We start from the raw sequence: 55,497 nt of genomic DNA, 5'->3' as shown, positions 1-55,497 counted from the left end.
CCACTGCAATGGGGCCTTTCCTTTTTCCTAGAGCCTGATGGTGAAGCTGAACGCGAGTTCAAGCCCCTTCCATGCAAGCCTCAGGAAGGCGCTCGCTGTACGCATGGCGACCTCCTTCTTCTTCTTGGTTTAGCACGGAGGTGCTTGCCCTTGCGAGCGTTGGCAGTGTGAGCCCAGCGGGACGAGGGCGGCAATGAATTCCGGTCGACCGGCGCGCTTTGAGCCTTGTCCCCCCTCACTGCGGGGCATCTCGTATAATGGCTGACAAAGGACAATAACCTATTAGTTCTTCAGAAAACCGCACCCTTCACCGCGCGGTGCCTTGGAGTTCTTTTGGATTCTGGCGCCCCCGCTCAGAATCAAGATGCAGGTAGCTGCGCATCTATCAACTTTTGAAAGAGTGGATCATGAGTGAAAACGTAAAAACCAAACCGGCCTACGAGGCTTTCGTCGTAGATGAATCCGGCAATAACGCGCACTGGACAAAGGTGGGCGCTGCCTGGACGCACGAAGATGGAAAAGGCCTGAACGTATCAATTGCTGGAGGACTATCGGTCAGCGGCAAGATTGTGCTTCGCGCTCCTGGGGTGGAGCAACCGCAGAGGGCGTCGTCCAAGAAGTGAGCCCAGAAATGTTGCCGTCTTTGCCGCAGCCCTTAGGAGCTGCGGCAAATGCTGCCGAATTGTTACCTAGTCGCCGGTAAGGATCAACACCCAGACTATAAGGAGCAATGCGAAATTTGCTCCGTACAGAGCGGGAGCCAGCCATCTTGGCTCCGGGCTTGGAATGTACTTCCGGTAAAGGCGGAAGAGCGTCTTCTCTGATGGGAACATCAGCCTGGCAATCGTCTTGATGCCGTTCATGCCGTCGCCTTGGTCATTTGCAAGCGTCACCGCGCGGGAGATGCCGCGAACACCATGGCCCCGCTTCGCCTGTGGGCCATCCTCGGCTGTTCTGAAGCTTGAGGCAAGCATCAAACGTGCAAGCGGCAGCTTTGGGAGGGATCTTCTGTTTCTTCTCCTGTGCTGTTGCCGGGTTCAGTAAGGCAACGAGAAATGCGGACGCAAGTACGAGTGAGCGCATGTGCGTATCCTGGTGATCGGGGTAATTGATAGACGAAGCGGATGCCGAGCCGTGGGTGGCTTAGTGTACGCGTGGGCCTTAGCGCTTCTGTTTCAAGCCGTCGCGGCAGGCACGGTAAGGGTTCGCCTTCTCGGCCGGAACGGCGTAGGCGCGCCACTCAGCATAGGTGAAGCCATACTTCTTCATGCAGGCCAAAGCATGCGGGGTGTTGTTTGCGGGCTCCGCACCGGCAAAGTTGGTCATCATCAGCATGGCGCTCACCACGGCAAAAGTACAAGTCTTCATAAGCGTGCTCCTTCCAGGTTCAGACTACCGGCACGTTCCGCTGCCAGTTTCTCCAAAAGTACAAGTCGCTCCATTGCCAAGCTTCACCTGATTGCGAGCAATCAGACGGCCGGACATGAAGTCGGCGGGGCACTTCCCTCCCGCCGCTATGTCATGACCTTGAGCGCGCCATTGGCGGCCATTCGGCATGATGAATACCTTGCAGCCAGACAGGCCTGCCGCCGTACCAATCTTCAAGATAGAGCCAGCCGCGTGCGCGTCTGCTGCCGCCAGCAAGAAGGCGATCGCCAAAAGCCACTTCATGCATCGTCCTTTCAATCGAAAAGCACCGCCAGTATCGCCATGAACACAAAAGCCACCGCCATGATGCCGAAGCCGACAACGGCGCCAAACCCTACCGCCATGATCATTGAGGTCTCCTGTGAACGACCATCTCCCAATGGAGAAGGCTGTCTTTGAAGACAATTGATGCGCAAAAATTCTGATTTACGGTTTCTCACTCTGAAGCGTAGAATGAGGCGGTCATTGAAATGGAAGTTTTCTTATTGGTCTGGCTAACACCAAGCAAAGACTCAGGAATCCGCGAGGAAACAAAAACAAGGCCTTATAGCCTCTTTGAGCTTGCAAAAGTCAGGACATCTGCGGGGAGCTCACCCTTCTACGGAGGCCCCCTGTAATGGCGATGCTTGGATATGCAAGGGTAAGCACGAACGGCCAAGTGCTGGACATTCAAGAACTTCAATTGCGAGCAGAGGGATGCGCGAAGATTTATGCGGAGAAGCAAAGTGGCGTGAGCGACAAGCGGCCCGTACTCAAGAAATTGCTGAGGGACGTCAAAGCCGGTGATGTTGTCATCTTTGCCGCGCTCGATCGACTAACACGCGAAGGCCCCTATAAGACTCTGAAGATTCTGGAATGGATTACTTCCAGAGGGGCGACATACCGGTCGCTTGCCGAGCCCTGGGCAGACACCACGACCGAGCTGGGTGAAGTACTAGCGGCACTCGTCGGCTACATCGCTCGCAAGACTCGACAAGATATTATTCGTCGTACAACGGCGGGACGGCTCCGTGCCCGAGCTGCTGGCGTAAGATTCGGCCGCAGGCCCAAGCTTTCACCTGAGGATCAAGACCAGGCGCTCCGTCGTCGGCTTGCAGGGGAGCTTGCAACGTCGATAGCGGAATCTTTTCATGTGAGTGCATCAACGATCCGCCGCTTGAAACCAAAACCGTCTTAAGCGCGTCCAGTGCCTTATCGGTCGCGTGATCGATCGGATGCACGTTCTTTTTTCATGCGGTCCAGCGCGCGCTGGTCTCGTGCATTCAATTTGGGCTTGGACGCGGCCACAGGATTTCGTTGGCCACCTTTTGCGGCGGGTTCTCTAAAACGATCGAGGCCCAAGTCCTGGAAGCGAGGCTGCTTAGCGAGCTTGTCGGCTGGTTTGACCGTCAGATCCTGCGGGTTAGCCGCACGACCACCCTTCGGTCGGTCAACGAGAGTTTGCAGAGGAGGGCGGCTTGTAGTCGGCTGTCGCGGGGAGGTCAGGTCGGGACGATCAAGGCCCGGATTCTCCGAGCGTGGATTTTGGTTTGCGAACTTGTCTGTTGGTTTGGCTAACACACCCTGCGGGTTAGCCGCGCGAACACCATTCGGGCGGCCAACGTGATTTTGCCGAGGAGGACGGGATGCAGCTGGCTGCAGTTGGGATATCCCGTTGGAACGATCTAGGCCCAGGTTCTTGGAGCGTGGCTTTTGCTTTGCGAGCTTGTCCGCTGGCTTGGCTGATAAGTCCCGACGGCTCGCGGCGGGACCTCGCTTCGGTTGTCTGCCGAACTGGGGCTGATCAGGGCGGATCTCGGTTGGCTCTCTATGAGGATTGTGGATGGCAGCGAGATCCTGAAGCTCTCGCCCCTGGTTATCGCGGTCGATCGCTGCCCAGTAATCGCGTTCATTCTCCTGTGCTGCGTCACGCCGCTGTCGATTAAGCTCAGGACGGCTCTTGCCCTTATCGATGCGCCGGTAGTCCACACTGCGTTCAGGACGTTTCGCACCTGGCGCATTACGCACGCGCCTCTGACGAGACTTCGGCTTGGCGCCCCGTTTATCCATCGCTTGCGAGCGGGGGCCCTCATGAATGGTCGGCTCGCGCTCGACCCCTTGCTCGGCGAGCGTCCGCCGATCAATCCGCTCGGACCGTCCGGCGCGCTCCAGCGCCTGGTTAGCGAACTTCTCCCAGCTCTCCCGCAGCTGCTCAGTGCTGCCTTTCTCGCTGGTGCCAATGACCCGCTTGCCGGTCCTGGGGTCCCTGTCCCGAAGGACAAGGTGCGCATGGGGGTTTCGGGCGTCTTTTCCTTTATCGTGGAACGCCGCAAGCCAGGGGGCCCGGCCCTGGGTGACGTACTCGGCGAAGTCCCTGACCAGTTTTATTCGCTCGGTTTGGCTCAGCTCCTTTGGAAGGGCGAGCATCACCTTGTCGATGACGCGGGCGTTCTTGCGGTCCTGGTCCTCGCAGGCCCTGAGGTACTCGGCGACTTCGCGGGGGGTCTGGCCGGGCAGGCGCGCCTTCTGCATCAGGCTCATCGCTCGGCGACGGGTGATGTAGTTAATGTGTGCGGCAGCCGTATAGGGTTCGGCCTGGGTGGATTTCCCTACAGGGCTATGGTGCAGGCTGTAAATCGCCACTTGCGGCCCCTCGCGGTGCGCCGGGTTTGCCCTGCAAACCCATAAGTGCGCACTCCCGCCGAACCTCACGGTAGCCACCCTCCCGGACCCTCGCAAGAAGAACAATGCACCGGCCCATCCCCTTCCCCGCATGGCACCCGTGTTCAGGATACGAAAGGTCGTGTCTCGCGGATTTCTGGCCGTGGGCTTGCTCGGGTGTTCAATTTCGGGGCACAACCGATGGCAGCGCCGTCTATGGCACTCTCGTGGGGCAACATGGGTATGCACAAGTCGCCGGACCGCCCGGCTTCGTTCCTGCACCGGCTCGTCGGCATCACAGATGCCGAGCCGCCGATTACCGACCAGGAATATGACCTCTACCAGCGCTTCGTAGGCAGCGTCCGGTACGGGCCAGCCGGTATCGCCAATCGCAATTATCCAAAGGCGGTCAAACGAAAGACCCGTGCGGCTGTCCGCGCGCTGGTGTCCGATCCGGGTCTCCCTGCACTTGTCGAGATGCTGGAACGGGCCAAGTCCCAGGCCATAGCCGACGAGCAAAGGCGCGAGCAAGAGAAGCAAGCCGACGAGGCCAGGGCCGAGTTACGGCGCCAGCAAGAGAAGCTCGCCGCCACCGAGGCATTCCACAACAACCAGCTGAGCGAACTGGAGTTCAGGGTAGGCCAATTCCAGCACCTCATTGGACAGGCCTCCATTCAGGAGGCCACCCTTCGAATGGAGCAGGACAGCCAAAGCGACTGGACCAAGAACAAGCGTGCCTTAAACACCAAGCTTGCGACCCAGGGTGACGCTCGGGGTGCCATGGTGTTTGGCGCCTTGGCAAGCCTGGAAAACACCGCTCGCGATAAGAGTGGTGCTCGAAAGCTGGCCGCCGGCATGGAGAGGTTCGTAATCCGGCGGAGCCTCGTGTCCATGACCGAGGCCGAGCGCGCCACGCTCCGAATGGCGGACGTGCTTGTGGCGGTTGGCCATCTTCAACCAGATGACCACTATCGTATCGCAGTACCCATCGTATGGAACGGTGGTGAATGCGCGTACGACTTCGACCAGGGGACCGAGTTTCGCCAGCGCACAGCAATGCTTGAGGTCCTCAAGCAGCTTCTCGCCGCGTCCCTCGGGACGTCGGCTGGCGCCCGTGAGTATCTGAACCAGGCCGTTCGCGCCGCTCTGGATGAAACACGCGGCTTGCCGCAGAGCCAACGCGAAATCATCGAGCGCTACCTCTTCAGTGGAAATCGCTGGATGTCGGAAGCCGAAGGACAGCAAGCCCTGGCTCGCGGCGACTTGTCGGCTTCGGCGCTGCGCATCGGCGGTTTCCCGGGCGGTAGCGACTTGCTCTATGACCTGCGCGAAAGCCTAGTCACCATCGCGCCCTCCGGCACCGGCAAAAGCCAGGCGCATGTCCTGCGTAACCTGCTCTACATGAAAGCCCCCGCCGTGGTTCTCGATATTAAGGGCGAGATGTCCGCCGCGTCGCGCCAATGGCGCGAACGTGAGGTCGGCAAGACATATGTTTTCTCGCCGCGCGACCCGGAAGCGTCTTTCCACTATAACCCCCTCGACGATATCGGCACCGATCCGGAGCAAGCATGGGAGGATGCGCGTACCCTTGCGGATCTCATCTTTAAGCCGACCGCAAAATCCCGCGACGATGCCTATTTCGAAGGCCGCGCGCGCGACCTGCTAACCACCGCATTACTCGATGTTGCCCTGGCACAGAAGGGCACCAAGCGAACCATGGCCTCGGTGCTGGAGTTGCTCTACACCTCGGAGGATGAAGAGGTAATTGCATGGTGCAAACGCCTTGAGAGGCGCAAAAGCACGCAGCTCAGGCTTCAGGCATCCGCACTGAGAGGTATGCCACTCAAGCAGCGCGAAAGCCTGCTGGATACTGCCCGGCGACATGTCGAAGTCTGGCAGTCCCCCAGTGTCTTGAAAGTTACAGCTGACACAACGTTTAATCCGGCATCCATCCGTGAGGAGAACGCCACCGTTTACCTCAAGGTCACGCTCGAAGACGTCGAACGTTATGCGAGCGTGCTTCGGGTCCTTGTTGGTCAGCTGCTACTCAAGCTCTATCGGGTCCAGCCGGAGTCCGATGCTACGGTTGTGACCTTCTTCCTCGATGAGTTACCGCGCCTGGGGCGGCTCGACGTTATCGAGCAGTCGCTCGATATGGGGCGTGGCTACGGTGTCCGCCTCTGGTTGTTCTGCCAGAATCTGGGCCAGTTGCAGACCGCGTATCCCAACGCGCAAGGCATGATGAGCAATTGCGCCATCCGCTGCTTCATGAATCCGGATGAGGATGCAGCCCGTTGGCTTTCCGAGAACCTCGGCACAAGGCATGGACTGCTGGACGGGACCCGCAAGCCTCTCGTCGAGCCCCACCAGCTCACAGGGCCGGAGTTTGCAAACCAGGTTGTCGTGTTCTCGCGCGGCCAATTGCCAGCCCGGCTCGACAAGAAGCCTGCCTTCGCCGACCCGGTTGGTAAGAACCGGATTGATGGCGTGAACGGACCTGGGCAATCGGCAGCGGTGCCCGGCCCGGCCCAATCTCCCGCCGACGCGACTACCGCTCGCACCATCTCGCCAGCGGATGAACCGGTAAATTGGGACGAGGTGCGAGGCGCTACGCCCGCACTACTCACTACCACAGCGCATACTCCCTACCAGAGAGTGCTCAACTCCTGGCAAATAGTCGGTGTGGGCGTTGCTGCTATTCTCACCCTTGCCGGGCTCGTAGCCTGGCTTGGCGGACAGGGAAACGAACTCCGGGCAGTGCGCGCCGAGAAGGAGTCTCTTGCAGCGGCGCTGAAGTCAGCCGAGCAAGCAACGCAAAGCCTCACCCGCGAGAAGGCATCATGGATAGAGAGCCTCCGCGTCTCGGAGCAAGGGCACGAGAAATTCCGCGCCGAAGCGGAGAGCGCCCGGAAAATCCTGGACCTTGAACGCAAGGACCACACAGTCACACGTGAACGGTTGACGAGCGTGCAACGCGAGCTCGAAGCCGAGAGAGCCCGCGCAGCCACTCGCGTCGTTTCTCCGACGGCGCCAATCACCACCACCGAGCCACCGGCGGCCTCAGACCCTTCAAGCATCCCCGCTGTTCAGCCATTGGATGCGGAAGTGAGAACCCTTTCTACGCCGCACGACCCGCAGATTCCACCATGGCCGAGCCAGGCGCCACTGGACGCCCAAAGACTCTGGGCACGGGCCGGTATTCCGCCGATCCCACTGCCTCCGACGGATTGCGACATGCTGGCGGGCAATCCCAACGATCCACGCCGGGTCGGCGCAGGAGCGAAATTTCCAGACCTCAAGCGCAATACCGCCGCAGCGATTCAAGCCTGTGACATGGCGCTAGTCACCTCGCCCGGCGAGCTGAGGTTCTTGTACCAAAAGGCGCGGGCGCTCTACGCCGCCAATGACCTGCGTGCGCGCGCCATTTTTGATGCGTTGATGAATGCGGGCTATCCGTCCGCGTTCGATAACGCAGCGCAGTACTTGATGCGCGAGAACCGCATGCAGGAGGCTGAAGTGCTGTTGCGCCGTGGCGTTCAGCTTCAAGACCCTGACGCGATGGTATCTCTGGCCGACGCCATCAAGACAGGAGCAGTGTCCCCACGTACTGCCAACGAAGAGATCATGCTCTACCAAATGGCCGCCAAGCTCGGGCATCAAGGAGCAAGGAACTACATCGACTCTATGCAAGCTGGCAATCCGATCTGGCACTCTTCTACTCGATAGGGGCCGTGCCGAGCCCGCTCTGCGGCTTGGCGATGGTGAGCCCTGGGCGTCGCGCGGCGGGGCTGTCAAGGGCGGCTTGGCCGCTCGTATCACCCTTGACGGTCGCGCGGAGCGGCGACACCTCGCGGGTCGGACGTCCGACATAGTGCGTTTATGGTCATCTCCGCTCCAGATAGCGAAGCCAGAGGCCGATTGCAGCGACTTTCGCGCCTGACGATACTGGTCAAGTCTTGCGAGTTTCTGCCAACGTTGGCCATGGTGCTGTTTTGCTTGCGGGTGATCTGGCTTTTTCTCCTCCTGCTCGTGCGGACGGCTTTGCGCATTTGCAGGCTCATCTACGCTCTGCTTCGTTGGCAGGGCTGGAAATTAGGGGGTGCCCTCGGCACCGCGAGATTTGCTACCCGATGGGAGTTGCTCTGGTCGGGAGTGCGAAGAGGCAACGGACCAATCGTCGGCCGCAAGGGCCGTTCTTTTTTGCGCTTCAACAAGGACGGTATGATTACCGTGTTCGCGCCAATGGGGGCTGGCAAGGGCGTAGGCATCGTCATCCCGAACCTGCTTGAGTATCGGGGCTCGGTCGTATGCACCGACATCAAGGGCGAGAACAGCGCCATCACCCGGCGACGCCGCGAACAAATGGGCGTGGTGCGTCTCCTGAATTCTTCAAACCCGGAAACGTCGGACCACTTCAACCCTCTGGACCAAATTCGCGTCGGCACCTTTCATGAGCGAGACGACGCCGAGGCGCTCGCCCGACTCATGATTGTTCCCGATGACAAGTCGGGTCACTGGGACGCCAAGGCCGAAGGCTTGCTTGCCTGCCTTATTGTCCACGTTATGAGGCTGGAGCCGGAATGCCGGAATCTCGCACAGGTTCGTTCTCTCTCTACGCTACCGCCAGAGTCTTTGCAGGAACTGCTCAAGACCATCGCCACCTCAGGACCCCGCGCTGCGGCGGAAATTGCTGCGAGCTTCCTTTCGATGGATGGTAGCGAAGAGTTTCGCAGTGTCCTCTCCAATGCCGAGAAGGCAACCAGGGTCTGGACCGCAGGGGGCCCCGCAGGTGAGATCAGCAGATACTCAGATTTCGATCTGGCAAATCTCGTCCGGCAGGTCAAAACGATCTACCTCGTGGTGGACGAGGAGAAGCTCGACATTTATGCAGGCTTCCTGCGCGTGATGGTCGGTAGCGTAATCAATGCACTGACACGCGCGAAGAATCTGCCACGGCCAAAGGCAAAGGTCTTGCTGTTGCTCGACGAGGCCGCCGCGCTCGGCAACCTGGAGCCGCTGGAACGTGGGATTGGATACCTGCGTGCCTACTGCACGCCACTGCTTGTCTTCCAGGACATGAGCCAACTTCGTTCCATCTACCGGCGCGCTGGCTCCTTCCTTGCAAATGCGACCTGCAAGGTGTTCTTCAACGTGGCAGACCTTGATGCTGCCCGGTTTGTCTCGGAGATCATCGGGCATACCACTTCGGTTTCACGTAGCGAAGGCGTCTCGCACTCTAGTCATGACCTGTTGCGGCAGCATCACTCCCTCGGACAATCGGAGGCGGCCCGGTGGTTGCTCGATCCCTCGGAAATCATGAGACTACCAGGCACCCGAGTAATTGTCCTCTACCGGAGCGACATTCTTCGCTTTCCTGTACTGGCATCGAAGGTCAATTATCGATCCTGGTGCAACTTACGCTGGCTCGGCTGGTATGACACCTGGCCCAGTTAACCGGGCATCCAGGGCCGCCCGAGCGCGAGACCTCGCAGCCGCCGCGCGGTGAGTCTGTTGGACCAAACGGTACGCCGGACCAATTGGCTTTCGCGAATGCCGAGCAGAGAGAAGAAGAGAAGGTCAAGTTCGTTGATCCAATAGGCAATCTCCGCCAGCCGCTTGAGCGCATGTGCCCTGCGAGCCGCTTCGCCACCCGTGCGCTTCCGGGCATCACGAGGTGCCTTATGGTTAGCGGCCTTCACATAGTAAGCGCGACGCTGCCGCAAGCGCGTCATTTGACGCTCCGCCCTTGCTATGGCTCTTTCATACGAACGCGCGTTGCGACTGAGCCGCTGCATTGTCCAGCGTACACGGCTGCCACGGTCGAAGTCTGGATAGCGGACCGTGCGCCGCATCGGCACCGTCCTGCCCGCCTTCTTCGTCCTCCGCCTCGGCCCCACGTTGCGCACCTTGCTCGTTGGGGGGCGCGCCACCGCCGCCTTCTTCGCCTTGGGTCCCACGTGGACTTCCGGCTCGCGCAGGAGCACCGCGGCCTCTCTCCGCCGACCCAATCTCACCGCCTCGGCGCGTTGGGCTTCGAGGCTTCTGTGATCAACTCTCGCCGGGTGGGCGCCGCGCCCGAGCGCTTTATTCTGAACATCGGCCCAAGCCCTGCGCCAGCCGATCAGCATGGCGTCACTATTCCATTCGCGCGTCTTCACGCGCCGCAGGCCTCCACCGCCTGCCTGCCGGAGTGTCAGCAGCACATGGACATGATGGTTGCGAGGGTCGTCACGCTTTTCCGGCACTGGCGCATGGATAGCAAAGTCCGCCACCATCCCAAGAGAAACGAATTGCTCTCGGATGAAGGAACGCACGAGAGCCAGGCGCTCTGCGTCAGTCAGCTCATGCGGAAGAGCCATATTTATTTCACGGGCGAGCTGGGCGTCTTTGCGGATCTCCATTTTCTCCACGGCATTCCAGAGTGCTTCCCGATCGTGCAACCATGCTGGGACGCCGTCTGGTGCCATAATTTCAGCATGCACCACGCCCCGACGACGACGATAATCCAAATCAACACCACGGCGTTCGTCCTTCAACACCACGCCCGCCCTATAGGCGGCCATCGCCACCACTGAACGCCCCTCGGATCGTTTAACCGGCTGTGCTGACAGATGATACGATGCCATATCCCTCCAAAGACTTGTCGCGGGAGCGACATCCTCTTGGCCGTTGTGTCGGCCAAGCACCTATGTCGCGCAGCGATGTATAAGTGCGCCATTCAACTTCCTGCACACTCTTTCTCCTCCTGCGTTTTTGCAATCTTGCAACAGGTGCTTTGGAGAAAGGGGTGGCGGTGAGAGCCGGGTAAGTCTCCAGGAGAATGCGATTCAGCGGACGTGTATTGTCCGATCTTTGCGCCGGGGGCAAAGCCCCCGGACCCCCTTCTCTGTTAGGCGGGCAAATGCGAAAGACGCCCCGGTTCCAAACCGGAACGCCTTTCGCGGAGATCAAGCTGCTCGAAGTTCATTGCAGGCAATTCGCATGCGTGCGGTCCCGCAGTGCTGCGCATCCAGCTCGATTCCGGCGAATGCACGGCCCGACATCTGCGCGGCAACCAATGTCGAGCCAGACCCGCAGAACGGGTCGAGTACAAGCCCCTGCGCTGGACAGAACGCTTCGATAAGTGGCTGCAATACTTTGATTGGCTTCTGAGTAGGGTGGAGGCGATTACCGGAATAGTGCCATTCGCGGACATCCTCAATCGGCTTCATCGGACGCACAGGCTCGCCCTTGGCAAGCAGATAGGCCTGTTCATGCTTGCTCTGTACAAAGCGTGCCGAGGAAGCATAGCGCTTGGTGAAGACGATGTGTCCCACCATGCGGAATCCCGCAGCGCGCCAGGCGCCGATGAACTTGTCGGCGGCATTCCAGCCGTAGAAGCTCAGGCACAGAGAGCCGGGCTTCAGCAGGCGATGCATTTCAGCGAAGGCGGGCATGAGCCAGTCGTCGCGGTCATCGTTGGCGATGGTCTGACCATCGCGAGACTGGTAGCGGCAGAGGTAGGGCGGGTCGGTGAGGATGAAGTCCACCGAGGAGGCCTTCATCCGGCGCATCACGTTGATGCAGTCACCGTGAATTACGGAGTTTTGAAGAGAGAGGCTCATAGCTGCACCTTATCGTCCAGATACTGGGCGTGCCAGGGCTCCGCGCCGGTCTCGGAGACATAGAAGTCTGCCAGGCCATTGAGGTCATAGAGGGCCTTGCCCTTGACAATGGCTTCATGCTCGTTCCCGGCAAGGACGATGGTTTCATACATCGTCCAGCTCTCGAAGCCGACGACGTAGCGCCGCGTAGCGGCGGGGCTCATCGCCCCGCCTCCGCGTCGGCCTTCGGCTCGCGAATGACCAGACGGCCATTCAGGGGCAGGCAGCTCAGCTGGATGTTGAAGCCCTTGCCGTCCTGGTGCTCCCAGGCTGCGCCGATCTTGGTCCAGAAGGCGTTGTCACCTTCACCTTCGACCACATAGACCGCGTGCGGCGCCGGTTTCTTTTCGTTGCGTTTCATCTTTGGTACTCCCGTTTGGTTTAACCGGCTGCGCCATTCGCTGCCGGACGGGATTTCTGAAGACACGAAGGATGAGCGGCGGGGCAAGGAGGCTCCGACCGAGGGACCCTCCGGGATACGGTTGGATGCCTTGCGCTGACGCGCTTCGGGTCCAGATTCCCAGTCCTCTAGGCAGCGGAGTGGATGCAGCCCCACACGGGAGTAGCCATGAGACGCAATAGAACCGCGCCAGAATGAGTTGTTTGTCGAAGTTGAGGGAGAACCCACGTGGCAGTCTTAGCGCAGCCCTGGAGCTTGATTTGGCTGGCTGAAATCCAGCTGCGAACGGATCGTGACCGTTCGACCGTCAAACGCTTAACCCCCAAGGCCGAGCAGGGTGATCAAAGCCGACTCAAACCGCGAACGGGCGGTGACCGTTCCGCTTTGTTCGTTCTCGGAATGCGTGAGGCAGTGTTTTGAACCGCGATCGAGTGACTGCTGGTAAAATCGTGGAACAGCTGAAATATTGCCTAATGACGCAGCAGGCCGTTTGCCGTCAAGACTGGTACGGGGCATCCTCCGCCCGTGATGATTCTGGGCCGAGAGGGGCAATAATTTATGCCGGTTTTGCAATGGTTAGACCGGGACAAAGATGTCAGGGCGGCAGGGGCCGTCCCTTACCGTCTCTTGGAGGCTGACGATACCCACAGCTTCGGTGACGCTGAAACGCCCAACATGCTGATCCAAGGCGACAACCTGGAGGCCCTGAAAGCGCTGCTCCCGTATTATGCCGGACGAATCAAATGCATCTTCATCGACCCGCCCTACAACACCCGCAGTGCGTTTGAGCATTACGACGATAACCTAGAGCACAGCCAATGGCTGGCTATGATGTTTCCCCGTCTGCAGCTGCTGCGTGACCTTCTCGCCGAAGACGGCTCTATCTGGATGTCGATCGACGATAATGAGGGGCATTATCTCAAAGTCATTACAGACGAGATTTTTGGTCGTAGGAATTTCGTTGCGAACGTCCTCTGGCAGAAGATCTTCTCACCCAAGAATACGGCGAGGCATTTCTCGGAAGATCACGATCACATCCTTGTCTACGCCAAGAACGGAGAGAACTGGCGTCCTAACGAAATGCCCCGTTCGGAGAAGATGAACGCGAACTACCGGAACCCCGACAATGATCCGCGTGGGCCTTGGACTTCCGGCGACGTGTCGGCACGAAATTTCTATGGCGCCGGAACCTACCCGATAACCTGTCCTAGTGGACGGGTCGTCCCCGGACCGCCCAATGGCATGTACTGGCGAGTCTCAAAGGAGAAGTTCGCCGAAATGGATGCCGATAATCGGATTTGGTGGGGCACGGACGGCAATAACACGCCACGGATCAAACGCTTTCTTTCGGAGGTCAAGCAAGGTGTCGTCCCGCAGACAATGTGGATGAACTCCGAGGTCGGAAACACGCAAGAGGCAAAGAAGGAAGTCGTCGCGTTGTTCGGCGGAGAGAATTTCATGACGCCGAAGCCTGAGCGGCTCTTGAATAGGGTTATTCATATCGCGACGAAACCCGGCGATCTCGTCCTCGACTCTTTTCTCGGCTCTGGCACGACGGCCGCTGTCGCGCACAAAATGGGACGCCAGTATATTGGCATTGAGATGGGAGAACAGGCCGTCACGCACTGTGCTCCCCGACTGCGAAAGGTCATCGAAGGCGACCAGGGCGGAGTTTCTGAAACCGTGGGCTGGAAGGGCGGCGGAGGGTTTCGTTTCTGCAAGCTTGGCGCTCCCATTTTCGACACCGAGGGCCGGATTAATTCGGAGATCCGCTTTGCACACTTGGCCGCGCACGTGTGGTTCTCGGAAACGCACACGGCCTTGCATAAGAGGGCACGCACCCCCTTGTTGGGCCAGCACAACGGCACCGCCTACTACCTGCTGTACAACGGCATTCTTGGGGATAAGCGACCGGACGGCGGTAACGTTCTAACCGCCAAGGTTCTGCATCAGTTGCCCGCCTTTAACGGGCAGAAGGTCGTCTATGGCGAGGCTTGCCGGATCGGCGCCGCGCGCCTCAAGGACCTCGGCATCATCTTCAAGCAAACGCCCTACGACTTGAAAGCTCGATAGCCATGTTCGCACTCAAAAACTATCAAGTCGCCACCCTAGCGGTGCTGAAGAGCTATCTCGAAGCCGCGCGCACCATCGGCGCGAGGCGGGCGTTCGACGAAATCGAAAGAATTGGGGTCAAAGAGAGCCGCAAGTACCGCCCGCTTGAGGGATTGGAGCCGGTACCCTACGTTTGCCTGCGACTGCCGACGGGTGGTGGAAAAACGCTGCTTTCCGCGCACACCGCCAAGATCGCCGCAGACACGTATCTTGAACGGGAGTTTCCGATCGTTCTGTGGCTGGTGCCAACTAACACCATCCGCAGTCAAACACTCGAAACTCTCAAGAAGCCGGGAAACCCAAACTATGAAGCGCTGAACGCTGCCTTCGAAGGCAAGGTACGTGTGCTCGACATTGCCGACTTCGCTCAACTTACGCCTACCGATTTGCAAACGCATCTCTGCGTCATTGTAGGCACCATGCAGACGCTCCGCGTCAGCAACACGGAGGGCCGCAAAGTTTACGCCCATAACGAAAACCTGGAGCCGCACTTTTCTAGCATTCCTACAACAGCGCCAGGACTGGAGCGGATCGAGGAGGGAGACCACAAAGGACAAATCAAATTCTCATTCCGCAACCTGCTCGCATGGCACCGCCCTCTGGTGATCGTGGATGAAGCACACAACAACACGTCCTCCCTCAGCTATGAAGTATTGCAACGGGTGAACGCCGCTTGCGTTGTGGAATTCACGGCAACGCCTGCCAACGACAGCAACGTCTTGCACAACGTCTCCGCCACCGAGCTGAAGGCGGAAGAGATGATTAAACTCCCCATTCGCTTGGTCGAGCACAAGAGCTGGGAAGATGCCGTGCGAGACAGCATTTTGACTCGGCAGCGCTTGCACGATCTGGCAAGCAAGGACAGAGACTACATCCGGCCCATTATCCTGTTCCAGGCTGAGGAGAAGGGCAAAGAGGTCACCAAGGAAGTCTTGCTCAAGCATTTGCTTGAACAGGAGAAGATCCCGCGCGATAAAATCGCCGTGGTAACGGGAGATCAGAAGGAACTCGATGGCATCAATCTGTTCGCGCGCGATTGCCCCATCGACTTTGTCATAACCGTCGAAGCGCTCAAAGAGGGGTGGGACTGCTCCTTCGCGTATGTGTTTTGCTCAGCCGCCAGCGTTCAATCCAAGAAGGATGTGGAACAGATATTGGGCCGCGTGCTGCGAATGCCCTACGCCAAGCGCCGCAATGAGCCTGACCTCAATCGCGCCTACGCTCATGTGTCACGGGCGTCGTGGCCCAACGCGGTCAAGCAGCTCCATGACCGACTTGTCGATATGGGCTTTGAGGACGGCGAAGCCGACGGGTTCATTGAGAAGGTGCCGGACCTTGGCTTGACCGGCGGCGCCAACGGCCCGCTCTTTGCCCTAACCCCACCGCCGACCATCATCGACCTCAATGAGGACATCAGCGAGCTTACGCTATCACCCGACGAACGGGCGGGAATCACGATTGAAAGAACTGAGCAGGGTAGCCGAGTGACATTCACCGGCAGTATCGATGCTTCAGCGGTCTCCCGCTTAGTGTCTGGTGTTAAGTCCGCAGAAGTTCGTGGGACCCTTGAGCTCGAAGCCAAACGGCATATTGCGGTCTGGCAGGTACACTCGTCGCCAGCCCAACGCGGTGTTCCGTTCACTGTGCCGCAACTGTGCTTCGACTTCGATGGCGCGCTTGAACTTGCGGAGCAGGATGCCTTCCTTGAGGCCCGTGGGTGGAGCTTGCTGGACTATTCTGCCGAACTCTCTGTCGCAGATTTCGCTCTTACTGAGTCCGGCGTGCAGTGGGAAATCGATCTGAACGTCACAGGTAGGATCACCGAAAAAGCTATCGGCAAGGCCGATCAATATGACCTAGATCTGGTTGATATCGGTTGGACGCAAAACGAACTCGGCCGTTGGTTGGAGCGCAAGATCAGGCAGCCGGACATTACCCAGCCCGTGTTGCTTGAGTTCGTACGGCGCGCACTGACTTATCTGGTTGAAAATCGCGGATTGCCGCTGACGGCGCTCGCCCGCTGGAAATTCATCCTCGCGAAGGTGCTGGTACAGAAAATCTGTCAGCACCGCGAGAACGCCAGTAGCGACCGATATCAGCGAGTCCTATTCAGCGCCGAGGCGGCTGTGGAGACCAGTTTCGATTTTGAATTCGACTTCACGCCAGCAGGTTATGCACCACACTGGCTGTATGTGGGCCATCCATACCAATTTCAGAAGCACTACTATCCTTCTATTGGAGAGTTAGAGAATAAGGGTGAGGAATACGAATGCGCCAAAGCCCTCGACATGACCGGGAAGGTCAAGCATTGGGTGCGTAACCTTGAACGGCGTGGCTTTTGGCTACCTCTGGCGAAATCCAAATTCTATCCCGACTTCGTCGCCGAACTGACCGATGGTCGTCTTCTGGCTTTGGAGCACAAGGGCAAGGTCTATGCGACCAACGACGACAGCAAAGAGAAATGCAATATCGGCGAGCTCTGGGAAGAAAAGAGCAACGGCAAAGCCATCTATTTAATGACCGTCCTCGAAAAGGGGAAGCCGGGTTTATTCGAGCAAATTGCAGCTAAGATCGGCTAGGTGTCTTACCTAGGCCCCGAACCTCGCGGCCTCATGCGCCTTCATGAACCGTAGGATGTTTGTGATCGCGTCGAAGATGAACCTGGCCTCAGCGTGATCCACGATCTCGTTGTCGTGGGCAAACGAACCGTTGTTGCGAACTGCATTAAAGCTCTCAAAGATGCTGATCGATGTTTTGAGGATACGCAATGAGATTTCGCGGACCGATCCTTCATTTTCGAGTGCCTTGATGTACTTTCCGGCCCGCGTATGTAGCGGGTCTTCCTTGATGAAAATGATGCCGCGCCCGCTTAGGACATGTGCAAACTTTTTCATGCAGTAGGTATGCAACCGGTCCAAGGCTGCGGCGGGACGATTGGCAGCAACATCGCGCTCGATGCCGGAGATAAGCTCCTCCAGGGTCTCATTGACGGTGAATCTCTCTAAGGCATCCGTCTTCGGGAGAATGCTTGAGCTTTCCATCGCATGAACGATTTCAAAAAAGCGCCTCTTTAGATGCGGCTCCTTGGGGTCTGTGTCTCGCTCAGGCTTCCACATATTGTCGCGGTAAATCCATAAAGTGCGTAGCGCCCTGGCGGCCGCATGTGGAGGCTCAATTTCGAGATACGTGCGCAAGCGCTTAGCTTTCGATGAACCTCCGGAGCAGTATTGGTCCTGGTCGATATCGACTTGCAGCTCGCTGTCGAAGAACTGCGAGTAGGTGCGATCGCTGAAGTCGAGCACATATCCGCTGCCCATTCCGAGGGCCTCGTCGATGACCCGCATTTCGCCAGGCTTGATCTTCGGCATGGGCGAGTCGCTATTCCGCTGCCGTGGCCGTAAGCGCAGCGACTGCGGGAGCCGCTGTGGTCACAGCGGGAGCCGAGGTAGTCCAGGGATCAGGCATTTCAAGGTCCAGAGCGCCGATTTCGCCTGCGCGCTCCATCAGCGCATTGTACTTGTCTCCGCGAACTCCCGGGTGCTTCGCGAGCATCAAGCGACGGATAACTAGATATGGGTTGAGGATCAGTGCGTAGCTCATGGGACCGGACGGACCTTCCTTGATGTCAATGAAGCCCAGGTCATGGAGGATTCTCATCCGCTCTCGCCACGTTCTTTCGCCGCGCTGGCCTGTGAAGCCAGCGTGGAAAGCCATTTCGCGCGGCTTTGAGAGCGTGACAAAGCACTCATCAAAAGCCCGACACCACAGATCAATGTAGGTGGAAGCTACAGGCCTTCCATCAGATAGATCATCCATGATGGTCATGATCAGCGGCATCGTCCGCGGAATGGTGGCGAAGCCATTGTGGTGCTTGCGCTGCCAGATGTGCCCGTCGTGGTGAGTCGGCCAGAGCCGACTGCGCAGGTCCAACTGGCGCTGGGCGATTTTTTTGCGTGGCTTAGGGAGTGGTAAAACAGGCAAAACCGCCATTATGAGTATCCTTTTTTAATGAGTTGGCCGGGTTTGGACCCCGGCCGGTTTGTCAATGATGAGCAGCTGGTACTGCGGACGCTGGGTTTGGACGCCAGGTCGTGTTCAACTCGACAACATGAACAATAATTTGAAAACGTAGTAAAATCAAAAGCTTAGATTTTGCTACTCGACATCCCGGCCGCAAAAGTTCGTCTACTCAAGATATGAGATGGCGTTTTTGTTGTCCACTCAAAGTTGAGCGTGCGCACGGCCGAAATCTTTTGTGAGGCCTGACAATGGCTTAGGTCGGAATTGCTGTGCTCGCGCGTGATCGCGGTGCTCGGGCGTGCTCGCTGGTGATCGCCCGTGCTCGGCACTCCCGCTGCGCCCGGGAGGCCCTACGAGGCTAGAATTCCGCCATCTTGAAGAGACGGCCGTCTGCACCGTCATCGTGAAGGCGAAGTACGATTTCGTCAGGCGCAAACGTAGGGGGCGACTTCTCCTCAACACGCGGGAGATCTGAAGCAATCAACGTCATTATATATTGCGTTTTCTTCGCGCTCGTCTGTTCACGCACCACCTCTAACAACGCAAGCTTCTTCCGGTCATCCAATGCCTCGAATATCCCGTCATGGTAGACAAAATGGAAGAAGCCTACATCCTCGTATACCTTCAGCAGCGCCAAATCGAAAAGGGCGCAAACTAGCTTTTTGTAGCTTGTTCCTTCTCCTTGGCTGGAGGTCTTGCCAGTTTGGCCAGCGAGACCAAGCCCTATTGTGTAGTCGAAGTTGCCGTTTGTGTTGACGAAGAAATAGAAGATGCCTTCGTGACTGAGAACACGCTGGCAATAGCCATTAAATATGCGTCGGAAGTTCTCATAGATAGTCGTAGGCCTAGCAACCATGGCCTTGATTTCATCGACAACTCTACCTCGCTCGCGTTCGCTCTCGCGCACCTGTCGCGCGGTTGCCACTACAATTTCTAGCTTCTTCCGTTGCTCTTCGAGGTATACTAGCTGAGCCTTCTGCTCGGATACCTCCCGCTGCAAGGTCTTAAATTTATCAAACGTATCGGTGCTGCGAAGCACACGAAGCTGCACTTCCCGTCGCTTGTCTAATTCGCTTTTACGCGCCTCGAGCTCAAGACGCTGGTTGTCAAGCGTTGTCCGACGTGTTCGGAGGGCGGCGTTACGTTCGCGCGTAACCTTTTTGTTGAAATCCACTAGCTCCTCATACTGCTTCTTCACCTGTCCGGCAAAGAAGACATTAGATTCAGAGAAGATCGTAGCGACCTCGTCAAGGTCAAAGCGGTCCTTGTGTTCAAGAGCAACGTCGATCTGTCGGATGTCATAAGTGACATTATAAAGGCGCTCATTGATGTCGGAGATCTCGCTCTCAACCTCATCAACGAGGTGTTTCATCATTCGTCGCTCCTCAGCATCAAACTCGAAAGCGTCAAGCTGAGATTCTAGCTCTTCCACTTGTTGGCGGAGAACAGAGATTTGGGCTTGTAGCTTCGGTAAATCCTCTTCAGCATATTGGACCGCCGCCGCCTGCTCAGCCTGTCGTTGCTTGAGGGAACTGATGGAATCATCAAGTTCGTATTTGCGCTGAACCGAGGATTCATTAAATCCAAAGAGGTGAGCCACGAACGGCTTCCAATAAGCGTCCTTCCCCATTTGGAATTTTTGGAGCTGCAGCTCGTCGCTGAAGTCGCCTTGCGCCCTCAAAAAATACGTGATGGCCATACGATAGTCGTAGGGCTTAAGAATTTTGAGGTCGAGCCATCCGTCCAGCAACTTGATGGCCTCGGCGTTGCTAAGTTCCGGGTGGTCCCATTGATCGTCGGGCAAATCAACCAGCCGCCTGCCGCATTCAGCATGGCGCGTCAGGGCGATTTTGTTCGGATTGTCAGGCCCTCGTCGAACAGTGGCGAAGTCGCCCGAGTTCAGGCGGATCTCGATGAAGAGATGAAGGCCAGAGAACCGATCCTGGTGCTTGACCAGGAATTGCTCCGGCGCCGTTCCTTTGAGCATCAAGAATTCGATTAGATGAAGAAGGGTGGTTTTGCCGAGGTTGTGGGAGTCGCGCTTCTTGTCCTTCGGCTTCTTTACGTCTCCAAATATGACGTTGAGCCGATTTGCGTGTTCCCCAAAATTGAAATCGATTGGATGAAAGAGGTCATCCTTGTTTGAGTAGATGCGACTGATCTGCATGTCAGTTCGCTCTATATTCGATTACATCGTTTTTCTCATGATATTCAATTTTGCCGAGCAAATACAAGAAGCTCAAAGCGGGCAGGAAGGTGACGTCTCCATCGCCGCCGACGCGCCTGACTACAATGCCACGCAACCGCTCGAACTCGATGACGCCGCGCTTCTTCAACTCGCGCAGCATAATGGATGCGATCCTGATCACTGAAACGTCGAGGTTGAGGTGTTTCCTAGGCGTGAGCATTGTCTGTCAGTGTGGTTGTTGAAAGCTTCTTAGATCCGATGTCACAGTTGGCGTACATGTAATGGAGCATGACGCTGATCATACGCCTTTTCCCTTTCAGGGCTGCACGCTTCTTTTGGATCTCCTCAATCAAAAAGGCAAAAACATTGTCGAACGTTGCAAACTCGGCACGGGCGGCGAGTATCTTCTGCTTTAGTTCATCGGCGCTGTCATGATAGAGGGCGGCTACTAGAGTATTGCGGGGATTCTTCAGGAAATGGTCAATCCGCGCAAAGTGAGGGAACGAGTTGTTGACGATGATCTGATTGTAGTAATCGTCTGACAATCCATTGATTTTGTTCTTCTCCTCTCGCAGCTTCAGCTTTTCAAAGTCTCTAGCGCTGTTGAAGGCAGTGACCTCGGTCCCATCTGCGTATTCGTGCACCGCACCGATTACTTCGATCAGTTCGTCAGGCTCAAAGCGGAACGGGCTGGAATCTTTTCGGTTCGGAAGCCATTCCCGGATATGCTCCATCTCATCGAGAGCGGTATTGAGACGCTCAATCCCGATGATATGAGCACTTTCAATACCGAGTGCGAGGAGGCTCGCTATCAGCTTCTCGTCTGCACCTCCAGTATAGCGCCGGTTGGTGAAAACCAGGTAGTGGTCACATAGTCCCTTCTTTGCGAGCCGCCTTATTTTCGTGTGCTCCTTCTTAAGCAGACGCTCAAAGTCTTTGTCCGAGCAAGACTTGTCGAATACGGCCACGTGCTTGGCTTGGAGAACAACCTGCCCCTGGAGAGGCAGGCTGGCGCTCGGAAAGCATTCGGCTTTGCCGCTGAACTTGCCGTCACGACCGCCATCGCGACCGGGCGCAAATGGCGTGACGCCTTGACCCAACCATTTGATACAGATCTTGACGACGAGTTCTTCGAACTCACCTTCGCTCAATTCATAGAGGCGGTAATCGCGACGCATCCAATACCTTGTTCTAAATAGATTTAAGTGACTACCATCCTGACGCGTTTTTGGGCTTTGTGGTGCCGCGTGCAGCTAAGAGAATCACGTCAATAACGCAGTAGTTGCATGATGGCGCCATCTCGCTCGACGGATCAATCGGAAAATAGTGGTGCGGGCGGCCGGACTCGAACCGGCACAGGCCTTACGGCCCTACGGATTTTCGTACCACTTCGGCTTTCGCCGCCGCCATCTGGCGTTCGTGGTCTGGACTATCCCTTCACCTTGGCTTGGAAGCGTTAGGTGCTGCCCGTCTAGTCTCTACACCTTCCCCCTGGCGGGGGCTTGGCTCGGGATTGCCAGTTAAGGTTTCCCCGACTTTGAGCAGTTCTACTCCTGGGGTTTCCCCCAGGGCACTCAATGGCTTAAGTCCGATGCGTCTACCAATTTCGCCACGCCCGCATAGGCCCATCTATACGGCGCAATTCGCCTAAGGCCAAGAGAATCCAACGGATTTCGCACATGCTTTGGGCAACCTACCGCAGGGTTGCCAGCTCTCCTCGGCGGATTTCTGCCACTTCCTTCCTTGGCGGCTTCTTCTTCCGAACGTTGATGGCGCTGGCGTCCAGTACGTCCTTGAGGTGGGCGGCGTAGTATTTCTCGATCATCTCAACGCTGGTCCGGCAGTTCTTGGCCAGCATATAGATGTCGGCACCCTCCATCAGACGGAAGCAGATGTAAGTGTGCCGCAGGCTGTAGAGAGTGCGCGGCCGACCTTCACGGTCGGTTTTCAAGCCTTCTTCCTCCAAAACCCGCTTGAACATCGCATGGTGATAATTGGGAAAGATCCGGTCGGTCGGCTGGGGCTTGTTGCGCTTCTTCAAGCGCTCGAACACCGGCACGGCATTCTGCGTGCTCTTGCAAGGTCCGTAGCCGCGCTTTCCGCGTACCTCGATCTCAAGAATGGTCTCCTGTGTGCCTTCATCGAAGGCCACGGTGACGTCCCGGTATTCCAGCCGCATCACTTCATCCGGCCGCAGGCCGGTATTGCTCATGAAGAGGACGAGGTCGTGCAACTGCTCGCCCCACCACTTGTACTTATTGTTCTTGGGCTTCCGGGCCCTCCGCCCGGTCGCTTGGTAAAGCTGTCGGTATTCATCGCGGGAGAACCAGGCGCGATGTGAGATTTTGCCGTTCTTGCGATAAGGCTCTGAAAGATCGGGCATTGAAGTCAGCCATTGATGGCGCAATGCCGTTTTCAAGATTTGCCTCAAGCAGACAATCTCTTGGTGCGTCGTCGTGCGGGCAGGCGGCTTTCCCCACTGCTCCTTCGCCTGTGCGATGCGATGCATGCGGTATTCGTTCACGAGACCGCCGGTTATCTCTGAGAGGCCTTTCTTACCGAAGAAGGGAATGAGGTACTTACGCGCCCGGCGCTCGTGGCCTTTAACGTAGATGGCGTTGCGCTGACCTTCCGTCAGCACCGGAAACTCTTCCAGAAACTTCTCTGCTGCCGCCTGGAAGGTCTTCTCCTTCTTGCGAGCGGTGACTTTTTCCAAGTCACCGCTCCTCACCATCCCGCGTAGCTTGAGATACCACTCCTCGGCGACTTCCTCGGCCTGCCGGAGGTCGTCCTTCTCCGTGGCGGCTCGGTATTGCTTCCCTTCGATTGTCGCCGAGCAATGGTACCGGCCGCGCGTCCCGCGCCGATACAAGTGGACCTTTCCACCAAGGATGATGTGGTTCTTTTGCTTGTCTGCCCTTTGCAGCGCGATCTCGTCCATGACGCTTGTCTTTCGTTGGCTCACTAGCTGCACGCCGAGCGTGCTAAAACTCGTGCTGTGCTAACGTTGTGCTATGGAAAGAGGTCTCGTCAATTCAACTAACGTGGTGATTTATCGTACCTTTTTTACCTTAGCCATTGAATGGTAAGGATTTTAAGTCCCTTGCGTCTACCAATTCCGCCATGCCCGCTTGATCCAACGAGATCAGCCACTTAAGTCCCTTGCCGGCGGTCTGGAATTGGCATTTGCAGGCCGGAGGGATGGTTCTTCCTTAGGCGAGCCGGCGGCACAAGGCAAAGCCTCAATCCGGACATCTGTTGTTGCTTTAGGCATTCTCAATCGACGGGGACTATTCATCCGGCATGTCAGCTTTGATCCAATATCGCCTGCGCCCGTGCTGCGTGGTCGCCGCGCTGCTCGCGGCCGACTTCGCGCTGTCCGGCTGCGCCGGCATGAGCGAGACGGTCGCTCCGGCCTTTGCCGATCCCGCCAAGTACGAATTGTACGATTGCAAGCAGCTCGAAGGCGAGCGCAAGTCGATCGCCAACCGCACCGGCGATTTGCAGAGGCTGATGGACAAGGCACAGACCGGCGCGGGCGGCGCCGTGGTGTCGGAGCTTGCCTATCGCAACGACTACATCGCAGTACGCGGGCAGGCGCAGATGGCCGATGACGCTTGGCGCCGCAACAAGTGCCGGGAAACGCCCCCCGAGGCGACGCCGGCCGCCGCGGCGCCCGCAGCCAATCCTGGCCCGAAATCGACAAGAGCCGTGCGCTGAAACGTCCTGACATCAGCGCCTCGCGTCAGGGCCGCCAGCCGTAGATCCAGTCCTGCCGTGCCAGCATGCGTTCCGGGCCGAGGGCGCGGACCGCAAGATCGCGCGCGAACGCGAGCGGCCCACTGAAATGATAGATGCGGCCCTGCTGCCGCGCGGTCCGCTGCACCCGCCGCACGCGCGCCTGGCGCGTCCGGCCGTATTGTCTCAGCGCTGCCGTGATGCCCGCGGTGGTCTCGGCGATCTCAGGGCTCAAATGCTGCGCGAGCACTGCGGCGTCCTCGATCGCCATGCCGGCGCCCTGGGCCGCAAACGGCAGCATCGCATGCACGGCGTCGCCGAGCAGCGCGACCGGGCCTTTGCTCCAGGGGCAGTCGTCGGGGACGCCGAACAGCGCCCATTTCCGCCAGCTGTCGACTGTGGCGAGCATCATGCGCGCCGGCGGCGGCCAGCGCGGCGCGGCGAAGGCGTCCAGCACTTCGCGGGGATCGCCGGGCGTGCTCCAGCCCGGCCTGTTCCAGGTGCCCGGCAGCACCGCGACCACGTTGATCTGGCGTCCGCCCGCGATCGGGTAGGCGACGAGATGGGCATTCGGGCCCATCCAGAGCTGGACCCGGCGCGCTGTGTAGTCCTTCGGCAGTTGCGTGGCATCGAGCGTACCGCGCCAGGCAATCAGCCCGGAGAAGCGCGGCTGCACCTCGGGGAATAGATGCTGGCGCACCGTCGACCAGATACCGTCGGCGCCGATCAGCGCACTGGCGAGATCGCTGCGCCGGATCGTGCCGCTGCGATGAACCACCGTCAGCCCCTTCACGTGAGGCGCGACGTCTTCGAAGGTCGCGCCGAGTTTCAGGTCGATATCGGGATGGTCGGAAACTGCGCCGGCGAGGGCGGATTGCAGGTCGGCGCGGTGCACCACCCAATAGGGAGCGCCGGCGCGCTCGGCGGCGGCTTCTCCCAGCGGCATGCGCAAAAGCTCGCCGCCGGCCCGCGCGCTCATGATCGAGACCGCCTCCGGGATCACGGCGCGCAACTTGAGGCGCTCGGTGAGGCCGAGCTCGACCAGCACGCGGCTGGCGTTGGGGGAGAGTTGCAGACCGGCGCCGACTTCCTCGAGCCGCTCGGCCTTTTCCAGCACGATGATGCGGAAGCCGCGGGCCGCGAGCGCAAGCGCAGCCGTCAGTCCACCGATGCCGGCACCGGCAATGACAATCGTTCGGGAGAGCGCCACCCCTGGCCGATGGAAGCGGTCAGGCCACCTTGTCCTTCAGGACGCATTCCGGCGGACGCGCTTCGCCCGCCTTCAGGTCGGCGGCGAAACGGTACAGCGTCGAGCAGTAGGGGCAGATGATCTCGTTGTCGTTGCCGAGGTCGAGGAAGACGTGCGGATGATCGAACGGAGGGTTGGCGCCCACGCACATGAACTCTTGCGAGCCGATCTCGATGACGGGGACACCGGCATCGTTGTGGAAGTGCGGGACGACATGGTCGGACATCGTACTCATCCTGGAGTGGCAATGGCGGCAGACACAATCACGACTGCCGCGGCATTATTAAGGCGCCGCGGACCATACTGGTGGGTGGAGATGATTGCTAGTCCAGCGGAACCGAAAGCTCCGCAATGCCCCATGCTCATTTGCTCATGCAAATTCGACACAATCTTGCGGCCTGAGAGAAGCCCTTCTTTCGTCGGGGACGTTGTGTCGCAATTTTGGCATACTATGTCTGTGGACGAGCGTAATTGCGACGAAAGACAACCGTTAGGCGTCAACGATCTCAGGACCGTCCAGGCTCTCCGCATGAAGTGGTTGCGAATCAGCACAGCGTTGACCGGTATCGCGGCATGCGGCTTCATGCTCGCGCAGGTAGCACCGCACGCCCGCGAGGCCGGGGCGATTCTGGCCGCCCAGGACGATCCCGCCGCGCTCTCAGAGATCAAGCTCGACGCGCTGCTGCGGCACAACGACCGCCTGATTCAAGACAACATCGAGGTCGCGCTCGCATCGGGCGATGCCGATCTTGCCGACAGTTTTGTCGCACTGGCGCGCGACCGCAACATCGCGCTGCCTGACGACCTCCTGAGCCATGTCGGTGACGCGGTCAAAGCCGAAAACTCCACCTCGCATTTCGCAAAACGGTTTGCCGCCGGTCTCGTTACCGGCAACGCGGATGATGTTGCGAGCTTGTCGGGAACCGTGGCCGGCGATCTCTTCGTCATCGGTGACATCAGGGACGTCGTCCGCGAGGGCAAGCACCTCGCCATGGGCGAGGAGACCGATCGCCTGGTGCTGGGCCTTGCGGCCGCGGGTCTCGCGGTCACGGCCGTGACCTACGTCTCCGTCGGCGGTGCCGCGCCGGTTCGCGCCGGGCTGACGCTGGTGAAGGACGCGCGCAAGGTCGGCCGGCTCGGCGAGGGACTAGCGGCATGGGCCGGCCGGTCCGCGCGCGAGGTCGTCGATACGCCGATGCTCCAGAACGCGGTTGCCTCCGGCTCGGTGCTGCGGCCGGGCCAGACCTTGAGCGCGATCAAGGCCGCGTTCCGCGCCGAGAAGGCCGGCGCGCTGGTTCGGCTCGGCAAGGATGTCACGCGCGTGGTCGAGAAGACCGGCACGCGCGGCGCGATGGATAGCTTGCGCATCGCTGAAGGTCCCAAGGACGTCGCACGCGCGGCGCGGCTCGCGGAAGCGCAGGGCGGCAAGACGCGCGCGATTCTGAAGCTGCTCGGCCGCGGCGCGCTGCTGCTGATCGGCGGGGCGTTCAATCTTGCACTCTGGCTGTTCGGTGCGGCGTTGACGCTGCTCGGCCTGTTGTCCTCGATCAAGGCGACGACGGAGCGCCTGACCCAGGCCTGGTGCGATCGCAGACGGGCGCGGCGACTTCGCCGGGCGCGGATCGCCGCCGAAGCCGTTCTGGCAAGCCCTGCCATCACGGCCTAAGATACCTCTTCCCCTCAAGATTGCGGAACTGATGATGCCGAGCTTTCACAACGGCGCCGTTGAAATTGCCTATCTCGACGAAGGCGAGGGCGATCCGATCATCCTGGTGCACGGCTTTGCCTCCAGCAAGAACGTGAACTGGGTCTATCCGACCTGGGTCTCGGAGCTGCGCAAGAACGGCCGCCGTGTCATTGCGCTCGACAATCGCGGCCATGGCGAAAGCGCAAAGCTCTACGAGCCCGCGCAGTACTCCATCCCGACCATGGCCGGCGACGTGCTCGCGCTGATGGATCACCTCGCCATCCCGCAGGCCGATCTCATGGGCTATTCGATGGGCGGACGGATGACGGCCTGGCTCTCCCTCAACGAGCCGCAGCGCCTGCGTTCGGCAATCCTTGGCGGCATCGGCATCGGCGGCCTGATCGAGGGCACCGGGCCCGGCGAGAACGTCGCGAAGGCGCTGGAAGCGCCCTCGCTCGACGACGTCTCCGATCCCGTCGGACGCACGTTTCGTGCTTTTGCAGACCAAACCCGTTCCGACCGCAAGGCGCTGGCCGCCTGCCTGCGCGGCACGCGCGATCTCATGACGAAGGACGAAGCCGCGCGCATCGACGTGCCCGTGCTGATCGCGGTCGGCAGCACCGACGACGTCGCGGGTTCGGCCAGCGCACTCGGTGCCATCATCCCGGGTTCGGAAGTGCTCGATATTCCCGGTCGCGATCACATGCGCGCAGTCGGCGACAAGGTCTACAAGACTGGCGTGCTCGATTTCCTCTCACGCCGCGCCTGAGGCGATGAGGCGGTTTCAGCTATCCTGAAATGTCTCGTTACAGTGGGCCATCCACTCCCTTCGGCAACCGTCCATTCCTGTACCTAGGGATCGGGGTTCGCTAAGGGCGCATATGAGACTCAGCTCGAAGCCACAGCTTTATCGAGGTCAATCGGATACTTGCAATTCCGATCCGTCCAACTGCGCACGGGCTCCGTCGGCGCGTCGCGCAGCCCGGTAACGGCCGGGCGACTGACCAATGTGCCGGTGAAACAACTTCGAAAACGCCGCTGCAGTCTCGTAACCGATCCGGTTGGCAATCCGTGCGATCGGTTCGTCGCTGGTTTCCAGCAGGAACGCCGCCTCCGCCATCCGGCGTTCGATCACATAACGTTGCATGGGCTGGCCCACGAGCCTAGTGAAGCGCGCCGAAAATGCCGAGCGGCCGAGCCCGACGCGACGGCCTAGGTCGCTCAGCGTCCAAAGCTGCTCCGGACTTTCGTGAATCAGCTTCAGCGCCGGTCCGATATGGGGGTCAGAAATGGCCCCGATCCAGCCGCCTTGCCCGGGACTGAGAGACGCGATCCAGCTTCGCAGCACCTCGACGAAGAGCACTTCCGTCAGTCGTGAAAGCGCGACGCCTTGGCCAGGACGCTCGAGCGCGGACTCGCTCATCATGCGGCGCAGGATGGCTTCAAGCCAACCACGGTCGGACGTCGGCTTCAGCAAGAGCACGGGTGGAAGCAACTCCAGCACGCTGCCAAACGTCGGCCGCGACACCGTGAAATTGCCGCAGAGCATGGTCGAGAGCGGCTTTGCACGGCTGCCGTGACGAACGAATCCGAGGCGTGGCGACGACCGTTCGATATCCACGATGCGCAAAGGCTCGGCCCGGCGATCCGAATAAAACACATGGGGCTCGCCACGTGTGATGACGACAAAATCGCCCCCGGTGATCTGGATTTCCTCTCCCTGTTCGAGCGCGAGGGTCGCTGAACCTTGGCTGAGATAGTGAAACAGGGCGTAGGGGCGCGCCGGCAACTCAAGATGCCAGGGATGGCCGAGCTCGAAGTGAAAGAGCAGCGTCCCGCCGAGACGAACCCGATCGAGCACCTGGGTGAGTATATCCATCCCCCGAGACTAGAACCGCGGACGATCGGACACAAGACACGGACGATTGGTCCCTATCGTCCGAGAGGTCCACGGAATACGTCATGCCACGGCGGGCCGACGGGACGTGCGGCAACCATTTCGCCAACGGCAGATGGAAGAACCGCGACCTTGCTGGAAACGCCTGTCCATTCCCCCGGACTACTTTCGTCCGACATGCCAACAGGAACAAACAATGCGAACTATTCTCCTCTCAGCCGCCACCGTCCTCCTGGCCGGAACGACGTTGGTCGGAGCCGTACATTCCGCCGAACTGCCCAAGGGGGCAGCGCACAACGTCGTGCTCGTGCACGGCGCCTTCGTAGACCAGACGAGCTGGCAGCCGGTTGCCGATATTCTCACCAAGAAAGGCTACAACGTCACGCTCGTCGAAAATCCACTCACTTCGCTCGCCGCCGACGTCGATGCGACCAAACAGGCGCTCGCGAAGCAAGCCGGCAGGACCGTTCTGGTCGGCCACTCATGGGGCGGCGTGGTGATCACGCAAGCCGGCAACGATCCCAAGGTTTCGGCGCTGGTTTATGTGTCCGCCTTTGCGCCGGAGGTCGGTGAATCCCTGGCGTCGCTGGCAAAGGCCGGTCCGCCGACCGAAGGCGGCAAGGCGATCCACCCCGATGCGAAGGGCAATCTGTACATCGATCCAAAGGTGTTTCCGTCAGCCGTCGCGGCTGACCTTCCTCCGGAGATCGCCGCGCACCTGGCCAACTCGCAGCTTCCGCTGAACCACGTTGCATTCGAAGCCCCGGTCGACGTTGCGGCCTGGCATGACAAGCCGACGTTCTACGTCATCAGCACGAAGGACAAAGTCCTCGCGCCCGAGGCCCAGAAGTCGTTCGCGGCCAGGATCCACGCCCAGACGACGGAAGTCACCGGCAGCCATGCCTCGCTCGTCGTCCATGCGAAGCAGGTCGCTGAGGTGATCGAAAAAGCCGCCCTCACGAGGTGACGGTGCCGCTCCCGGCGCTGTGGCGCCGGGAGCCCGCGCGCTCCCGCTCGACCATTTTAAGCCAGGCATCCGTAGAGTGCTGAAACGTCCTGACGACACTTCAGCTCACGGACGTGAACACCTCCAATCGCGGAAACGCAACAAGTGTTGTCATGATGTGAGCGACGCATTGGAACGGACATTCCTGCATGTATAAGTCACTTCTTGTCACCCTCACTGCTGTGGCTCTTACCACCGTGTCTGCCGCGTCTGCTCCCGCCGTCAGCAGAGAGCCGCTGAATGCTGCGACGCTCAGCGCAATCAAATCGAAGTTCGGCAGGCTGATGGAATTGGCAAACAAGCATGATTTCAAGGCTCTGTATCGGATGTTCTGGCAATCGCCCTCGGCCCTTTTGGTGGCCAAGAGCGCGATCCCGTCCGAGGGAAACTGGGCCGGCTTTTGGGGTAACGCGGCGATTGATCAATAGCTGCATGATATCGGTAGCCCGGTCCGGTCGTACTCGAGCCAGATTTTTCGAAGCTCAGGGTTGTCGGCCTGACGCGCGACGTCGCCGAGTCCTATGTGCCGATGACCATCACCGTCTCTTATGCGGGGCAAGATGGAACAGCCAGGCCGTTTCTCATGATCAGCAACTGGCTTCGCGTCGGGAAGGACTGGAGGGTCGCTTCCGAAATCATTCTTCCGGTGCCGGCGGCACCGGCACAAAGAGCTAGCCGCGGAACGCCTCAGTGGTTGTACGGCACTGACCGTCTCGCACTTGGGTCCGTTTTCACGCAGCCGGCTGACTAACGGCTGGTCGTGCTCATGCCACCGCCCCGCCGCGTGTGCCGATTTGCGGGGGCGATGAAGGGCTCCAAACACCCTTGAGAACGAACGATGCGCTGGTCTTACTGGATAAACGCGATCGCTGCTCGGACGAAACCAGGCACGATGGCGCTTCACCCCAATCTCACCGCGCTTTGCTGTCTTCCCCAAGGCGGCGCGCCAGCGCCATCAGCACGGTGAAGGTCGCAACCCACACCATCCGCGCGCCGTAGCGGTCGTGCGGGCCGGAGATCACGCCGCAGATGAAGGCATTGCCGAGCAGCGCCAGCGTGATGGTCGCCGCCAGCAAGGTCAGGTCGTCGAGCCGGCGGTTCGCGAGGGCATGCGCCAGCAGCGCGACCAGCGCCAGCATCGAGGCCAGCGCGACGGGAACGTGCAGCCAGTTGATGGTGTCGAAATCCAGTCCCCAATTCTGCTGGCGCGCGGCGCGCATCGGCGCGGCCTGCGAGGGGACATAACGTTCGATGATGCCGCGGGTGTGCGGGATCCAGCCATTGGTGCCTTCGCCGGTCGCCACATGGAGCAATTGCCGTCCCAGCGCCCGCAACGCCGCGCCGGCCTGCCAGACAGGATAGTCGGCGAGCGAACCCACGACGATGCTGCCCATCTCGTCGTTCATGCCTTCGAAGCGGCCGAGCGTGTTGAACATGCTCTTGCCCCACAGGAATTCGTCGGCGCTCGCCGGCAATTGGTCGCGATAGGGGCAGAGCTTGAGTTTTTCGCGTGGGCAATGGTCATTGAGATAACGCGCAACGATGCCGTCCTGCATCATGCGGCCGAAGGCGACGCCGGTGCCGCCGGGCGTCCACGTCCATTTGCCCGACAAGGCATGGTTCGCCGACACCAGCATCAGGCCGCCGGCGACGATGGTGAGGCTCGCTTGGACCAATCCGGCGATCGGAAGTCGGCGCCCCAGCAACGGCCGCGCCATCCAGCCGGCGAGGCAGAGCCCGAGCAGCACGCCGAGCGTGGCGCTGTGGGTCGCGGCGGCAAAGGCGGTGAAAACGAACAGCGAGATCTTTTCGAGCGCCGAGGTCCGCTGCCCACCGATGACCAGCAGGAATAGCGACAGCACCGACAGGCCTGCAAAAATGTCGGTGAGCAGCATGCTCGCAAGCCAGGGCAGCGCAGTCGACAGGATCAGGAGCAGGCTGATCACGACGAAACGGAACGTCTGCATCATCGAGAGCACGCGCAAGGTGAGCTGCAACAGCCACAGCGTGGCCAGCGACTGGACCGCGAGGTTGATCCAGAACCCTGAACTTTCGCCATAGTGCAGATAGATGCCGAACACGGTGGAGCGGCTCGGGACGAGATAGCCCTCGTACCAGCGCGCCAGATAGCCTCCGGTATCCCATTGCAACAGCGGATAGCCGTTCCAGAATGCCGGCGCGATCAACAGGAGCGGCAAGGCGATGGCGGCGAGCCGCAGCCAGAGTGAGCCCGCGGCGCCCGCGCGCACATGATCGGTGGTGATGGTCAAATCCGCTCCGTCCTCACTCGGACCATGCCCGCAATAACGGTTGAGGCGGAATTCACCAATAGTTTGACGCCGCCCGGCTTGAATTTGGCGAAACCCTGACCATTTTGAGCCGACCTTGCGGCCCGGGGTGTCGGAAGAAACTGTTGTGATTCAACGCGTTGGCATGCCCCCGCCGGACAACGCACTGTTCACTCTCAGGCAAGCCCGTCAGGACTTTGTCGCCTAGACTGTGTTATAGAACCAGTGAAACGAGCCAATTCGAAAGAGCAGATCTCATGGCAGTGCATCAGGTCAATCCGGGAGGAAAGCTTGCAACGCTTGATCCGATCTGGGATCGGATCCGCGGCGAAGCGGAGGACATCGTCCATCGCGAGCCGGAGCTTGCGACCTTCATCTATTCGACGGTGCTGCATCACAGCCGCCTGGAAGATGCGGTGATCCATCGAGTCGCCGACCGGCTCGATCATTCCGCGCTGTCGGGCGATCTCGTGCGCCAGACCTATGACGAGGCGCTGCGCGACGATCCCGATCTCGGCAACGCCTTCCGCGCCGATCTCGTCGCCGTCTACGATCGCGACCCCGCGACCTCGCGCTTCATCGATCCCTTGCTCTATTTCAAGGGCTTTCACGCCATCCAGACCCACCGCCTCGCGCATTGGCTCTATCTGAAGGGCCGCAAGGATTTTGCGTATTATCTGCAGAGCCGGGCGTCTGCGGTATTCCAGACCGACATCAATCCCGCCGCGCGCATCGGCCGCGGCATCTTCCTCGACCACGCCACCGGCTTCGTCTGCGGTGAGACTGCGCTGATCGAGGACGACGTCTCGATCCTGCATGGCGTTACGCTCGGCGGCACCGGCAAGGAGAACGAGGACCGCCATCCGAAAATCCGCCACGGCGTCCTGATCGGCGCCGGCGCGAAGATCCTCGGCAACATCGAGATTGGTCATTGCGCGCGCATCGCGGCGGGCTCGGTCGTGGTCAAACCGGTGCCGCACAACGTGACGGTCGCAGGCGTGCCTGCCAAGGTCGTCGGCGAAGCCGGCTGTGCCGAGCCGTCGCGCACCATGGATCAGATGATCAACGCCATGGGACTCTGAGATGGGCCTCTGAGGCGGGCCTTCGAGCTTGTCGGAAGGGGCGGATTTTCCGCCCCTTTCGTCCCAAAAATTCTTTGGCAATTCATGCTGGCGGTTGGTCGCGGCTCGTCCTAAAACCCGCGCCAACCCAGATTTCGATTGGAGACTTGCCGTGGACGTCAAGGAAGTTAGGAAGCTCGACGCGTATTTGAAGCGCGTATTCGGCAATCCCAAGATCCGCGTCGTGCCGCGGCCAAAGAAGGATGATTCCGCCGAGGTCTATATCGGCGAGGAATTCATCGGTGTGCTCTTCGTCGACGACGAGGACGATGATCGCTCGTTCCAATTCCAGATGGCGATCCTCGAGGACGACCTCGTCGACCAGGAATAGTTCGGCGATCGTCTCGCTCAACGGGGCCGCGCGGGCGCGGCTCCATGCCTTTGCTTTCTTGCAAGAACATATTTCTGCAAGGGTGATGTTCAGCTCAGGTCGTGCAGGTCTTTTCCGAGGGGAGGTGTCAGACGAAACGTCGAGAATACGACTTCTAGCCCCGCCCGTTCGGGTGTGCAGGCCATCGGTCCCACAAGGTAGGAGTTTGCTTTAGGAAACGCCGCCAGCCGCATGAGGGGCCAGGATTTGCCGTCGGCCGAAACCTGCAGACGAAGGACACCGTTGGCGATGGTCGCGCGGACCCAGAAGTCGCTGGCATTATGCTCATAGGGTGCTGTCGCCCAGTCTGATTGCCCGTTTGTCAGCACGCTCGCGAGCATAGCGCGGCCATCTGACAATTCGATTCCGGCTTTGACCCAATGATGCGCGTCGAGGCGCACCATGATGCCCGCCTGATCATAGAGCGCCCGGAAATCGCCCTGAACACGCAAATCTGCGGTGAATGCTTCGCCTGTCGGAAAGCCCAGGAAATGTCCGCTATCGCGATTGAAGCCGTAATGGGTTTCGCGCCAGAAATCCGTGGCCTTGTCCGTGAGGATCCGCAGGTCATCACCCTCTGCCGCCCATCGCTGCGGTTCATTTAGCCACACACCGTCACTTCTACGGAGAATCATGACTAACCTCTGTCGCGGATGCCTGCCGGTTCGGCCGTGAGTCGGACGAGCACGGCATCGTGCATTGAGATGAAAAGGCAATGTAGCCGAGATTGCTTCGCTTCGCTCGCAAGGACGAGCAACAGCTTCACCGCCGCCCCATCCTGACACCATACGCGCGAAGCTGACTTCGAAAAATACGAAGCATTACAGGAGCTTGGCTACTGTGCATGGGGTTGTTTTCGCAGTTTTTGTTTTGGAGGCGCAGGTCGCGCGGTCGCGTTCAGCCCTTCGGGCCGCGCAGCTGCGCCGTCAGTTTCTCCATCGCTTCCGCCGTATCGCGCCACTGCGACAGCCAGCTGCGCGGAAAGCGGAAGGTGAGGTCGGCGCCGCCGACGCGGCGTTCGGCGAGGCACATGCCGGGCGTCGCACCATCGCGCGTGCAGCGCGCGGTCAGCGCGGGACTTGCGGCAGAATAGAGATCCTCGGTGCCGTAAGGCGTGTCAGCGCGGAATATCCGCATCGTCAGCCCGTCCTGAGGCATTGCCGCGGCCTGGTCGAGATAGCGTGGATAAATCGTGGCGGTGCGCTGCTCGGGCGAGAGCGCATCGCGATGCGCGGCGATCGACAGGAAGATGCGGTCGATCGGCTGCATCGCCGCATCCACGCTATCGGCGGTGACGTGCTTCGGCGCGCCCGGCGGCTCCAGCGAAGGATACAGGAAGTCGAGATCGATCCGCTCCTGCGGTCCGGAGTGGCGCTGGATCTTCATGCGGATCGCGTTGGTCGGCAGGTTGAACAGCGTGCCGCCGACGCTCACCGGCAGCTTGTCTGGGGCGTTCGCGCCGCTCGGCCCCCAGGTCGGCCACAACAAATAGGCGACGAGCGCGACGGCGCACACCGCGGCAATGCCGCCGAGCACGATCGGGACGACGTGGGCCCGGGTGCGCACCCGGGGAGATTGAGGGGAAATTGCCGAAAACACCGTCATGAGCCGCGCGAATGAGCCGGAAGTCGGCCGATGGCCGACGAATCAGCGGCGAATATGCCACGTGGTGGCGATTTCGCGGAGCGTTGGCCGGCTGCAGGGAAGGGAGAGAGGCCTGCGTGGAACGGCTGGCGGCGTTAACCTTCCCTTAAGGATAATGTAGCGTTAACCGGCACTCTTTGTCACAGGAAGGTACCTCGCGTTGCGTAAGGGCGGACTGTTCCGATGACACCTGAAGCTCTCAACACATTCTTCTCGATCGGCATTGGTTTCGCGCTCGCGGGAGCGCTCGTGAGCGGATACCAGACGGTCGCACAGCGGCCGGCCGGCTTCGGTCTGTTGCAGGACGGCGTGGCGCCGAAGACCTTCGCGGCGGTTCCGTTCCTGGTGTTCGCGGCGCCTTTCATCATCATGCGCAATACTCTGCGCGGCAGGCAGGTGGAGAGCCGCCGCGTCGAATTCGTGATGATGGCGACCGTCATCGCCGGCTTCTGGAGCATGATGAGCGGCACCTTCTTCCTGATGACGCTCCGCGCGGCCGGCGTTCTGGTCTGATGCGCGCGCTATAGGGCTGCCTGCGCGGCGGCCCTTTGCGTCAAGGCCGCCGTTTCGCTATGGCTGGGGCTGACGCGACAGGAGACCCTCATGGCGATCTACGAGCTCGACGGGCAGGCGCCCGACCTTCCCGCCGACGGCAACTACTTCATCGCGGAGACCGCTACCGTGATCGGCCGCGTGCGCCTGAAGCCGGGCGCGAGCGTCTGGTTCGGCGCGGTGCTGCGCGGCGACAATGAGTGGATCGAGATCGGCGAGGGCGCCAACGTGCAGGACGGCTCGACCTGCCACACCGATCTCGGTTTTCCGCTTCAGATCGGCAGGAACTGTACGGTCGGGCATAACGTCATCCTGCACGGCTGCACCATCGAGGAGGGCGCACTCGTCGGCATGGGCTCAATCGTGATGAACGGCGCCAGGATCGGGCGCAACAGCATCGTCGGCGCCGGCTCCGTCATCACCGAGGGCAAGGAGTTTCCCGAACGGTCCCTGATCATCGGCTCGCCGGCGCGGGTGATCCGCACGCTCGACGATGCTCAGGTGCAGAAGATGGGGAGTGCTGCGAAGTTCTACGTCGCCAATGGACCGCGCTTCACAAAGGGCCTCAAGCGGATCGGGTGAACTCAGCTTCCTTCGGACTCGCGCGCTTCTATTGCGCTTGCGACCTTCTCGTGCCCCGCGGACCATAGGGCATGCTCATCGCTACCGTCCTGGTACGGATTGGCTTCCGCCGGAATGTTTTTACGCGCCGCGCGTTCGCCTTCTGCAAAAGCATCGCGATCGTTCATCGTGACTGCGCCTTTCTGTTTGCGGAGCAGAAGATCAGCTTGCGCGTGATCGTGCCCGCCTTCCCGGTTTCAAGCTGATGCGACGGCATTTGTTCCGGAACCGGTCCTTGCTGCGGCGGTTGATCGGCGAAGGAGAATTTCAATGGCCAGATTGCCTATAGCCCGTTCAATCAAGACCGTGATCGTGATCTTCGCCCTTGTCCCGGTGCCGGCCGCATCGTTCGCGCAAGCCACCGGCGGCTCCACAGGATCGGCCGGAGGTGTCGCCAATTCTCCGGCTCCCGCGCCAGGCACCAACAGTCTGGGGACCGCCCAATCGTCCGGTGCGAATGCACCCGGCGTCACCACTGGGACCGGCGCAGGTGGGTCCACCGACGCCGCCGTCAACGCCGAGAACCGGCTGCTCGACAAGAAGCTCAAGAGCATCTGCCGCGGCTGCTGACGCTCGCGGGGAAGTGAGACAGTGAGGCTGTCAGGAACGCCTCAAGCCGATTAGCTTGGTCCTGCTTTGGAGCGTGGTGGGTATCCACGCAGAGGATCGAGTGATGATACGGAAGATGATGTTGACGGCGCTGGCTGTGGTGGCGGTTGGGTCGTCGATGCCGCAGGCGGCACAAGCGGGCGGTCACGGCGGCTGGGGTCATGGCGGCGGTGGCTGGGGCCGTGGTGGCGGCTGGGGTCATGGCGGCCACTGGCATGGCGGTGGCTTCTGGCCAGGCGTCGCCATCGGTGCCGGTATCGCCGGCGCAGGTTACTACGGCGGGTATTACGGCTACGGCCAACCGTATTACGGCAATCCATATTACTATGGTACCCGATACGATGATGGCGGTTATGGCGGCTGCTACGTTGTGCGGAAGCGCGTCATGACGCCAGCGGGCTGGCGCATCCGCCCCGTGGATGTCTGCGAATAGGCGGCGCTACCCGTCAAAAAACAAGGCCGTTGACGCAATATACCGTCAACGACCTTGCCAGCCCCGGACATTGAAATCGGCTCACGCCATCCGGTAACGGCGAGCATCGCTTGGAATCACACGGGCGAATGTGATCCAGTTCACAAGTCCAAAAATTTAAGGGTGGCGGCGCCGGCTGCTCAACCGCGCGAGCGCTTGCGTGCACTGGCATGGACACGATGCCGTGCAGGTTTCCTGCGGGTAACTGAGGGAGTCTCCGCCTCGCTCGCCCGGGCGCTGGCAAAGGATTGCCGCAGGCCATCGATGGACTCGTTGAGTATCGTGACCTGCTCGGACAGACGCTTGGTGTCGGCCTGCTGGAATGCGAGCAAGCGCTTCACACTCTGGAGCTGGTCTTGCACGACCTGGAGCTGGTCAATCGATTCCTGCTGGGTTGCCTCCAGCCCCTTGGTCTTCTCGACCAGCTGCTCGGATGCCTGTGCGGTGCGAGCCTGCAGCTGCCGCGACGCCACCACCCGGTCGGTCTCAGGGGCCGCACCGGTATAGGCACGCCAGATCGCGATCGAGGTCACCCCCGCGATCAGGAGCAGAAGCGCGGCGGCGGTCAGCGCGATAGGCTGGGCGCCAAGGCGAAAGAGGGGATGGGACCGTGTGTCCTCTGCGAGATCGATCATCGCTGACAAAACCCAAATGAAACTTGGTGAGTGGCGAAGACCGGCAACCTGAGGTTACCGGGGCGTCCCGAAAGCGTTACGTGTCGGCAAGGAATGGGACCAAAAAGAGGCTAAGAGCAAAAAAACCAACAATCAGGATGCCTTAGGGCATCCGTGCCCCCGTCAGAGGCAGAGATCAGGGCTGAAACAGCGAAAACGGACCGGAATAGGTCTTCGAGCGCGGCGCCGCGTAGGGCCCGAGCCGGGAGGTCTTCAGTCCCAGTCGCACCAGTGATTCTGCCAAGGTCACCGCGGCGGCGACGCCGTCGATCACGGGCAGGCTGTGCGTGGCGGCGAGTTCATTGGCGAGATCGGCCATGCCGGCGCAACCGAGCACGATGGCCTCTGCGCGATCGTCGCGGATCGCGGCCGTGATTTCCGTAGAGATTTTTGCGAGCGCATCGGTGTTGCGCTCCTCGAGCGCGAGCACCGGCACCTCGGCGGCGCGGACGCGCGCGCAGCGTTCGGCGAGGCCGTATTTCCGCAAATTATGCTCGATCGGCACGATGGAGACACCGAGCGTCGTCACCACGGCGAAGCGCGCGGCAATCAGGCTCGCCATGTGGAAGCCGGCCTCGCCAATGCCGATCACTGGTGCCCTTGCCGCAGCGCGCGCGGCGTCGAGGCCGGTGTCGTCGAAGCAGGCGATGACATGCGCATCCGCGCCGTCGCGGTCGGCCTCGCGGATGCAGCCGAGCATGCCCGGCACCGCGAACGCCTCGTCGTAAAATCCCTCGATCGAGACCGGGCCCATCGTGGGCTGGCGCGCATCGATCACGGTGTCGGGCAGGGCGACCGCGCGCGCGGCAGCGGCGATCTTCACCGTCATGGACGCAGTGGTGTTGGGATTGACGACGTGAAGCCGCATCGGATCAGACAAGTCCCTTCTCAGACAAGCCCTTTGCCGGCGTCCGAGCCTTTGGCCGCCTGTCGCTTGTTGAGCATGTGGATGGTGCCAAGCGCAAGCGCGATCACCGTGAACGAGACGGCCGAGATCACGGTGCCGAGCGCATAGATGTCGGGGTTCGTCACGGTGGTGGTGAGGCCCTGGAGATCGAGAGGCAGCGTGTTCACCGCCCCGATCGCCTGGCTGGAACGCGCGAGTTCGTCCCAGGACAGTGTGAAGCCGAACAGTCCAATGCCGATCACGGAGGGCAGGATGATCGGCAGCACGACATGACGGAACGCCTGCCACGGTGTCGCACCGAGATCGCGCGCGGCTTCCTCGAGCCTGGGATCGAAGCGATTGAAGATCGCGAACATGATGAGAAGGCCGAACGGCAGCGTCCAGGTCAGATGTGCACCGAGGCCCGAGGTGAGCAGACCCATCGAGGTCTCGAAATTCTCGTTCCAATGCGCCTTGATCAGATCGTCGATGATGCGGAATTCAAGCGAGATGCCGAGCGAGGTGATGATCGAGGGCACGATGAGGCTCGCGATCGCGGAGTAGAACAGGATGCTTTGCGCCTTGAACTTGCGGCGAAACGCCATGCCCGCTGCGACCGACAGCACGACGGTGACGATCATCACGATAATGCCAAGCAGCAGCGAACGGCGGAAGGCGGCGCCGAGATCGACGATGCCGGTGCCCTGGAACAATTTTGCGATCCAGAAAGTCGATACACCGTTCATCGGGAAGGTGAGGCCGCCCTGCGGTCCCTGGAACGACAGCACATAGATCGCGATCATCGGGCCGTAGAGGAACAGCGTGTAGGCCGCGAAGAAGATCGCGAGCACGTAGAAAGAGCGCGGGCGTCCTTCCTTCATGCTCTAGAGCTCCTTCTTGATGTCGACGATACGCGACATCATGGTGATGATCAGGAACGTGATGACGAGCAGGATCACGGCATTGGCCGCTGCTGCCGGGAATTGCAGCGCATTCACCCGCGTCTCGATGATCTTGCCGGCGGCCGCGATCTGCTGCCCGCCCATCACGCCGATGGTGATGAAGTCGCCCATCACGATGGTGATGACGAAGATCGAGCCGATCACGATGCCGGGTTTTGCCAGGGGAATGATGACGTTGACTAGCGTCTGGAAACCAGTCGCCCCGGCGTCATAGGCGGCCTCGATGAGCGATTTGTCGATGCGAACCATTGAGTTGAAGATCGGCACCACCATGAAGAAGGTGAAGAGGTGCACCAGCGCCAGCACCACGGAGAATTCGGAGAACAGCAGCCATTCAACGGGATGGTTGATCAGCCCCGTCTTCACCAAGCCTGAGTTGACAAGGCCATTGCGCCCGAGCAGCGGAATCCAGGCGATCATGCGGATCACGTTGGAGGTCCAGAACGGGATCGTGCAGAGCAGCGACAGTCCCATCTGCCAAGTTTTCGACTTGACGTGAAAGGCGAGGAAGTAGGCGACCCAGAAGCCGATGAAGAGTGTGATGACCCACACGAGGAAACAAAGCTTTAGCGTCTTCAGATAAGTCTTGGCGATGGTGCAGAGATCGGGGAGCTGCGCGATGCAGCCCTCGAACGTGTCGGTGTAGCCGCGGCCCGAGAAGGCCGGCAGCAACTGGTATTCGTTGTAGTCCCAGAACGAGACGATGACGACGAAGACGAGCGGGATCAGGAAGAAGGCGAGGAACACCAGCATCATCGGCCCGGCCTGGAGCCAGGAGATGAAGGAGGGTGACAGCCGCGCCGCTTTGCTGCGGCGCGCCGTCTCCGATCCCCGGACCAGGTCCGGAGATGCCTGTTGCAAAATGTCCTCCGACGTGTCCATCAGATTACGCCGCGATGAACTCGTTCCACTTGCGGACCATGTAGTCGTTCTCGTCCATCACGGCGTTCCAGCACGCGACGCCGCCCATGCGGTCCTCGTAGGAGCCGCCGTCGCGCACGGCGCCAGCCTTCTCGAGCAGCGAGCCGTCGGGCGCCTTGATGTCCTTCTCGGCCGCCTTGCCTTCCATCCAATAGGCCCACTCGTAAGGCTCCATATGCGCCTTCGCGGTGGAGAGCACGGCCGAGTAGTAGCCCTGGCGGTTGAGATAGGCGCCGGCATAGCCGGACAGGAACCAGTTGACGAACTCATAGGCCCATTCGAGCTTCGCACCCGAGACGCCCTTGGAGACGCAGAAGCCGGAGGCCCAGGAGCGATAGCCTTCCTTGAGCGGCTGGAAGGTGCAGGCAATCCCCATCGAGCGGACCTTCGTCACCGCCGGCGACCACATCGACTGGATCACGGTCTCGCCCGAGGCCATCAGGTTGACGCTCTCGTTGAAGTCTTTCCAGAAGGCGCGGAACTGTCCCGCCTTCTTGGCCTCGGTCATCACCTTCATGGTGAGATCGATCTCTTCCTTGGTCATGTTGCCCTTGTCGGCATATTTGTACTTGCCGGTGGCTTCCACGACCATCGCGGCATCCATGATGCCGATCGAGGGGATGTTGAGGATCGAGGCCTTGCCCTTGAACTCGGGGTTGAGCAGCTCGGCCCACGAGCTGATCGGACGCTTGATGATATCGGGGCGAATGCCGAGCGTGTCGGCGTTGTAGACGGTCGGGATCAGCGTGACGAACTCGGTGGCAGACGTCGCGAAGTTCTTGGAGTCCTTGCCTTCGAGATAGAGCACCTTCCAGGGTGCGGTGCCCTGGCCGCCGATCTTCTTGCCGCCGGGCGTGACGCCCTTGGTGAAGACCGGCGTGATGTTGTCGAATTCCTTGATCTTCCTCGCGTCGAGGGCAAGGATGTTGCCCGACGGCACGATCTTCTTTAGCGCGAAATATTCGGTGTCCAGCACGTCGAAGGAATTCGGCTGGGTCATCACGCGCTTGGTGACGTCGTCGGTGGTCGCGGTGATATATTCGATCTTGATGCCGGTGTCCTTCAGGCACTGCTTGGAGATCTCGTCACCCTCGTTCACTGCGGTGCCGAGATAGCGCAGCACCTTCGGCTCGGCCGACATTACATAGGGAAAGCCTGTGATGGCCCCGGAGCCCGCGGCAAGTCCGGCGAGACCCGCGGTGCTCTTCAGTAGCGTGCGGCGGCTAAGGCCCTTCTTCCTGGTCGTTTCGGTCATATCACTCACTCCTCTGTTGCGCATTCCGGTGATTGATCGGCGCTATTGCAGACGTTGCGCCTTGGCGGGATCCCAGATGGCCAGCACGCGATCGCCCGGCCGGAACTGGTGGACGTCGAAGGCGGCCTCGGGAAGGTGGGAAAACAGGGCGGTCCCGTCGTCGAGCGTGAGCGAGACGGCGATGTAGGAGCCTTGGTACTCGGTCTGGGTCAGTAGCGCGGGCGCGCCGAAGGCGCCGTCAGTGAACGGCGCGATGCCGAGCTGATCGGCGCGCACGGCGATGAGTTTGCCTGCGTCGCTGAGGACGTTGTGACCGCCGATGAAGCGCGCCACGAATTCGGTGCGGGGGTGATGGAAGATGTCGCGGGCGCTTCCCTGCTGTTCGATCCTGCCCTGGTTCATCACCACGATGTGGTCGGCCAGCGCCATCGCCTCTTCCTGGCCGTGCGTGACCTGAACGAAGCTGATGCCGAGCTCGCGCTGCAGCCGCTTCAATTCGCCCCGCATCTTCACCCGCAGGAACGGATCGAGCGCCGAGAGCGGCTCGTCGAGCAACAGGATCTGCGGCTCCGTGATCAGCGCGCGGGCGAGCGCGACGCGCTGCTGCTGGCCGCCGGACAGCTGTGCGGGGAGGCGGGCCGCATAGGGCGTCATCGCCACCAGCTCGAGCAACTCGCCGGCGCGCTTGTGCCGCGTCGCCCGGTCGATGCCGCGCATTTTCAGGGCAAACGCCACGTTGTCGAGCACGGTGAGGTGCGGAAACAGCGCGTAGGACTGGAACATCATCGCCGTGCCGCGCTTGGCGGGTTCGAGATCCGTGACGTTCTGCGGACCCAGGATGATGTCGCCTTCGCTGACGGCCTCGTGGCCGGCGATCATGCGCAAGGTCGAGGTCTTGCCGCAGCCGGAGGGGCCGAGCAGGCAACAATAAGTGCCGGCCGGGATTTTCAGATTGACGGTGTCGACCGCCAGCGTCGTGTCGTAGCGCTTGGTGACGGCGACCAGTTCGAGGGCGGCGGGAGTGGCCATGGCGTGTCCGGGGCGAGGGCGATGCTGCGCCTCTCTCCGCAAGGTCCATGCCAATCGCGCTTGAATCGTTCTCGGCCGGCCGAATTCCAAAACAGTGCAGCGGAGTCAGATCGTTAGATCGAATCCCACGGGCTTGGGCGGTTCGCTGCCTTCGCAGTTGCGTGCACACAAAACAGGCGCGGATTGTATAAAGTTTCGCCTGTGATTGGATACAGCTGGTCGATTAGGATTCAACGCCCTCGTCGACGATCGAGTCCTCACCCCCATGGCCGTCAAGTCCCGACCGAAATCCGACGCGCCAGATGCGAGCGATCGCGTCAGCCGCATCCGGGAAGGTGTGACTGCGGCGATCCTCGAGCATCGCCTGTTGCCCGGCACGAAACTCGGCGAGGACGAGATCGGCGAGATCTACGGAGCAAGCCGAACGCTGGTTCGCACCGCGCTGCAACAGCTCGCGCACGAGGGCATCGTCAACATCGAGAAGAACCGCGGCGCCTTCGTCGCGCGGCCGACGCCTGCGGACGCCCGCGAAGTGTTCGAGGCGCGCCGCCTGATCGAGCCGACAATCGTCGATCACGCCGTTGACGCGGTGTCGCCGGCCTGGATCGGGCGTCTCCAGCGGCATCTTGCCGAGGAGCGCGAGGCGGAGCTGCGTGGCGATGCGCGTGCTTCGGTCCGCCTCTCCGGCGACTTCCATCGACTCGTCGCCGAGATGAGTGGCCACAGCATCTATCTTGGTTTTCTCAAGGAGCTGATCGCGCGGTCCTCGCTGATCATCCTGCTCTACCGCCGGCATGACACGCCGGCCTGCGGCACCGATCATCACGCCGGAATCGTCTCCGCGATCCGCAAATGCGACAGGGAGGCCGCGCGCGCGCAGATGTTGTCGCATCTGAACGAGATCGAGGCCGAGCTGTTTCTGAAGGATCCCGCCGCTGACGAGTTGCGACTCGCGGACGTGCTCGGGGTCTGAGCTCAACGAGGCGCGTCCGCACCCGGCTGGGCGCGACGGCGGCTATTGCGGCTCTAATCCGAGAGTCTTGATCGACTCGAGCCAGATCGGCCCTTCCTTTTCGTAGAGCGCAATCGAGGATGCGCGATCCATGGCCGGCTGGTCGACGCCGAAGGCATCGAGCAGCTTCTGCACGCGCTCCGTCTTGCCGCCTTCGACCATCAACTTGGCGAGCATGTCGATCCGGTCTGCCGGCATCGCAGCGGGCGCCACCAGCGCGGTAAAACTGATGAGCTGGAAAACATTGCCCGTGACCCCTTGCTCGGCAAATGTCTTGGTTTCGGGCAGCTTCTTCATGCGCACTGGTGTCGGCACGGCAATCGGGCGGCCGATGCCGGTATCGAGCACCGGTAGCGCAGCCTGATAGCTGCCGACGGCCGCCTGGATCACCCCCGCGGCCAGATCCTGCCACATCGGCGCTTCGCCGCGGTAATGCACGATGGAAATGTCGAGACCGAATTGCCGGTTGAGCTCGGCGATCGCAATATGTGCGAACGAGCCGATGCCGTACGAGCCGGCCGTGACCTTGTTGCCACGTGCGTACGCGACGAACTCTTCGATCGTCTTTGCATTGGTGGCGGAATGGACCACCAGCGGCAGATGCCCCGAAGGCGTCATCGCGACGATCGTGAAATCCTTGTCCGGATCATAGGCCAGCGAAACGAGCGGACCGGATCAAGATTTTGGTCTGGGATCGAACGGGTCTGGTGTTGGTGCACAAGCGTCTTGAAGGCGCAACGATCTCCTCGACGACGAGAGTCGTTCGATTAACACCGCCAAAAATCCGGCTTCCACCCGACCCGTTGAACGTGAAGGCGCCAGCGGCACCGACGCGAATTCGGATGGTTTGCGACGTGGTTGCCGCTGGTACGATTGCCGAAACTGCTGGCGCGAGCCAAGTAAGGTGCCGCCAAAGCCTGACGCTTCTCCAAATCCGGCTCTGCTTGAAGTTTCGCGAGCAACTTGTCTGTGTCCCTAGCGCCTAGCCACGACCCGAAAAAAAACCCGCCTGCCGAATATGCGGTGAGCGCCGCGAACGGGATTGCTTGTAGTGCGAACAATAGATGCTCGCTCAAAGTGAAAAAGGTGAAAAAACCAATATGGAGTCCTGTGAAAAATCCTACGTCGTACAGCACTGCCAGGGCTGACGCTAAAACAGGACCGATCAACGTCAACGTTTTCACATCGGTCGTCCATACCGATGCCGCTGTATCATCTGGTTTATCGGACATTGCCGCAACGGCCTTATTCTGTCGAAAGGATCGGTATGGCGCGGCCAAAAGAAGAACGCAACCACCCCGTCTCCGGGACGCGAGCCGGCTTTTCACACACTGCGGACTCCCGCTCACCGAGCTCTGTGGACTAGGTCGCCTTGCATAGTTCGACGCGTGAATGGGGGAACAAGACCTCGCGGCCGGGATTGGCTCCGATGGATGATAGAAAGTGGATCGCCATCATGGTCGCCTCGATGCTGCTCCTGGTCGCGGTCGCAGCACTGCTTGTGCAGCGGCCGGGCTTGGTGACGGACACCCACGCGTTGATGAGTCGCTAGCGCGGAGCGCTCGCTACCGGAAACCCAAAGGCTGCGGGCACTTGCGCGCCTGCAGCGAACGATCCGCGGGGGCCTCGTTGGCGAGTACCCATCGTTCATCGACACCAGGTGGCGCCACCTGCCCGCGAGTTGATTACCCTATTGAGATGCAAGGGTACGATGGCCCCCCTTGCATCTGAATCTCGAGAAACCTCCCTGCGATGTCCTTCCGGATCTGTGCCGAGGAATGTCTAGGCAGCGTGAGACTTCCTGCACTGTGAATTAAGAGGCCAGCGACAATCCGCTTGAGTAGAACTGTGATGTTCACTCTTCGCGCATAGCGTCGCCCCTCGTCGGAAGAGAGGCCTTTGATTTCTTCGACAAGATCGAGCAGCCCTGCTTTCAGCTCGTAGCTTGCATGGTCGAGCAATGCCGGATGCGCCAGAAAAGCAAGGACGGTGATTTCAAAGTCTTTGTATGTCCAGGCGGAGCGGCTGCAGGCGCCATCATTCAAGACTTGCTCGCATACGAGGACCTGCACATTCGAAATCCGATGGAATATGACTTTGCTGCCGCAATAGGCACACGAGCATAGGTCACCGAAGATGTTAGCGAGATCATTTCCTTTTCGTCCACGATGCGCCAGATTCTGTTGGCGTGCTGCTTGGGCAGCATCGAAAGTGACCTTGTCTACGACTGCAGGGTAATAGCCGGAAATTGGAGGGCCGCTCGGGATGCCCTTCTTATGACCTGCCGCGAAGGATTTCGGCTGGTGCTCACCGTAGGTCGCCCGGTTCCTGAGCATCGAATCTATGGTGGTGTTGTCCCAGCTGAGCGCTCGGGTGAAGGTGGGCACCTTTAGTTCGTCGAGATAATTTGCGATGGCGTAGCTGCCCATCCCGCCGATCGCGAGTTCGAAAATCTTTCGCACGGTTTCGGCTCGGTCCGGCAGAAACACGAAAGACAACCGGTCGTCAGTGAGGCCGAGCCAACTTGGCGCCGCTGAGATCTTTTTGCTCACCTTAGACATAGAATCCTGGGTCCCGAGTAGGTGGACGCGCAAGCGAAGCGGACACTCGATTCGTCCTTAAGTGCAAATCGATTCCCACCTACAAGCGCACTGGAGGAGCATGTTCCCGCGGGTGAACCCGTCCTCACACGAAGTACTCACGCAGCTGTGAGCGATCGAAAGTAAAGAAATTGCAACTACTTAGGCCGAAATCAGCTTCGGCAAGTTGCGTGATTTTTGTGCAACACCTGTCTGAAAACAAGCTTTCACGGCCCATTTCGGAGCGTTCTCTTGTTGTGTGTGCACGGACCATCGATCATGGTGACTGAGCGACGGAGGGGGGCATCCCGAGGTCGTCCCGTCTTAGGTGGTTCGCTTAAGTCCCTCGCGTTCAGCGGGTGTGTCCGAAGGCGCGAAGCGACTAAGCGGTGAATTTAAGGGACAAGGGAACCAACCTTAGGGTGTCTTCACCCAGCGGATCCGGAACCTTCCCTATGGCAAACTTGGAGGTTTAACATGAAGTTGGTTAAGAGCCTTTTGCTCGGTTCCGCGGCGGGTCTGCTCGCTGTTGGCGGAGCGCAAGCGGCTGATCTTCCCGTAAAGGCCAAAGCGGTCGAATACGTGAAGATCTGCTCCCTGTACGGTGCGGGTTTCTACTACATCCCCGGCACCGACACCTGCATCAAGCTGGGTGGTTATCTGCGCGCTGAAGTCGCGCTGGGCACCAACAGCGTCTACGGCATTTCGAACGGCGCTCCCGCTGGTGCGCACAATCGCCTGAGCAACTACTACACGATGCGTGCTCGTGAAGACCTCAACATCGACACGCGCACCGCTACCGAATACGGCGTCGTCCGCACGTTCTTCGATGCGACGTTCAGTTGGACGACTGGTAGCTATGTCGGTACCGGCTCGGCCTTCGGCACGACTGGCTACAGCGCTACGACCGCTGGCACCGCCACGATCAACCCGACTGACGGCGGCACCTCGGGCGGCTCGCTCGGCGTGTACTATGCCTTCATCCAGTTCGCTGGGTTCACGATGGGTAAGGCCGTGTCGCAGTTCGACGCGCCCTGGACCAACTATCCCGGTAACAACATCGACAGCCTCGTCGGCGGCAGCGGCACGGTCACTGGTGTCAACCAGTTCACCTACACCGCTGATTTCGGTCAGGGCATCACGGCGTCGTTCTCGGCGGAAGATGCGACAGCCTACTATCAGGCTGGCAACCTCAATCTGTTCGGCATCACTACTGCCGGCGTCCTCGGTGGTTCCTACGGCGCTAACGCCATCGGCGGCTCGCGTTCGCCGAACCTCGTCGGTATGGTCCGTGTCGACCAGGCTTGGGGTCTGTTCCAGGCGTCGGTTGCCGCGCATGACAACCACGTTGCTTATTACGGCGCAGACGAAACGACTGGCCACCCCGACGACAAGTGGGGTTGGGCGGTTCAGCTCGCTCTGTCGATCAAGAACATCCCGACTGGTGCGGGTGACGTGATCAACGTGTCGGGCGTCTACACCGACGGTGCAACCCGCTACAACTTCCAGAACCTGGCGGGTAGCTCGTACTCCATGTTTGGTGGTTCGGGCACTGCGTACCAGAGCGTCGGCTTCGCTAATGCGCCTGACACGGTGTACGTCCCCGGTTCGAGCCAGGAGAGCGTCAAGACCTGGGGCTTCCGTGGTGCGTACACCCATAACTGGGATCCCTACTGGAACACCGCCATCTATGGTGCCTATGCGCATGCATCGTTCGGATCGCTTGCCAAGAACTTCCTTTGCGGTGGTGGCGGCTTCGCCGGCTTCTTCGCGGTGCCGGGCGTTACCTCGTGTAACCCTGACTTCAACGTCGGCCAAGTGGGTTTGATCACTCGCTGGACCCCGGTGAAGAACCTCACGTTCTCGGCCGACGTCAACTGGACGCGTGTGGATCAGAAGTATGCTGGTGTGGTTGCTGTTGCGCCGGCCGCTAACGTTGCCAAGCCCTTGGCTAGCTACGAGCTGAAGGATCAGGACAGCTTCACGCTGCTGCTCCGCGCTCAGCGCAACTGGTAAGTTCGGTCTAAATAACCAACCTCCAAGAGCCCTCGGCGGGAAACTGCCGGGGGTTTCTTGTATTGTTGATAGATGGTGGAAGTTATGGCTCTCGATCAGGTCCATCACCCGCAGCGACCAGAGGTGGTTGAACAAATCGTACGGGTGGTTCGATCCCTCGACTTCTTGATTTCCGAGGTTCAGGCCAAATGGGCAAGCGCGCTGAGCCTTACGGTGCCGCAATGGAACATGTTCGTCATTGTTGCAGAAGCCCATGAGCACGGTGGTCTGCCAGTGAAATCCGTTGCTGAAGCAATGCGGGTGAACTCCTCGTTTGTCGTCAACCAATCGAGACGGTTGGAACAGCTCGGTCTAATCCGTCGGAAAAATTCGAGCACCGATAAGCGATTGGTGTATCTTTCCGTGACCCCGAAGGGACTGAAGGAGCTGGGCGCTCTCGACGAGAGCAGAAGCGCCATCCGCGCCGCGATCAAAAAGGAAATGGGGGAGGCGGCGACGTTGCACACCATAGAGCTTTTGCAGCAGCTTGAACGCTGTTTTGCGCGCTGCCGGTTGCGGTTGCAGATCGACGAATAGGACAAGAACGAACGGTCGCAATGATCATCTTTCCATTCGGGGTTCTATGTCTTGGAAGGCAAGTTGCCGGTCTATCTCGGTAATGACTTAGAAGCGCAGAAAGCCATGCAGGCTTGGCTGGAAGCGAACCCTGATTGTGTCCAGTTGCGCCTGGACGTCATAGGGCCTGAGCAGCTTTTGACGAGATTCCTGGGTTTCGATGTAAGCGGCCGGTCTGCCGCAATGGACCATGGGCCGCTTTTGTTCGAAACGACCTGCTGTGAAAAGGAAAACATCACAGTGCGGCGCCTGTACCATGACTATGATGCGGCGCTCCGTCGTCATGCCGAACTGATTGAGATCAGCCGAAAAAGATTGCACTGACAGTTAGCCATACAAAACGGAATCAGGGCACTGTGACCCTGCTCCTCCGCGCTCAGCGCAACTGGTAAGCTCGCTCTAGACAACAAAGACGGGAGCTCTTGGCAGGTAACTGCCGAGAGCTCCTCAAAGCCCTCGGCGGGAGACTGCCGAGGGCTTTGCTGTCTTCAGGAGCAAGATTACCGGTTCGAGCCTTCAGGGACGATTCGTTCCGGCCTTGCGCCACGGCCGGCGTCGGCTCTGGATCAAGCGTGGCTTGTTGTGACGTAGCCGATCCGGCCGTGCAGATCCTTGCCGTTTGGAAGAGGGCCTTGGCCTCGGCGAGGCTGCGGGCGCCGCCGCGGCGCTCGATACGCTGTGGCTTACGACCGGCCGTCGATGCCACCAATGCCGACCGAGCGGAAGATCGAGTCCATCGTTAACTCGTTCCAGAAAGCGGCGTAGTCGTCGGGTGCGGTTCTCCGCCAATCAAGTACCGACATCGACCGATTGTGCATGGGAACGCAGAGAGAACAAATTCCCCCGTTTTTCCCCGTGTCGGCACGTCACGTTTGGGGAATGTTCCGTGTCGAAACGTTCCGAGACGTCTTCAGCGACGCGGCTAGGCCGCTTTGATTCCAAAGGAATTTGGCGGTTTTCCTGGGGCCGGCAAAGTTGCGGCCAGCCATTGGGGGATGGCTGGCCGCGCGCGAACCGGTCTGGGACGGGGAGGGGTGGGGATGTGACCGGGTCGCGTATCTCTTTCGTTTGTCTCTACTGATCCCTTGCGCTGGCGGTGGAGACCGCCGGCTTGGTGTCGCCGAGCGAGACCCAGACATTGGGATCGCTCTGCGACTGGCGCTTGACGAAGCGGTAGCCGGTCTCCGTCCAGGCAACGACGTTCTCGTTCTGATTGTCGAGAACGAACTCGCCCTTGTCGGTCTTCACCGTCAGCACCGCGTGTCCTTCGCCCTTCTTGTCGCGCACGACGGTGATGAGCAGGGCCTCGCGCGGCCATCCGGCATCGATCAGCATCTTGCGCTTCAACAGCACGTAGTCCTCGCAGTCGCCGTAACCGTCCGACGGCAGCGACCACTTTTCGATCACGCCCCAGTGCTCCTGGTCGGTCAAAGGCTTGACGGTCTCGTTGACCCAGCGATTGACCTTGACGAGGTCGCGCCATGCAGCCTGCGACATCACGATGTCACGCGGTTGCGTCGGTGCGCCCTGGCACTGAGCGGCATTGTCTGCACAGAACTCGACCCAGCCGATCGGCGCACGCGTGGTGTCGCCGAGGCTTGCGTAAAGCAGACGGCCTTCGCCGGCCTGCGCTGCCGCGCTCATTCCGAAGAGCATGGCGGCGAGCGCCAATCCCTTCCCCTGTCCCCTGAAATCAAACATTGCGGCCCCCGTTTCTTGTTGGGACCACATTGCGCAGGCAGCTTTTGAGTTGCCGCTAAGTCAGTCAAGTCAAGTCGAGACGAATGCAAGTAAAACACGCGGCGAATTCGATCTATACTTGAGTCAAACTTGAATAAAATTCGATATGACTGCAATTGATTCAAATTTTATGGGTTAACGCGGAAACGCTGGCGGAACCGTTGTTTGCACGCTCCCGCAGCCTCCGCGTTAACCCGCGCGAGCCTCGACGCCACCCATGAAAAAGGCGGCGTCCGCATCGCGGAGGCCGCCTTCAGTACTGGAAATGCAGTGGTTTTGGTGCCTTCGCGCTTTACCGCGCGGTAACGCTCTCTTCGAGAGTTTCAATTGGCTGGGAATGCATGAACTCGAGCGCGAAGCCATCTTCGAGGTTTCGGACCACGCGGCCCTGCACCCGGCCGAGCAGAACCGTCGATTTCAGCGGGGGGCGGTTCTCCGCGGCGATGGCGGCGCCCGACAGCGAGAGGTCGATGATGCGGCAGGTCATCTTGGTGCCGTCCTCGAGCGTCAGCACCGCGATCGGATTGCGCGGCACGATACGATCGTGGCGGCGGTCTTCCGGCAAATTGAGGATGTCGCGGTTGGCGAGCCAGGTCAGCTGTGCCGCAAGCTTGTCGCGCTTTCGCGGCGTGGCACCGACCGTCATGGCGAAGCCATTGTCGATGATGCGGGTGATCTTGCCCTCGACGCGGCCGATATGGTCGAGATAGGCGACCACGCGGTCGCCGACATTGCCGATGCCGGGGGCCAGCAGCGCCAGCCCGCCCGGCGACATGTTGATCACCTGGCAGGGGAATTCACGGCGGTCCGGCAGCATGTAGCGGCCGAGCAGGTGAACCTTCACCCGCTGGAAACGCCGACGTTCCTCGGCGGCCGGAAGAAATCTTTTGTGCGCCAACGCCATTTTCACAACCCGCCCCCCCGCCTGGCGGAGTCCGGGACGACCCTAAGGTGCACAGGGTTAATGCCGCGTTAGGATCGGGCGCGGCGATGACGAACAGACACAATGCGTTCGAAAAGCCACATCAGGGGCGGGCAGGCCAGCACTGTCAGCGCGCCGAGGTCGAGCGCGACCGCGGCCGTGCCGGCCGATTTGGCGAGCCGGCCCGCCACCGCCGGTCCTAGCATCATCGCGGCATAGAAGAGAGTGTAGAACACGCCCATCCCGATCGCCCTGGTTTCCGGCACGAGCACGCGGGCGGTCAGGCTCATGATCGGCCCGGCCGGATGGCCGCCGATCAGGCCGATCAGGACGAGGATCGTGATCACGGCGTCGGACCGGGTCAGCCAGGCCAGCAGCCCGGCCACCACCAGGCTGGCCACGATAGCCAGCACGAACGGCCGCTTGAAGCGATCGGCGAGATAACCGCCTGCCGGCACCGAGATCACCGACAGCCACATCACGAGGCTGATCGCCGATCCCGCCGCGGCAATGCTCCAGCCGCGCTCGGCGAGCAGCGAGGGGCCGAACGAGAAGATCATGGCGAAGCCGACATTATAGAGGCCCCAGATCGCGCCCGCGACGATCACCGCCAGAAGCGCGAGCGGATCAAGCCGCCCGGAGCCGGCCGCGCTGGCGGTTGCTCCCGGCGGTGCTTGGTAGAACGTGATCAGCACAATGCCGATCGCGGTGAGCGAGCCGGCCACGAGGAACACGGCGCCCGCGCCATAGGCCGTGCCGATCGCCGGCAGCACCAGCAGCGAGATCGCAACGCCGGCCGGCCAGGAGTTGACGAAGATCGCCATCGCGGTAGCGATCTCCTTCCCCGCAAACCAGTCGGTGCCCATCTTGGTGAGCTGCACGGTCAGCAGCACGCCGCCGGCGCCGGAGGCGAGCCGGCCCGCCATCTGCCAGCCCCAGACGTCGGTGGTGGCCATGACGAGACTGCCCGCCGTCATCAGCAGCAGCGCCACGATCGTGGTGGGCTTGTCGCCAAGCGTCCGGCCAATCGCGCCGCCCGGCAGCGCCAGCACGATGCCCGGTGTGAAATAGAGTCCGATCAGGATGCCGATATCGGCGAGCCCGACGCCGAAGCCCTGCTGCAGCAGCGGCGCGACCGCGGCCACGCTCTGGAACTGGAATGCGATGGTGAGGCGAACGACGAACAGGATCGCAAGTATGCCCCAGCGATTGCGCAACGCTTCATCTCCCCAAACCCTGTATCGAGCGTGCGGTGGGGAGACGCCGGAGTCAACCGGCCGTCTTCCTCGTCGCGCGCCCATAGAGGAGACATAGCAGCGCCAGCAGCACTGCGGCTGAGAGCCCGAGCGACCAGTGAATGCCGATCGCCGCACCGAACAGCCCGACCGTGATGCCGCTGAAGGCCCGCATCCCGAGCCCGGCCATATTGTAGAGGCCGACGACGCGACCGCGAATGTCGGACGGCGCGTTCAACTGCACCAGCGCCTGCGCCATGGTATTGAACGACAGCTCGAAGAAGCCTGCAAAGAACAACAGCACGATCGCGACCGGATAGATCCGCACCGAGGCGAAGCCGAGCAGCGCCACGCTCCACAGCATGGCGAGCATGATCGCGGTGCGCGGCGTGCCCTTGAGCCGCCCCCAGGATTCCAGCGCGATGCCGGCGAGCAGTGCGCCGGCGGCATCGGCCGCGAGCAGCACGCTGTAGGAGATTCCGGGATCGCCGTGGCCGAGATCGCCGGCAAAGCCCGGCATCTGGGCGTGATAGGCATTGCCGATCATGAAGGAGGTGAGGCCGGCAAGCCAAGTCATCGCCGTCAGCACCGGCTGCGTGCCGATGGCGCGGATGGTCAGCATGATGTCGGCAAGGCCGCGCACGGCGAAGCGCCGCATCGCGACACTCTTGTCCCGCACCGGCGCCCAGAACAGCCACAGCAGCATCGGCAGATAGAACAGCGTATTGAAGATGATGCCGTGCGAGGTGCCGAGCGTCAGCATGATGATTCCGCCGACGGCAGGTCCGACCAGAATGCCGAGATAGCGCGCCATCGCATTCAGCCGCACCGCGCTCGGAAGATCAGCGGGACCGACGAGATCGTAGAGCAAAAGCTGGTTCGGCGTCTGCCACAACACGCCGGCGCAGCCATGGACCACCAGCAGCAGCATGGCGTGCCACATCTCGATGGCGTCGGTGATGAAGAAGAAACCCCATCCGGCCGAGGCAACAATGAACAGCAGCATGCCGCACTGGATGATGCGGCGCGGATCGACCCGGTCGGCCAGTCCGCCAACCGCGACCGAGAACAGCAGGAACGGCAGCCAGTGTGACAGCACCGCAAAGCCGGCCAACGCCGGCGAATGGAATTTCTGGAACACCACCCAATAGCTGATCACATGCTCGATATTGTCGGCCATCATCGCCAGCACGTAAGCGATGAACTGGAGCCGGTAGGGCACCGACCTCATCGCTGCGAACGAGCCGGACGCGACCACGGGATTTTGAGGGAGGGGGTTCAAGCGGGCACCTGGGGTGGGACTTTGGCGCCGTGCCTACACGTTCGCCGTCGAGCGCTCAAGGCACTTGGGTGTGTGGAGACCAGGGTCCCGTAGCCCGGATGAGCGAAGCGATATCCGGGAATGCTGGCCCCGCATGTCGCTTCGCTCATGCGGGTTACGAGACCGCGGCTTGGCACCAGCGCGCATCTCACATACGCTTCGCTTCAGCCCGCACCAATCAATCATAACAGACGGGCATCGAGGACACGCCATGGACCAGATCCGCGTCTGCACCCACGCAGGGCCGGGCAGCGAGCCCGTCATCCGCAGCGTGCCGTGGCCGAAGGTCGGCAAAAAGGCCGCGCTGATCAAGGTCGGCGCGTGCGGCGTCTGCGGCACCGACCTGCACATCCTGAAAGGGCACTGGCCGAAGCCGCTGCCATGGCCGTTCACGCTCGGCCACGAGCTCGGCGGAATCATCGTCGAATGCGGCGACGAATTCACCGAGGACTTCATGAGCAAGCCGCTCAAGGTCGGATCAAAAGTGATGATCCCGCCGCTGATGCCCTGCGGCAGCTGCTATTACTGCATCCATTATCCCCTGACCGCCAACAAATGCCTGACGCCGGTCTATTACGGCCGCTATCTCGGCTTCGACAAGGCGCCTCACATGTGGGGCGGCTGGGCCGAATATGTCTATGTCGA

56 protein-coding genes and 1 pseudogene (1 of these 57 running past the window's edge) are annotated in these 55,497 nt (G+C 60.4%); 24 read left to right on the top strand and 33 right to left on the bottom strand.

Going from position 1 to position 55,497, the window contains the following annotated elements; translation table 11 throughout:
- Positions 1-407: 407 nt before the first annotated feature.
- A complete protein-coding gene (locus IVB36_RS01470; protein WP_247390315.1) occupies positions 408-623 on the top strand; it encodes a hypothetical protein in 216 nt (71 codons plus the stop codon).
- Positions 624-689: 66 nt separating this feature from the next.
- On the opposite strand, the gene IVB36_RS01465 is transcribed toward IVB36_RS01470, so the two are convergent.
- From IVB36_RS01465 to IVB36_RS01455, 3 genes are all read right to left on the bottom strand, one after another.
- Positions 690-863: a hypothetical protein gene (locus IVB36_RS01465; RefSeq protein WP_247390313.1), complete on the bottom strand. Its 174-nt coding sequence runs from the start codon at positions 861-863 to the stop codon at positions 690-692.
- Positions 864-1,161: 298 nt separating this feature from the next.
- Positions 1,162-1,368: a hypothetical protein gene (locus tag IVB36_RS01460; RefSeq protein WP_247390311.1), complete on the bottom strand. Its 207-nt coding sequence runs from the start codon at positions 1,366-1,368 to the stop codon at positions 1,162-1,164.
- 24 nt (positions 1,369-1,392) lie between these two features.
- Entirely contained in the window at positions 1,393-1,671 is a 279-nt protein-coding gene (locus IVB36_RS01455) for a hypothetical protein (protein ID WP_247390309.1), read from the bottom strand.
- Between the two features lie 373 nt (positions 1,672-2,044).
- On the opposite strand from IVB36_RS01455, the gene IVB36_RS01450 reads away from it, so the two are divergent.
- Positions 2,045-2,605 (top strand): recombinase family protein, encoded by a 561-nt coding sequence (locus IVB36_RS01450; RefSeq protein ID WP_247390307.1) that lies wholly within the window; start codon positions 2,045-2,047, stop codon positions 2,603-2,605.
- Positions 2,606-2,619: 14 nt separating this feature from the next.
- Here IVB36_RS01450 and IVB36_RS01445 read toward each other — a convergent pair whose 3' ends face one another.
- Entirely contained in the window at positions 2,620-4,050 is a 1,431-nt protein-coding gene (locus tag IVB36_RS01445) for a MobA/MobL family protein (protein WP_247390305.1), read from the bottom strand.
- A 255-nt stretch (positions 4,051-4,305) separates the two neighbouring features.
- Here IVB36_RS01445 and IVB36_RS01440 point away from each other — a divergent pair, with 255 nt between their 5' ends.
- On the top strand, positions 4,306-7,794 hold the full coding sequence (locus IVB36_RS01440; protein WP_247390302.1) for a type IV secretory system conjugative DNA transfer family protein: 3,489 nt from the start codon (positions 4,306-4,308) through the stop codon (positions 7,792-7,794).
- Between the two features lie 255 nt (positions 7,795-8,049).
- Positions 8,050-9,522 (top strand): type IV secretory system conjugative DNA transfer family protein, encoded by a 1,473-nt coding sequence (locus IVB36_RS01435; protein ID WP_247390345.1) that lies wholly within the window; start codon positions 8,050-8,052, stop codon positions 9,520-9,522.
- On the opposite strand, the gene mobQ is transcribed toward IVB36_RS01435, so the two are convergent.
- The 4 genes from mobQ to IVB36_RS01415 form a co-directional block, all read right to left on the bottom strand.
- On the bottom strand, positions 9,519-10,694 hold the full coding sequence (gene mobQ, locus IVB36_RS01430) for a MobQ family relaxase (RefSeq protein ID WP_256467207.1): 1,176 nt from the start codon (positions 10,692-10,694) through the stop codon (positions 9,519-9,521). The genes IVB36_RS01435 and mobQ overlap by 4 nt on opposite strands.
- Positions 10,695-11,015: 321 nt before the next feature.
- On the bottom strand, positions 11,016-11,672 hold the full coding sequence (locus IVB36_RS01425) for a DNA methyltransferase (protein ID WP_247390300.1): 657 nt from the start codon (positions 11,670-11,672) through the stop codon (positions 11,016-11,018).
- Positions 11,669-11,875 carry a hypothetical protein gene (locus tag IVB36_RS01420; protein WP_247390298.1) on the bottom strand — a complete coding sequence of 69 codons (207 nt, stop codon included), beginning with the start codon at positions 11,873-11,875 and terminating at the stop codon, positions 11,669-11,671. Before IVB36_RS01420 ends, IVB36_RS01425 begins: the two co-directional genes overlap by 4 nt.
- Complete coding sequence (locus tag IVB36_RS01415; RefSeq protein ID WP_247390297.1) at positions 11,872-12,072, bottom strand: hypothetical protein; 201 nt, start codon at positions 12,070-12,072, stop codon at positions 11,872-11,874. The genes IVB36_RS01420 and IVB36_RS01415 overlap by 4 nt, the downstream gene beginning before the upstream one ends.
- A gap of 597 nt (positions 12,073-12,669) precedes the next feature.
- Between IVB36_RS01415 and IVB36_RS01410 the strand changes: the two genes are divergently transcribed.
- Positions 12,670-14,184, top strand: coding sequence for a site-specific DNA-methyltransferase (locus IVB36_RS01410; RefSeq protein ID WP_247390296.1), 1,515 nt, complete (start codon positions 12,670-12,672; stop codon positions 14,182-14,184).
- A gap of 2 nt (positions 14,185-14,186) precedes the next feature.
- On the top strand, positions 14,187-16,802 hold the full coding sequence (locus IVB36_RS01405; protein WP_247390295.1) for a DEAD/DEAH box helicase family protein: 2,616 nt from the start codon (positions 14,187-14,189) through the stop codon (positions 16,800-16,802).
- A gap of 9 nt (positions 16,803-16,811) precedes the next feature.
- Here the strand turns inward: IVB36_RS01405 and IVB36_RS01400 are convergent, their stop codons facing one another.
- The 6 genes from IVB36_RS01400 to IVB36_RS01375 form a co-directional block, all read right to left on the bottom strand.
- Entirely contained in the window at positions 16,812-17,591 is a 780-nt protein-coding gene (locus IVB36_RS01400) for an abortive infection family protein (protein WP_247390294.1), read from the bottom strand.
- A 10-nt stretch (positions 17,592-17,601) separates the two neighbouring features.
- Positions 17,602-18,213: a hypothetical protein gene (locus IVB36_RS01395; RefSeq protein WP_247390293.1), complete on the bottom strand. Its 612-nt coding sequence runs from the start codon at positions 18,211-18,213 to the stop codon at positions 17,602-17,604.
- A 388-nt stretch (positions 18,214-18,601) separates the two neighbouring features.
- A complete protein-coding gene (locus tag IVB36_RS01390) occupies positions 18,602-20,410 on the bottom strand; it encodes a DUF2326 domain-containing protein (protein ID WP_247390292.1) in 1,809 nt (602 codons plus the stop codon).
- Between the two features lies 1 nt (position 20,411).
- A complete protein-coding gene (locus IVB36_RS01385) occupies positions 20,412-20,591 on the bottom strand; it encodes an ABC-three component system middle component 8 (protein ID WP_247390291.1) in 180 nt (59 codons plus the stop codon).
- Between the two features lie 46 nt (positions 20,592-20,637).
- Entirely contained in the window at positions 20,638-21,609 is a 972-nt protein-coding gene (locus IVB36_RS01380) for an ABC-three component system protein (protein ID WP_247390289.1), read from the bottom strand.
- Between the two features lie 515 nt (positions 21,610-22,124).
- On the bottom strand, positions 22,125-23,372 hold the full coding sequence (locus tag IVB36_RS01375; protein WP_247390287.1) for a site-specific integrase: 1,248 nt from the start codon (positions 23,370-23,372) through the stop codon (positions 22,125-22,127).
- 362 nt (positions 23,373-23,734) lie between these two features.
- Between IVB36_RS01375 and IVB36_RS01370 the strand changes: the two genes are divergently transcribed.
- Positions 23,735-24,151 carry a hypothetical protein gene (locus tag IVB36_RS01370; RefSeq protein ID WP_018455323.1) on the top strand — a complete coding sequence of 139 codons (417 nt, stop codon included), beginning with the start codon at positions 23,735-23,737 and terminating at the stop codon, positions 24,149-24,151.
- A 25-nt stretch (positions 24,152-24,176) separates the two neighbouring features.
- Here the strand turns inward: IVB36_RS01370 and IVB36_RS01365 are convergent, their stop codons facing one another.
- On the bottom strand, positions 24,177-25,379 hold the full coding sequence (locus IVB36_RS01365) for an FAD-dependent monooxygenase (RefSeq protein WP_247371630.1): 1,203 nt from the start codon (positions 25,377-25,379) through the stop codon (positions 24,177-24,179).
- A 19-nt stretch (positions 25,380-25,398) separates the two neighbouring features.
- Positions 25,399-25,644, bottom strand: coding sequence for a zinc-finger domain-containing protein (locus IVB36_RS01360; protein ID WP_007602543.1), 246 nt, complete (start codon positions 25,642-25,644; stop codon positions 25,399-25,401).
- 303 nt (positions 25,645-25,947) lie between these two features.
- On the opposite strand from IVB36_RS01360, the gene IVB36_RS01355 reads away from it, so the two are divergent.
- On the top strand, positions 25,948-27,084 hold the full coding sequence (locus IVB36_RS01355) for a hypothetical protein (protein ID WP_085396131.1): 1,137 nt from the start codon (positions 25,948-25,950) through the stop codon (positions 27,082-27,084).
- 34 nt (positions 27,085-27,118) lie between these two features.
- Positions 27,119-27,874, top strand: coding sequence for an alpha/beta hydrolase (locus IVB36_RS01350; RefSeq protein WP_085396325.1), 756 nt, complete (start codon positions 27,119-27,121; stop codon positions 27,872-27,874).
- 147 nt (positions 27,875-28,021) lie between these two features.
- Here IVB36_RS01350 and IVB36_RS01345 read toward each other — a convergent pair whose 3' ends face one another.
- Entirely contained in the window at positions 28,022-28,984 is a 963-nt protein-coding gene (locus IVB36_RS01345) for an AraC family transcriptional regulator (protein WP_018455327.1), read from the bottom strand.
- A gap of 214 nt (positions 28,985-29,198) precedes the next feature.
- On the opposite strand from IVB36_RS01345, the gene IVB36_RS01340 reads away from it, so the two are divergent.
- Positions 29,199-29,969: an alpha/beta hydrolase gene (locus tag IVB36_RS01340; RefSeq protein ID WP_026232924.1), complete on the top strand. Its 771-nt coding sequence runs from the start codon at positions 29,199-29,201 to the stop codon at positions 29,967-29,969.
- A 188-nt stretch (positions 29,970-30,157) separates the two neighbouring features.
- A pseudogene (locus tag IVB36_RS01335) lies at positions 30,158-30,759 on the top strand (hypothetical protein).
- Positions 30,760-30,919: 160 nt separating this feature from the next.
- On the opposite strand, the gene IVB36_RS01330 reads toward IVB36_RS01335, so the two are convergent.
- Complete coding sequence (locus tag IVB36_RS01330) at positions 30,920-32,278, bottom strand: hypothetical protein (protein WP_247390284.1); 1,359 nt, start codon at positions 32,276-32,278, stop codon at positions 30,920-30,922.
- Positions 32,279-32,553: 275 nt separating this feature from the next.
- Here IVB36_RS01330 and cysE point away from each other — a divergent pair, with 275 nt between their 5' ends.
- Both cysE and IVB36_RS01320 read left to right on the top strand, forming a co-directional pair.
- Positions 32,554-33,378 (top strand): serine O-acetyltransferase, encoded by an 825-nt coding sequence (cysE, locus tag IVB36_RS01325; protein WP_007602549.1) that lies wholly within the window; start codon positions 32,554-32,556, stop codon positions 33,376-33,378.
- A gap of 151 nt (positions 33,379-33,529) precedes the next feature.
- Complete coding sequence (locus IVB36_RS01320) at positions 33,530-33,748, top strand: DUF3126 family protein (protein WP_007602550.1); 219 nt, start codon at positions 33,530-33,532, stop codon at positions 33,746-33,748.
- Between the two features lie 89 nt (positions 33,749-33,837).
- On the opposite strand, the gene IVB36_RS01315 is transcribed toward IVB36_RS01320, so the two are convergent.
- Positions 33,838-34,422, bottom strand: a complete 585-nt coding sequence (locus IVB36_RS01315) for a DUF1349 domain-containing protein (RefSeq protein WP_026232925.1) — start codon at positions 34,420-34,422, stop codon at positions 33,838-33,840.
- Between the two features lie 262 nt (positions 34,423-34,684).
- Positions 34,685-35,392, bottom strand: coding sequence for a hypothetical protein (locus tag IVB36_RS01310; RefSeq protein ID WP_085351113.1), 708 nt, complete (start codon positions 35,390-35,392; stop codon positions 34,685-34,687).
- A gap of 222 nt (positions 35,393-35,614) precedes the next feature.
- Here IVB36_RS01310 and IVB36_RS01305 point away from each other — a divergent pair, with 222 nt between their 5' ends.
- The 5 genes from IVB36_RS01305 (at position 35,615) to IVB36_RS01285 (ending at position 37,646) form a co-directional block, all read left to right on the top strand.
- On the top strand, positions 35,615-35,944 hold the full coding sequence (locus IVB36_RS01305) for a hypothetical protein (protein ID WP_007602553.1): 330 nt from the start codon (positions 35,615-35,617) through the stop codon (positions 35,942-35,944).
- Between the two features lie 90 nt (positions 35,945-36,034).
- The gene (locus tag IVB36_RS01300; RefSeq protein WP_018455332.1) at positions 36,035-36,565 is read left to right on the top strand and encodes a gamma carbonic anhydrase family protein; all 531 of its coding nucleotides are present in this window, start codon (positions 36,035-36,037) and stop codon (positions 36,563-36,565) included.
- A 71-nt stretch (positions 36,566-36,636) separates the two neighbouring features.
- Entirely contained in the window at positions 36,637-36,810 is a 174-nt protein-coding gene (locus tag IVB36_RS01295; RefSeq protein ID WP_018455333.1) for a hypothetical protein, read from the top strand.
- Between the two features lie 64 nt (positions 36,811-36,874).
- Positions 36,875-37,174, top strand: coding sequence for a hypothetical protein (locus IVB36_RS01290; RefSeq protein WP_247335619.1), 300 nt, complete (start codon positions 36,875-36,877; stop codon positions 37,172-37,174).
- 103 nt (positions 37,175-37,277) lie between these two features.
- Positions 37,278-37,646, top strand: a complete 369-nt coding sequence (locus IVB36_RS01285) for a hypothetical protein (RefSeq protein WP_247390282.1) — start codon at positions 37,278-37,280, stop codon at positions 37,644-37,646.
- A gap of 179 nt (positions 37,647-37,825) precedes the next feature.
- Here the strand turns inward: IVB36_RS01285 and IVB36_RS01280 are convergent, their stop codons facing one another.
- The 6 genes from IVB36_RS01280 to IVB36_RS01255 all read right to left on the bottom strand — a co-directional run bounded on the left by IVB36_RS01280 (position 37,826) and on the right by IVB36_RS01255 (position 43,412).
- The gene (locus IVB36_RS01280) at positions 37,826-38,320 is read right to left on the bottom strand and encodes a hypothetical protein (protein WP_018455336.1); all 495 of its coding nucleotides are present in this window, start codon (positions 38,318-38,320) and stop codon (positions 37,826-37,828) included.
- A gap of 175 nt (positions 38,321-38,495) precedes the next feature.
- Entirely contained in the window at positions 38,496-39,227 is a 732-nt protein-coding gene (locus tag IVB36_RS01275) for an aspartate/glutamate racemase family protein (protein ID WP_085361723.1), read from the bottom strand.
- A 20-nt stretch (positions 39,228-39,247) separates the two neighbouring features.
- Positions 39,248-40,126 carry an ABC transporter permease gene (locus tag IVB36_RS01270; RefSeq protein WP_085396140.1) on the bottom strand — a complete coding sequence of 293 codons (879 nt, stop codon included), beginning with the start codon at positions 40,124-40,126 and terminating at the stop codon, positions 39,248-39,250.
- A 3-nt stretch (positions 40,127-40,129) separates the two neighbouring features.
- Positions 40,130-41,089 (bottom strand): ABC transporter permease, encoded by a 960-nt coding sequence (locus tag IVB36_RS01265; protein WP_007602562.1) that lies wholly within the window; start codon positions 41,087-41,089, stop codon positions 40,130-40,132.
- 4 nt (positions 41,090-41,093) lie between these two features.
- Positions 41,094-42,383 (bottom strand): PotD/PotF family extracellular solute-binding protein, encoded by a 1,290-nt coding sequence (locus tag IVB36_RS01260; RefSeq protein ID WP_247390281.1) that lies wholly within the window; start codon positions 42,381-42,383, stop codon positions 41,094-41,096.
- Positions 42,384-42,425: 42 nt separating this feature from the next.
- A complete protein-coding gene (locus IVB36_RS01255) occupies positions 42,426-43,412 on the bottom strand; it encodes an ABC transporter ATP-binding protein (RefSeq protein ID WP_085396144.1) in 987 nt (328 codons plus the stop codon).
- Between the two features lie 265 nt (positions 43,413-43,677).
- On the opposite strand from IVB36_RS01255, the gene IVB36_RS01250 reads away from it, so the two are divergent.
- Positions 43,678-44,385 (top strand): GntR family transcriptional regulator, encoded by a 708-nt coding sequence (locus IVB36_RS01250; RefSeq protein ID WP_085351121.1) that lies wholly within the window; start codon positions 43,678-43,680, stop codon positions 44,383-44,385.
- Positions 44,386-44,427: 42 nt separating this feature from the next.
- Here IVB36_RS01250 and IVB36_RS01245 read toward each other — a convergent pair whose 3' ends face one another.
- The gene (locus IVB36_RS01245) at positions 44,428-45,081 is read right to left on the bottom strand and encodes a tripartite tricarboxylate transporter substrate-binding protein (protein ID WP_256467209.1); all 654 of its coding nucleotides are present in this window, start codon (positions 45,079-45,081) and stop codon (positions 44,428-44,430) included.
- A gap of 110 nt (positions 45,082-45,191) precedes the next feature.
- The gene (locus tag IVB36_RS01240) at positions 45,192-45,656 is read right to left on the bottom strand and encodes a hypothetical protein (protein WP_247390277.1); all 465 of its coding nucleotides are present in this window, start codon (positions 45,654-45,656) and stop codon (positions 45,192-45,194) included.
- A 197-nt stretch (positions 45,657-45,853) separates the two neighbouring features.
- Here IVB36_RS01240 and IVB36_RS40065 point away from each other — a divergent pair, with 197 nt between their 5' ends.
- A complete protein-coding gene (locus tag IVB36_RS40065) occupies positions 45,854-45,976 on the top strand; it encodes a hypothetical protein (protein ID WP_256467206.1) in 123 nt (40 codons plus the stop codon).
- 133 nt (positions 45,977-46,109) lie between these two features.
- Here IVB36_RS40065 and IVB36_RS01235 read toward each other — a convergent pair whose 3' ends face one another.
- Positions 46,110-46,985 carry a recombinase family protein gene (locus tag IVB36_RS01235; RefSeq protein WP_247390275.1) on the bottom strand — a complete coding sequence of 292 codons (876 nt, stop codon included), beginning with the start codon at positions 46,983-46,985 and terminating at the stop codon, positions 46,110-46,112.
- 495 nt (positions 46,986-47,480) lie between these two features.
- Between IVB36_RS01235 and IVB36_RS01230 the strand changes: the two genes are divergently transcribed.
- The 3 genes from IVB36_RS01230 to IVB36_RS01220 all read left to right on the top strand — a co-directional run bounded on the left by IVB36_RS01230 (position 47,481) and on the right by IVB36_RS01220 (position 49,958).
- Positions 47,481-49,019, top strand: coding sequence for a porin (locus IVB36_RS01230; protein WP_247390273.1), 1,539 nt, complete (start codon positions 47,481-47,483; stop codon positions 49,017-49,019).
- A gap of 84 nt (positions 49,020-49,103) precedes the next feature.
- Positions 49,104-49,595 carry a MarR family transcriptional regulator gene (locus IVB36_RS01225; protein WP_247390271.1) on the top strand — a complete coding sequence of 164 codons (492 nt, stop codon included), beginning with the start codon at positions 49,104-49,106 and terminating at the stop codon, positions 49,593-49,595.
- 63 nt (positions 49,596-49,658) lie between these two features.
- Complete coding sequence (locus IVB36_RS01220) at positions 49,659-49,958, top strand: hypothetical protein (RefSeq protein ID WP_247390269.1); 300 nt, start codon at positions 49,659-49,661, stop codon at positions 49,956-49,958.
- Positions 49,959-50,708: 750 nt separating this feature from the next.
- On the opposite strand, the gene IVB36_RS01215 is transcribed toward IVB36_RS01220, so the two are convergent.
- The 4 genes from IVB36_RS01215 to IVB36_RS01200 all read right to left on the bottom strand — a co-directional run bounded on the left by IVB36_RS01215 (position 50,709) and on the right by IVB36_RS01200 (position 54,813).
- Positions 50,709-51,335: a transglutaminase-like cysteine peptidase gene (locus IVB36_RS01215; protein ID WP_026232931.1), complete on the bottom strand. Its 627-nt coding sequence runs from the start codon at positions 51,333-51,335 to the stop codon at positions 50,709-50,711.
- A 331-nt stretch (positions 51,336-51,666) separates the two neighbouring features.
- Positions 51,667-52,278, bottom strand: coding sequence for a PilZ domain-containing protein (locus IVB36_RS01210; RefSeq protein WP_085396156.1), 612 nt, complete (start codon positions 52,276-52,278; stop codon positions 51,667-51,669).
- A gap of 68 nt (positions 52,279-52,346) precedes the next feature.
- Positions 52,347-53,513, bottom strand: coding sequence for an MFS transporter (locus IVB36_RS01205; RefSeq protein ID WP_247390266.1), 1,167 nt, complete (start codon positions 53,511-53,513; stop codon positions 52,347-52,349).
- Between the two features lie 52 nt (positions 53,514-53,565).
- Positions 53,566-54,813 (bottom strand): MFS transporter, encoded by a 1,248-nt coding sequence (locus IVB36_RS01200; protein ID WP_256467205.1) that lies wholly within the window; start codon positions 54,811-54,813, stop codon positions 53,566-53,568.
- 250 nt (positions 54,814-55,063) lie between these two features.
- Here IVB36_RS01200 and IVB36_RS01195 point away from each other — a divergent pair, with 250 nt between their 5' ends.
- Positions 55,064-55,497: the start of a zinc-binding dehydrogenase gene (locus IVB36_RS01195; protein ID WP_204511595.1), read on the top strand. The gene runs 718 nt beyond the window's last position; the window shows 434 of its 1,152 coding nt (coding positions 1-434); it begins with the start codon at positions 55,064-55,066; the stop codon falls past the right edge of the window.

Origin of the sequence: Bradyrhizobium sp. 35 (assembly GCF_023073215.1) — a bacterium.
GTDB lineage: Bacteria > Pseudomonadota > Alphaproteobacteria > Rhizobiales > Xanthobacteraceae > Bradyrhizobium > Bradyrhizobium canariense_D.
This window is presented reverse-complemented; position numbering and strand designations above follow the sequence as displayed.

Excerpts from the sequence above, each read along its gene's own strand:
- IVB36_RS01470 (WP_247390315.1), top strand. The coding sequence starts at position 408 with ATGAGTGAAAACGTAAAAACCAAACCGGCCTACGAGGCTTTCGTCGTA.
- IVB36_RS01465 (WP_247390313.1), bottom strand. The coding sequence starts at position 863 with ATGAACGGCATCAAGACGATTGCCAGGCTGATGTTCCCATCAGAGAAG.
- IVB36_RS01460 (WP_247390311.1), bottom strand. The coding sequence starts at position 1,368 with ATGAAGACTTGTACTTTTGCCGTGGTGAGCGCCATGCTGATGATGACC.
- IVB36_RS01455 (WP_247390309.1), bottom strand. The coding sequence starts at position 1,671 with ATGAAGTGGCTTTTGGCGATCGCCTTCTTGCTGGCGGCAGCAGACGCG.
- IVB36_RS01450 (WP_247390307.1), top strand. The coding sequence starts at position 2,045 with ATGGCGATGCTTGGATATGCAAGGGTAAGCACGAACGGCCAAGTGCTG.
- IVB36_RS01440 (WP_247390302.1), top strand. The coding sequence starts at position 4,306 with ATGGGTATGCACAAGTCGCCGGACCGCCCGGCTTCGTTCCTGCACCGG.
- IVB36_RS01435 (WP_247390345.1), top strand. The coding sequence starts at position 8,050 with ATGGTGCTGTTTTGCTTGCGGGTGATCTGGCTTTTTCTCCTCCTGCTC.
- mobQ (WP_256467207.1), bottom strand. The coding sequence starts at position 10,694 with ATGGCATCGTATCATCTGTCAGCACAGCCGGTTAAACGATCCGAGGGG.
- IVB36_RS01425 (WP_247390300.1), bottom strand. The coding sequence starts at position 11,672 with ATGAGCCTCTCTCTTCAAAACTCCGTAATTCACGGTGACTGCATCAAC.
- IVB36_RS01420 (WP_247390298.1), bottom strand. The coding sequence starts at position 11,875 with ATGAGCCCCGCCGCTACGCGGCGCTACGTCGTCGGCTTCGAGAGCTGG.
- IVB36_RS01415 (WP_247390297.1), bottom strand. The coding sequence starts at position 12,072 with ATGAAACGCAACGAAAAGAAACCGGCGCCGCACGCGGTCTATGTGGTC.
- IVB36_RS01410 (WP_247390296.1), top strand. The coding sequence starts at position 12,670 with ATGCCGGTTTTGCAATGGTTAGACCGGGACAAAGATGTCAGGGCGGCA.
- IVB36_RS01405 (WP_247390295.1), top strand. The coding sequence starts at position 14,187 with ATGTTCGCACTCAAAAACTATCAAGTCGCCACCCTAGCGGTGCTGAAG.
- IVB36_RS01400 (WP_247390294.1), bottom strand. The coding sequence starts at position 17,591 with ATGCCGAAGATCAAGCCTGGCGAAATGCGGGTCATCGACGAGGCCCTC.
- IVB36_RS01395 (WP_247390293.1), bottom strand. The coding sequence starts at position 18,213 with ATGGCGGTTTTGCCTGTTTTACCACTCCCTAAGCCACGCAAAAAAATC.
- IVB36_RS01390 (WP_247390292.1), bottom strand. The coding sequence starts at position 20,410 with ATGCAGATCAGTCGCATCTACTCAAACAAGGATGACCTCTTTCATCCA.
- IVB36_RS01385 (WP_247390291.1), bottom strand. The coding sequence starts at position 20,591 with ATGCTGCGCGAGTTGAAGAAGCGCGGCGTCATCGAGTTCGAGCGGTTG.
- IVB36_RS01380 (WP_247390289.1), bottom strand. The coding sequence starts at position 21,609 with ATGCGTCGCGATTACCGCCTCTATGAATTGAGCGAAGGTGAGTTCGAA.
- IVB36_RS01375 (WP_247390287.1), bottom strand. The coding sequence starts at position 23,372 with ATGGACGAGATCGCGCTGCAAAGGGCAGACAAGCAAAAGAACCACATC.
- IVB36_RS01370 (WP_018455323.1), top strand. The coding sequence starts at position 23,735 with ATGTCAGCTTTGATCCAATATCGCCTGCGCCCGTGCTGCGTGGTCGCC.
- IVB36_RS01360 (WP_007602543.1), bottom strand. The coding sequence starts at position 25,644 with ATGTCCGACCATGTCGTCCCGCACTTCCACAACGATGCCGGTGTCCCC.
- IVB36_RS01355 (WP_085396131.1), top strand. The coding sequence starts at position 25,948 with ATGAAGTGGTTGCGAATCAGCACAGCGTTGACCGGTATCGCGGCATGC.
- IVB36_RS01350 (WP_085396325.1), top strand. The coding sequence starts at position 27,119 with ATGCCGAGCTTTCACAACGGCGCCGTTGAAATTGCCTATCTCGACGAA.
- IVB36_RS01345 (WP_018455327.1), bottom strand. The coding sequence starts at position 28,984 with ATGGATATACTCACCCAGGTGCTCGATCGGGTTCGTCTCGGCGGGACG.
- IVB36_RS01340 (WP_026232924.1), top strand. The coding sequence starts at position 29,199 with ATGCGAACTATTCTCCTCTCAGCCGCCACCGTCCTCCTGGCCGGAACG.
- cysE (WP_007602549.1), top strand. The coding sequence starts at position 32,554 with ATGGCAGTGCATCAGGTCAATCCGGGAGGAAAGCTTGCAACGCTTGAT.
- IVB36_RS01315 (WP_026232925.1), bottom strand. The coding sequence starts at position 34,422 with ATGATTCTCCGTAGAAGTGACGGTGTGTGGCTAAATGAACCGCAGCGA.
- IVB36_RS01310 (WP_085351113.1), bottom strand. The coding sequence starts at position 35,392 with ATGACGGTGTTTTCGGCAATTTCCCCTCAATCTCCCCGGGTGCGCACC.
- IVB36_RS01305 (WP_007602553.1), top strand. The coding sequence starts at position 35,615 with ATGACACCTGAAGCTCTCAACACATTCTTCTCGATCGGCATTGGTTTC.
- IVB36_RS01300 (WP_018455332.1), top strand. The coding sequence starts at position 36,035 with ATGGCGATCTACGAGCTCGACGGGCAGGCGCCCGACCTTCCCGCCGAC.
- IVB36_RS01295 (WP_018455333.1), top strand. The coding sequence starts at position 36,637 with ATGCTCATCGCTACCGTCCTGGTACGGATTGGCTTCCGCCGGAATGTT.
- IVB36_RS01290 (WP_247335619.1), top strand. The coding sequence starts at position 36,875 with ATGGCCAGATTGCCTATAGCCCGTTCAATCAAGACCGTGATCGTGATC.
- IVB36_RS01285 (WP_247390282.1), top strand. The coding sequence starts at position 37,278 with ATGATACGGAAGATGATGTTGACGGCGCTGGCTGTGGTGGCGGTTGGG.
- IVB36_RS01280 (WP_018455336.1), bottom strand. The coding sequence starts at position 38,320 with ATGATCGATCTCGCAGAGGACACACGGTCCCATCCCCTCTTTCGCCTT.
- IVB36_RS01275 (WP_085361723.1), bottom strand. The coding sequence starts at position 39,227 with ATGCGGCTTCACGTCGTCAATCCCAACACCACTGCGTCCATGACGGTG.
- IVB36_RS01270 (WP_085396140.1), bottom strand. The coding sequence starts at position 40,126 with ATGAAGGAAGGACGCCCGCGCTCTTTCTACGTGCTCGCGATCTTCTTC.
- IVB36_RS01265 (WP_007602562.1), bottom strand. The coding sequence starts at position 41,089 with ATGGACACGTCGGAGGACATTTTGCAACAGGCATCTCCGGACCTGGTC.
- IVB36_RS01260 (WP_247390281.1), bottom strand. The coding sequence starts at position 42,383 with ATGACCGAAACGACCAGGAAGAAGGGCCTTAGCCGCCGCACGCTACTG.
- IVB36_RS01255 (WP_085396144.1), bottom strand. The coding sequence starts at position 43,412 with ATGGCCACTCCCGCCGCCCTCGAACTGGTCGCCGTCACCAAGCGCTAC.
- IVB36_RS01250 (WP_085351121.1), top strand. The coding sequence starts at position 43,678 with ATGGCCGTCAAGTCCCGACCGAAATCCGACGCGCCAGATGCGAGCGAT.
- IVB36_RS01240 (WP_247390277.1), bottom strand. The coding sequence starts at position 45,656 with ATGTCCGATAAACCAGATGATACAGCGGCATCGGTATGGACGACCGAT.
- IVB36_RS40065 (WP_256467206.1), top strand. The coding sequence starts at position 45,854 with ATGGATGATAGAAAGTGGATCGCCATCATGGTCGCCTCGATGCTGCTC.
- IVB36_RS01235 (WP_247390275.1), bottom strand. The coding sequence starts at position 46,985 with ATGTCTAAGGTGAGCAAAAAGATCTCAGCGGCGCCAAGTTGGCTCGGC.
- IVB36_RS01230 (WP_247390273.1), top strand. The coding sequence starts at position 47,481 with ATGAAGTTGGTTAAGAGCCTTTTGCTCGGTTCCGCGGCGGGTCTGCTC.
- IVB36_RS01225 (WP_247390271.1), top strand. The coding sequence starts at position 49,104 with ATGGCTCTCGATCAGGTCCATCACCCGCAGCGACCAGAGGTGGTTGAA.
- IVB36_RS01215 (WP_026232931.1), bottom strand. The coding sequence starts at position 51,335 with ATGTTTGATTTCAGGGGACAGGGGAAGGGATTGGCGCTCGCCGCCATG.
- IVB36_RS01210 (WP_085396156.1), bottom strand. The coding sequence starts at position 52,278 with ATGGCGTTGGCGCACAAAAGATTTCTTCCGGCCGCCGAGGAACGTCGG.